The 56,541-nt window shown below is 71.1% G+C and carries 56 protein-coding genes and 3 pseudogenes (1 of these 59 only partly in view); 39 read left to right on the top strand and 20 right to left on the bottom strand.

Annotation, left to right across the window (positions count from 1 at the left end; all coding sequences use genetic code 11):
* On the top strand, window positions 1-529 hold the 3' portion of the coding sequence (locus tag OG413_RS39855; RefSeq protein WP_266814412.1) for a hypothetical protein. The gene continues 53 nt to the left of window position 1, outside the view; only the last 529 of its 582 coding nucleotides appear in the window; its start codon lies beyond the left edge, outside the window; it ends in the stop codon at window positions 527-529.
* A 46-nt stretch (window positions 530-575) separates the two neighbouring features.
* Here the strand turns inward: OG413_RS39855 and OG413_RS39850 are convergent, their stop codons facing one another.
* Both OG413_RS39850 and OG413_RS39845 read right to left on the bottom strand, forming a co-directional pair.
* Entirely contained in the window at window positions 576-965 is a 390-nt protein-coding gene (locus tag OG413_RS39850) for a hypothetical protein (protein WP_266814410.1), read from the bottom strand.
* 41 nt (window positions 966-1,006) lie between these two features.
* Window positions 1,007-1,384 carry a hypothetical protein gene (locus tag OG413_RS39845; RefSeq protein ID WP_266814408.1) on the bottom strand — a complete coding sequence of 126 codons (378 nt, stop codon included), beginning with the start codon at window positions 1,382-1,384 and terminating at the stop codon, window positions 1,007-1,009.
* Window positions 1,385-1,565: 181 nt separating this feature from the next.
* Here OG413_RS39845 and OG413_RS39840 point away from each other — a divergent pair, with 181 nt between their 5' ends.
* The 3 genes and pseudogenes from OG413_RS39840 to OG413_RS39830 form a co-directional block, all read left to right on the top strand.
* Entirely contained in the window at window positions 1,566-3,299 is a 1,734-nt protein-coding gene (locus OG413_RS39840; RefSeq protein WP_266814406.1) for a hypothetical protein, read from the top strand.
* Window positions 3,296-3,637, top strand: coding sequence for a hypothetical protein (locus OG413_RS39835; protein WP_266814404.1), 342 nt, complete (start codon window positions 3,296-3,298; stop codon window positions 3,635-3,637). The genes OG413_RS39840 and OG413_RS39835 overlap by 4 nt, the downstream gene beginning before the upstream one ends.
* A 57-nt stretch (window positions 3,638-3,694) precedes the next feature.
* A pseudogene (locus OG413_RS39830) lies at window positions 3,695-4,008 on the top strand (RNA-guided endonuclease TnpB family protein); the annotation flags it as partial.
* Between the two features lie 1,201 nt (window positions 4,009-5,209).
* On the opposite strand, the gene OG413_RS39825 reads toward OG413_RS39830, so the two are convergent.
* Both OG413_RS39825 and OG413_RS39820 read right to left on the bottom strand, forming a co-directional pair.
* The gene (locus tag OG413_RS39825) at window positions 5,210-5,902 is read right to left on the bottom strand and encodes an NUDIX hydrolase (RefSeq protein WP_266814402.1); all 693 of its coding nucleotides are present in this window, start codon (window positions 5,900-5,902) and stop codon (window positions 5,210-5,212) included.
* Window positions 5,899-7,071, bottom strand: coding sequence for a pyridoxal-dependent decarboxylase (locus OG413_RS39820; RefSeq protein ID WP_266814400.1), 1,173 nt, complete (start codon window positions 7,069-7,071; stop codon window positions 5,899-5,901). The genes OG413_RS39825 and OG413_RS39820 overlap by 4 nt, the downstream gene beginning before the upstream one ends.
* 399 nt (window positions 7,072-7,470) lie before the next feature.
* Here OG413_RS39820 and OG413_RS39815 point away from each other — a divergent pair, with 399 nt between their 5' ends.
* From OG413_RS39815 to OG413_RS39790, 6 genes are all read left to right on the top strand, one after another.
* Window positions 7,471-7,836 carry a hypothetical protein gene (locus tag OG413_RS39815; RefSeq protein WP_266814398.1) on the top strand — a complete coding sequence of 122 codons (366 nt, stop codon included), beginning with the start codon at window positions 7,471-7,473 and terminating at the stop codon, window positions 7,834-7,836.
* A gap of 225 nt (window positions 7,837-8,061) precedes the next feature.
* Window positions 8,062-8,418, top strand: a complete 357-nt coding sequence (locus tag OG413_RS39810; protein WP_266814396.1) for an SH3 domain-containing protein — start codon at window positions 8,062-8,064, stop codon at window positions 8,416-8,418.
* Between the two features lie 348 nt (window positions 8,419-8,766).
* Window positions 8,767-10,044, top strand: coding sequence for an MFS transporter (locus OG413_RS39805; RefSeq protein ID WP_266814394.1), 1,278 nt, complete (start codon window positions 8,767-8,769; stop codon window positions 10,042-10,044).
* Window positions 10,045-10,225: 181 nt separating this feature from the next.
* On the top strand, window positions 10,226-10,768 hold the full coding sequence (locus OG413_RS39800) for a hypothetical protein (RefSeq protein ID WP_266814392.1): 543 nt from the start codon (window positions 10,226-10,228) through the stop codon (window positions 10,766-10,768).
* Between the two features lie 213 nt (window positions 10,769-10,981).
* Entirely contained in the window at window positions 10,982-12,307 is a 1,326-nt protein-coding gene (locus OG413_RS39795) for an MFS transporter (RefSeq protein ID WP_266814391.1), read from the top strand.
* A gap of 25 nt (window positions 12,308-12,332) precedes the next feature.
* Window positions 12,333-13,418 (top strand): GNAT family N-acetyltransferase, encoded by a 1,086-nt coding sequence (locus OG413_RS39790; protein ID WP_266814390.1) that lies wholly within the window; start codon window positions 12,333-12,335, stop codon window positions 13,416-13,418.
* Between the two features lie 89 nt (window positions 13,419-13,507).
* Here OG413_RS39790 and OG413_RS39785 read toward each other — a convergent pair whose 3' ends face one another.
* A complete protein-coding gene (locus OG413_RS39785) occupies window positions 13,508-14,017 on the bottom strand; it encodes a hypothetical protein (RefSeq protein ID WP_266814389.1) in 510 nt (169 codons plus the stop codon).
* 965 nt (window positions 14,018-14,982) lie between these two features.
* Here OG413_RS39785 and OG413_RS39780 point away from each other — a divergent pair.
* A pseudogene (locus OG413_RS39780) lies at window positions 14,983-15,642 on the top strand (prealbumin-like fold domain-containing protein); the annotation flags it as partial.
* Window positions 15,643-15,672: 30 nt separating this feature from the next.
* Entirely contained in the window at window positions 15,673-16,266 is a 594-nt protein-coding gene (locus OG413_RS39775; RefSeq protein ID WP_266814994.1) for a prealbumin-like fold domain-containing protein, read from the top strand.
* A 106-nt stretch (window positions 16,267-16,372) separates the two neighbouring features.
* Here the strand turns inward: OG413_RS39775 and OG413_RS39770 are convergent, their stop codons facing one another.
* Window positions 16,373-16,549 (bottom strand): hypothetical protein, encoded by a 177-nt coding sequence (locus OG413_RS39770; protein ID WP_266814387.1) that lies wholly within the window; start codon window positions 16,547-16,549, stop codon window positions 16,373-16,375.
* A 500-nt stretch (window positions 16,550-17,049) separates the two neighbouring features.
* On the opposite strand from OG413_RS39770, the gene OG413_RS39765 reads away from it, so the two are divergent.
* Window positions 17,050-17,421: a hypothetical protein gene (locus OG413_RS39765; protein WP_266814385.1), complete on the top strand. Its 372-nt coding sequence runs from the start codon at window positions 17,050-17,052 to the stop codon at window positions 17,419-17,421.
* Here the strand turns inward: OG413_RS39765 and OG413_RS39760 are convergent.
* Entirely contained in the window at window positions 17,418-18,260 is an 843-nt protein-coding gene (locus OG413_RS39760; RefSeq protein ID WP_266814384.1) for a hypothetical protein, read from the bottom strand. The genes OG413_RS39765 and OG413_RS39760 overlap by 4 nt on opposite strands.
* Window positions 18,261-19,009: 749 nt before the next feature.
* On the opposite strand from OG413_RS39760, the gene OG413_RS39755 reads away from it, so the two are divergent.
* From OG413_RS39755 to OG413_RS39725, 7 genes are all read left to right on the top strand, one after another.
* Entirely contained in the window at window positions 19,010-20,173 is a 1,164-nt protein-coding gene (locus tag OG413_RS39755; protein WP_266814382.1) for a competence protein CoiA family protein, read from the top strand.
* Between the two features lie 114 nt (window positions 20,174-20,287).
* Complete coding sequence (locus OG413_RS39750; RefSeq protein WP_266814380.1) at window positions 20,288-20,581, top strand: WhiB family transcriptional regulator; 294 nt, start codon at window positions 20,288-20,290, stop codon at window positions 20,579-20,581.
* Between the two features lie 209 nt (window positions 20,582-20,790).
* Window positions 20,791-21,117, top strand: a complete 327-nt coding sequence (locus OG413_RS39745; RefSeq protein WP_266814379.1) for a helix-turn-helix domain-containing protein — start codon at window positions 20,791-20,793, stop codon at window positions 21,115-21,117.
* A gap of 274 nt (window positions 21,118-21,391) precedes the next feature.
* The gene (locus OG413_RS39740) at window positions 21,392-22,180 is read left to right on the top strand and encodes a bifunctional DNA primase/polymerase (protein ID WP_266814377.1); all 789 of its coding nucleotides are present in this window, start codon (window positions 21,392-21,394) and stop codon (window positions 22,178-22,180) included.
* Between the two features lie 146 nt (window positions 22,181-22,326).
* Window positions 22,327-22,473 (top strand): hypothetical protein, encoded by a 147-nt coding sequence (locus OG413_RS39735; protein WP_266814375.1) that lies wholly within the window; start codon window positions 22,327-22,329, stop codon window positions 22,471-22,473.
* A gap of 5 nt (window positions 22,474-22,478) precedes the next feature.
* Entirely contained in the window at window positions 22,479-24,101 is a 1,623-nt protein-coding gene (locus OG413_RS39730) for a hypothetical protein (RefSeq protein WP_266814976.1), read from the top strand.
* A 442-nt stretch (window positions 24,102-24,543) separates the two neighbouring features.
* Window positions 24,544-24,687: a hypothetical protein gene (locus OG413_RS39725; protein ID WP_266814373.1), complete on the top strand. Its 144-nt coding sequence runs from the start codon at window positions 24,544-24,546 to the stop codon at window positions 24,685-24,687.
* Window positions 24,688-25,284: 597 nt separating this feature from the next.
* Here the strand turns inward: OG413_RS39725 and OG413_RS39720 are convergent.
* On the bottom strand, window positions 25,285-26,250 hold the full coding sequence (locus OG413_RS39720) for an ATP-dependent DNA ligase (RefSeq protein ID WP_266814372.1): 966 nt from the start codon (window positions 26,248-26,250) through the stop codon (window positions 25,285-25,287).
* 176 nt (window positions 26,251-26,426) lie between these two features.
* Here OG413_RS39720 and OG413_RS39715 point away from each other — a divergent pair, with 176 nt between their 5' ends.
* Window positions 26,427-26,738, top strand: coding sequence for a hypothetical protein (locus OG413_RS39715; RefSeq protein WP_266814370.1), 312 nt, complete (start codon window positions 26,427-26,429; stop codon window positions 26,736-26,738).
* 28 nt (window positions 26,739-26,766) lie between these two features.
* On the opposite strand, the gene OG413_RS39710 is transcribed toward OG413_RS39715, so the two are convergent.
* The gene (locus OG413_RS39710; RefSeq protein WP_266814368.1) at window positions 26,767-27,003 is read right to left on the bottom strand and encodes a hypothetical protein; all 237 of its coding nucleotides are present in this window, start codon (window positions 27,001-27,003) and stop codon (window positions 26,767-26,769) included.
* Window positions 27,004-27,021: 18 nt separating this feature from the next.
* Entirely contained in the window at window positions 27,022-27,291 is a 270-nt protein-coding gene (locus tag OG413_RS39705; protein WP_266814366.1) for a hypothetical protein, read from the bottom strand.
* Window positions 27,292-27,741: 450 nt separating this feature from the next.
* Between OG413_RS39705 and OG413_RS39700 the strand changes: the two genes are divergently transcribed.
* The 4 genes from OG413_RS39700 (at window position 27,742) to OG413_RS39685 (ending at window position 30,450) form a co-directional block, all read left to right on the top strand.
* Entirely contained in the window at window positions 27,742-28,254 is a 513-nt protein-coding gene (locus tag OG413_RS39700) for a hypothetical protein (protein ID WP_266814364.1), read from the top strand.
* Complete coding sequence (locus OG413_RS39695) at window positions 28,236-28,520, top strand: hypothetical protein (RefSeq protein WP_266814362.1); 285 nt, start codon at window positions 28,236-28,238, stop codon at window positions 28,518-28,520. The genes OG413_RS39700 and OG413_RS39695 overlap by 19 nt, the downstream gene beginning before the upstream one ends.
* Before the next feature lie 119 nt (window positions 28,521-28,639).
* Window positions 28,640-29,791 (top strand): hypothetical protein, encoded by a 1,152-nt coding sequence (locus OG413_RS39690; RefSeq protein WP_266814361.1) that lies wholly within the window; start codon window positions 28,640-28,642, stop codon window positions 29,789-29,791.
* Between the two features lie 116 nt (window positions 29,792-29,907).
* Window positions 29,908-30,450, top strand: a complete 543-nt coding sequence (locus tag OG413_RS39685; protein WP_266814359.1) for a hypothetical protein — start codon at window positions 29,908-29,910, stop codon at window positions 30,448-30,450.
* 33 nt (window positions 30,451-30,483) lie between these two features.
* Here the strand turns inward: OG413_RS39685 and OG413_RS39680 are convergent, their stop codons facing one another.
* Window positions 30,484-32,295 (bottom strand): hypothetical protein, encoded by a 1,812-nt coding sequence (locus tag OG413_RS39680; RefSeq protein ID WP_266814357.1) that lies wholly within the window; start codon window positions 32,293-32,295, stop codon window positions 30,484-30,486.
* Window positions 32,296-32,730: 435 nt separating this feature from the next.
* Window positions 32,731-33,657, bottom strand: a complete 927-nt coding sequence (locus OG413_RS39675; protein WP_266814355.1) for a hypothetical protein — start codon at window positions 33,655-33,657, stop codon at window positions 32,731-32,733.
* A 255-nt stretch (window positions 33,658-33,912) separates the two neighbouring features.
* Between OG413_RS39675 and OG413_RS39670 the strand changes: the two genes are divergently transcribed.
* From OG413_RS39670 to OG413_RS39655, 4 genes are all read left to right on the top strand, one after another.
* On the top strand, window positions 33,913-35,049 hold the full coding sequence (locus OG413_RS39670) for a competence protein CoiA family protein (RefSeq protein ID WP_266814354.1): 1,137 nt from the start codon (window positions 33,913-33,915) through the stop codon (window positions 35,047-35,049).
* 14 nt (window positions 35,050-35,063) lie between these two features.
* Window positions 35,064-35,213, top strand: a complete 150-nt coding sequence (locus OG413_RS39665; protein WP_266814352.1) for a hypothetical protein — start codon at window positions 35,064-35,066, stop codon at window positions 35,211-35,213.
* An 8-nt stretch (window positions 35,214-35,221) separates the two neighbouring features.
* Entirely contained in the window at window positions 35,222-36,127 is a 906-nt protein-coding gene (locus OG413_RS39660) for a M48 family metalloprotease (protein WP_266814350.1), read from the top strand.
* 152 nt (window positions 36,128-36,279) lie between these two features.
* The gene (locus OG413_RS39655) at window positions 36,280-37,068 is read left to right on the top strand and encodes a GltA (protein ID WP_266814348.1); all 789 of its coding nucleotides are present in this window, start codon (window positions 36,280-36,282) and stop codon (window positions 37,066-37,068) included.
* 257 nt (window positions 37,069-37,325) lie between these two features.
* Here OG413_RS39655 and OG413_RS39650 read toward each other — a convergent pair whose 3' ends face one another.
* Window positions 37,326-37,610 carry a hypothetical protein gene (locus OG413_RS39650; RefSeq protein ID WP_266814346.1) on the bottom strand — a complete coding sequence of 95 codons (285 nt, stop codon included), beginning with the start codon at window positions 37,608-37,610 and terminating at the stop codon, window positions 37,326-37,328.
* A 260-nt stretch (window positions 37,611-37,870) separates the two neighbouring features.
* Window positions 37,871-38,407 carry a hypothetical protein gene (locus tag OG413_RS39645; protein ID WP_266814344.1) on the bottom strand — a complete coding sequence of 179 codons (537 nt, stop codon included), beginning with the start codon at window positions 38,405-38,407 and terminating at the stop codon, window positions 37,871-37,873.
* Between the two features lie 234 nt (window positions 38,408-38,641).
* Between OG413_RS39645 and OG413_RS39640 the strand changes: the two genes are divergently transcribed.
* The gene (locus OG413_RS39640) at window positions 38,642-40,675 is read left to right on the top strand and encodes a hypothetical protein (RefSeq protein ID WP_266814342.1); all 2,034 of its coding nucleotides are present in this window, start codon (window positions 38,642-38,644) and stop codon (window positions 40,673-40,675) included.
* Window positions 40,676-40,924: 249 nt separating this feature from the next.
* Here the strand turns inward: OG413_RS39640 and OG413_RS39635 are convergent, their stop codons facing one another.
* Complete coding sequence (locus tag OG413_RS39635) at window positions 40,925-41,401, bottom strand: GntR family transcriptional regulator (protein WP_266814340.1); 477 nt, start codon at window positions 41,399-41,401, stop codon at window positions 40,925-40,927.
* A gap of 1,117 nt (window positions 41,402-42,518) precedes the next feature.
* Between OG413_RS39635 and OG413_RS39630 the strand changes: the two genes are divergently transcribed.
* Complete coding sequence (locus tag OG413_RS39630) at window positions 42,519-43,325, top strand: hypothetical protein (protein ID WP_266814338.1); 807 nt, start codon at window positions 42,519-42,521, stop codon at window positions 43,323-43,325.
* 115 nt (window positions 43,326-43,440) lie between these two features.
* On the opposite strand, the gene OG413_RS39625 is transcribed toward OG413_RS39630, so the two are convergent.
* Window positions 43,441-44,757 (bottom strand): hypothetical protein, encoded by a 1,317-nt coding sequence (locus OG413_RS39625; RefSeq protein WP_266814335.1) that lies wholly within the window; start codon window positions 44,755-44,757, stop codon window positions 43,441-43,443.
* A gap of 185 nt (window positions 44,758-44,942) precedes the next feature.
* Between OG413_RS39625 and OG413_RS39620 the strand changes: the two genes are divergently transcribed.
* The 5 genes from OG413_RS39620 to OG413_RS39600 all read left to right on the top strand — a co-directional run bounded on the left by OG413_RS39620 (window position 44,943) and on the right by OG413_RS39600 (window position 49,222).
* Entirely contained in the window at window positions 44,943-45,290 is a 348-nt protein-coding gene (locus tag OG413_RS39620) for a hypothetical protein (RefSeq protein ID WP_266814334.1), read from the top strand.
* Window positions 45,291-45,583: 293 nt separating this feature from the next.
* Window positions 45,584-46,657, top strand: a complete 1,074-nt coding sequence (locus OG413_RS39615) for an NYN domain-containing protein (RefSeq protein WP_266814333.1) — start codon at window positions 45,584-45,586, stop codon at window positions 46,655-46,657.
* A 165-nt stretch (window positions 46,658-46,822) separates the two neighbouring features.
* Complete coding sequence (locus OG413_RS39610) at window positions 46,823-47,305, top strand: GntR family transcriptional regulator (RefSeq protein WP_266814331.1); 483 nt, start codon at window positions 46,823-46,825, stop codon at window positions 47,303-47,305.
* 257 nt (window positions 47,306-47,562) lie between these two features.
* Window positions 47,563-47,799: a hypothetical protein gene (locus OG413_RS39605; protein WP_266814975.1), complete on the top strand. Its 237-nt coding sequence runs from the start codon at window positions 47,563-47,565 to the stop codon at window positions 47,797-47,799.
* A gap of 1,072 nt (window positions 47,800-48,871) precedes the next feature.
* Window positions 48,872-49,222, top strand: a complete 351-nt coding sequence (locus OG413_RS39600) for a hypothetical protein (protein ID WP_266814329.1) — start codon at window positions 48,872-48,874, stop codon at window positions 49,220-49,222.
* Window positions 49,223-49,227: 5 nt separating this feature from the next.
* Here OG413_RS39600 and OG413_RS39595 read toward each other — a convergent pair whose 3' ends face one another.
* Complete coding sequence (locus OG413_RS39595; protein ID WP_266814328.1) at window positions 49,228-49,620, bottom strand: DUF3307 domain-containing protein; 393 nt, start codon at window positions 49,618-49,620, stop codon at window positions 49,228-49,230.
* Window positions 49,621-50,043: 423 nt separating this feature from the next.
* Here OG413_RS39595 and OG413_RS39585 point away from each other — a divergent pair, with 423 nt between their 5' ends.
* The 3 genes from OG413_RS39585 (at window position 50,044) to OG413_RS39575 (ending at window position 52,042) form a co-directional block, all read left to right on the top strand.
* A complete protein-coding gene (locus tag OG413_RS39585) occupies window positions 50,044-50,343 on the top strand; it encodes a hypothetical protein (RefSeq protein WP_266814326.1) in 300 nt (99 codons plus the stop codon).
* A 144-nt stretch (window positions 50,344-50,487) separates the two neighbouring features.
* On the top strand, window positions 50,488-51,069 hold the full coding sequence (locus tag OG413_RS39580) for a hypothetical protein (protein WP_266814325.1): 582 nt from the start codon (window positions 50,488-50,490) through the stop codon (window positions 51,067-51,069).
* A 223-nt stretch (window positions 51,070-51,292) separates the two neighbouring features.
* Entirely contained in the window at window positions 51,293-52,042 is a 750-nt protein-coding gene (locus OG413_RS39575; RefSeq protein ID WP_266814323.1) for a SpoIIE family protein phosphatase, read from the top strand.
* On the opposite strand, the gene OG413_RS39570 is transcribed toward OG413_RS39575, so the two are convergent.
* The 3 genes and pseudogenes from OG413_RS39570 to OG413_RS39560 all read right to left on the bottom strand — a co-directional run.
* Entirely contained in the window at window positions 52,030-53,502 is a 1,473-nt protein-coding gene (locus OG413_RS39570; RefSeq protein WP_266814321.1) for a hypothetical protein, read from the bottom strand. The two genes, OG413_RS39575 and OG413_RS39570, sit on opposite strands and share 13 nt — an antisense overlap.
* A gap of 71 nt (window positions 53,503-53,573) precedes the next feature.
* Window positions 53,574-55,850 (bottom strand): hypothetical protein, encoded by a 2,277-nt coding sequence (locus OG413_RS39565; RefSeq protein WP_266814319.1) that lies wholly within the window; start codon window positions 55,848-55,850, stop codon window positions 53,574-53,576.
* Between the two features lie 129 nt (window positions 55,851-55,979).
* Window positions 55,980-56,541 (bottom strand): annotated as a pseudogene (locus tag OG413_RS39560) (hypothetical protein); the annotation flags it as partial.

Raw genomic sequence — 56,541 nt, 5'->3', positions numbered from 1 at the left:
CTGGACGGTCCGGATCATCGGCCACAGCGGCCGCGTCGCCTCGGTCACCTGCAGCACCGCAGCGTGCCGGATGCCGCCCCGCTCCGCGGACCTCACCGCACTGCGAAGGTTCGCCGCAGCGCACGCCGCCGCGCATGCGAAGGTCGCCACCGTCAATCCCCACGCCTACTGCCACTGCGGCGCCCAGCGATGCGGCGCCCATCCCGGCGCGAGGACGTCCTGCGCAGGCACGGTGGTGATGATCCTGCGACACGACCCGATCGTGAGCCGGGTGTGGAGCCTCGAAGAGGTCTGCGAGATGTGCGCGCCGCTCATCCCGAACGCCACCGTCCTGGCCCGCGCCGCGCGGCCGAACCACGCAACCAAGCCGCCCACGACACCCAGAACGCCCACCGGACAGGTGCCGTCCCCCGCCCGGCCCAGCATCGCGGGCGGCTTCTCCGCAGCGCCCGCCGAGGGCGCCCCGGCCCCCGTACGGAGCTCCCGTCGCGCACCGCAACGGCCCCGCCGCCGGCGCTCTGGGCAGTGACGCTGACCGCGCTGGAGCCGCTCCCATAAACCAGCTCCCGCCCCGACTACGCGGACACGTCCCTGGGCCTCGTCCACACGTGGATGCGATGTTCCGCACGGTCGGCCGGATCCCTGTCCGGCGCGGCAAGGGCCTGGGCCACCATCTCCCGCTCAGCCCTCCGCCCGGCAACGGGGAGTCCCAGGAGAACACCGGCTGCCTGCTTGATCAGAATTCCGGCATCGTCCAGCAGGGTGTGCGCCCGCCCGTAGTCCCGCAGCTCGATCCTGCCGAAGGCTCCCGTCGCGTCGGGAAGTTCGGTGACCATCTTCAAGACCAGGTCTTCGATAAGCCCGTACGCACGCTCGGGATCTTGCTCGGCGAGCTCCCGCAGGGCCGCGCTCAGCTGCTCGACAGCGGCCGGATCCTGTACGGGGTGGTGCAAAAGGACAGTCACATCTGCGTTCAACGAGCAACAGCCGGGCAGGCAACGGCCGGTCAGTGAGCCGGGGCCGGCAGGTGCTCAGCGGCGGATCGGCACGGCCCGTCCTTCGGGAGCGGCAGGTGGCAGGTGCCCCAGCCGGTCCGCTCCTGGCACAGGCGGAGCTCGGCATCGCCGTGTTCGCGCAGGGCCGTGGCCAGCTTGCTCGCGCTGGCCACGACGGTTTGCCAGGTCGTCTCGCTGCGGGTGCGAGGCCACTGTGCCTGCCGGGCCTGGGCGAATGCCTGCTGTCGGGGGACGAGTTCGGGGTGCCGCATGGCCCAGCGGAGCGTCGCCTGGTCGAGCAGAGAGAGGATGCCGGTGTTCTCGGGCGACCCGTGTCGCACACTGTCCAGGGCGTTGGCCAACTCGGCAGCGGTGCAGTCCTCGAACATGCCATCTCCCCTGGCTGAAGCATCCCGTGCAACTGCAACTACTCAAGCACACCCCGAAACCTCTCTCCTCTCGTGTACCGGACCCGCCTCTCCGGAAACGGCTGTGGCACCTGCACAAGCAACTCCTTCGCCGGATCCCCGCGACACGGCGCCGAGCCGTTCCGCGTCGGCCCCTTTCACCATGCCCGTCCCGTCTCGCGGGACGCTGCTGCTGATGCTTGGCTGCCGCCTCCCGCCTGACGAAACCCTCCAGGCGAGCAGGCCAGCAGGCATCCTCGGTCCGGGCAAGCTGCCGCCAGCCGCCGTCCACGGACTGCGCGGCGCCACCGCCGAGCAGAAGGTCCCCTCGATGAGCGAGCAGCACACTCCCCTCCCCGACGATTTCCGTACCTGGCTGACCGAGCGGGGAGAGGACGCATACGCCCTGGCATGGGTGACCGAGGGGAGCGAGCCGACCGGTTGGACAGAGGCCGAGACACCCCGGGTGGGGGAGACCGGGATCGCCCGCCTGGGTGCCGACCTCACGCGCATCGCGCGGCAGGAGGTCACCCACGGCCGGCAGGAGACACTGCGCCGCTGGCTCCGCCTGGACGACGGAGTACGGCACCTGGCCATCATCACCGCCGATCCCGGCGGCCTGAGCGAGCACACCCCCGGCGAACTGGCCGCCCAGCTGATGCACGACCCGTCCCACGATGAGGCCCGGCTCACCGACCTTCTGGCCAGCTGGTTCTACCGGCGCAACGCCGAAGCGCCGCAGGGTCTCGAACTCGGGTGGATCGCCGCGGCCGCCGCCTGGACCTGTCACATGCGCGCCCTGGCCAGCTATCCTCCGCCCTCCGTACTCGCCCAGGCCCTGGAGCGCGACGGCGAACAGGACCAGGCCACCGCGGACTTGGTGGTCAGTACCGGGCTGAAGATCGTCGACCTCCTCGACCGGCTGGAGCGCGTCTACCGCCCCCGCACCGAGTTGATCGAGGACTGGCGCGTCGTGGAATCCCTGTCCGCCGACGTCCCCGCGCTCGCGGAGATGGCCGACTGGCTGCTCGACCAGATCTCCCTGCGGGATGCGCCCGCCCAGCAATTGCGGGCTGTCCTCGAGCCGGACATCACCGACTACCTGCGCGACCGGCGATCCGACGGCGCCCTGCTGGGTGTCGCCGTCCCCGCCCTCGACGCACCGCGCACCGCGCACCTGGCGCAGGCCCGCGAGACCGTCCGTGCCTACACCGCGGCCGCGCACGCGGGGCGCCTGCAGGAGGCGCGGCAGCTTCAGGACGCCTTTCCGGTCCCGGCCCGCCCCCTGGCCACCAGCGGCCCGGCCGCCGCCTGGCGGCAGAGCTCGGCCACCGCGCAGGACGCCGTCGAGGATCTGAGCGCGCAGCGCGCCGCGACCACGGCCGAGGACAGCACTGACTACTTCGCCGACCCGGAACTGCTGCACGCCGAGACCTCCTACCTGGCCGCACGCGAGGGTCAACTGCACCTCATGCACGACGCGCTCGGCCGCCTGTCCTTCCCCGCCGCGGCCCCTCGCGACCTGCCCGAGGCACTCGTCCCGGTCGCGGCCGCGCAGACCCAGCGCCGCGTCATCGAAGCCTTCGGCACCCTGGAGCGAGCGGCTCAGGTGCTGGAAGGCCAGCTCCACTACCAGCTCCAGCAGCCGGTGCCCGCCCGCCGCCGGGCCACCACCGGTACCGAGACCGACCTGCTGACCCGCACCCGCGACGCACTAGAGCACACCGCGGCCGCCGTTGTTCCCCTCGACGAGGAGCACATCCGCGCCCGCCTGCAGGAGGCCATGGCGCGCCCCGCCTCCCCGGACGCTTCCGACCCGGCAGAGCCCGCCGCCCACGACGAGGCCCACACCCAGGCCCTGGCCGCCAGCTCCACCACCCCTGGAATGAACCGGTGAACTGGGCTCTGAGTACCGTGATCTCCGTGCTGCTGCGCGCGGCCAGACCGCTCACCCGGCGCGGTCTGCCCCACCTCGCCATGGCAGCCATGGCCATGCTCGTGTGCGGCGGCGCCCTCGTTGCCGGGCACGGACTCCTCTACATAGCACTGTGCTCGGCGGCCGGGGGGTGGCCGCTGGCAACTGTTCTGGTCGGGCTGCTGGGAGCCGTGGTCCGTCTGGCCGCGGCCGTAGGCCTGGTGGCGGTGGTCTTGCTTATGCCGCTGGTCATCGCGGCCGACTGCCTGAGCCGGCGACCGGGCGCCGAACGTGACGAGCACTCCACGACGATCCCGTAGAGGCACGGGGGCGGTGGTTGGCCGGATCAGGGCATCAGTGTCCGGTCGCCCAAGCGGTTCGACACCGTGGACTTCCCCAAGGACGGCGACGGTTGCCGCTGGGATGCCACCCGCACGACCCCGTCACCCGTGTCAGCCTCCAGGGCATCGGCCACATCAAGGTCCACCAGCAACGGCCGGTCGTTGGCAAGGTCAAGACGATCTCGGTGAAGCGCGAGGGCCGCCGCTGGTACGTCATCCTCACCGCTGAGTTGGACGCCCCCGCGCCGCTGCCCGCGACCGGCCGCGTGGCCGGCATCGACCTGGGCATAGCCAACTTCCTCGCCGACTCCAGCGGCGACTTCGTGCCCAACCCCCGTCACGGGGCAAAGACGCCGCAATGCTGGATTCATGCATTCATGATGGGAAGGAGTCACGCTCGGGATGTCCGCTCGAGGACGGGACCCGATCGGTCACCACTGCGGCTGCCTGCCCTGGTGCTGTGCATGGTTGAGCAGGTGTTCCGCGTGGGTCTGAGCGGCCGTCGTCCCGTGTGTGCTGTCGGACTCCTGCAGTGTCCGGGTAATGCTTTGCCGGGATTGGGATTCAGCATCGATGCGCTTAGCCAGGGCAAGCAGCCGATCCAGTGGCACCTCAGGCTCCTCCTGATGCGCCTGTACGGCAGGCCGGGGAGGTTCGGTGCGCTGGGTAGATACCGGCGAAGTCGGGGCGGCGATCAAGGCCAGCCGGCGTCCGGGACGCCACACGCGTGTGTGCGGGCGTGGCTCGAGCCGGTGGCTATGGAAGACCCGCGCGATCTGTCGGCCGTCCAGGCCCCGTTCCTCAAGGAGCAGTTCGGCCAAGGCGTGCAGGGCCGCCTGTGCCCGGGGATGCGTCAGAAGCTCGCGGGCATCCCCGAGCGCTTGGGTTCGGTCCACGACGAATCCCTGGTCAGCGAATCCGTCCACGATGGCCTGGTCACCTGAGCCCGACAGCTTCTCCACGCAGCGGCGCAATTCTGGATGGATGTAACCGCGGCTGGTCAACCAGTCGGCCTGCGCGATGGCCGGGCCGAGTTTCTCGACGGTGTAGTACTGGGCATCGGCAGGTCCATCCACCCACGCCCCGCCGCCTTCGAGTTGGGCCCGGTCCTGGGCGAGAGCGAGGTGCTGGACGGACAGGCCGAGCATCCACGCCAATGTCGCGTGCGCGCTTTCGTGAATCGCTGCCGAGTGCCACCACACGTCATCGGGTAAGTAGGCCGTGCACCACACCCCGTCCGTCTCGCCTGAGGACAGAAGGTTGCCGGGATCCGGGTGGCTGGAGAGGAAGTCCGCGTGGACGGCTACGTGGAAGTCGTCGTTGTCGATGGGGGAGGTGTCCAACTGCCCGGCTACACGCTCAGGAGACGCGTTCACCGGTACCGGCAGACGCCGTGCCAGGGGCCACACCGGCTTCCGCCAAAGGCCAACAAATGGTGGGTGGGACTCTCAACGGCGGCACGCGGCAAACCGTCCGCCGACGCCTGGCAGGACTCCGTAAAGAACTCCCAAGACTCGCTGCTTGCCGGAGCAGGTTTGGGCATCGGGCCCCTCATCTGCTCACACCGGCCAGGCGGGCCCGGAACAGCGCGGTGATGGTCACCGCGTCGGTGATCTGACCGGTCAGGGCCATCTGCTCCGCCTCAGCGAAGGCGACGGTGCGCACCCTGCGGATGTCGGGGCCGTGCGCGAGGTCGTCCACCGCGTCAATGCGCGCGGTGTACAGCAGCACTGCCTCGGCCAGGATCGCCGGGTCGAGGTGGACCTGGCCCAGGCCGATCATTTCCGAGGCACTCGTGCCGAGTTGGTCCTTCAGCTGCCCAGCCGCGTTGTCCGCGTCGGCCACGCCCTTGGCTCCTGCGCTCCTGAGGATCTCCCACTGCCAGGTGCGGGCCGCGTGCCGGAACCGGTTGACGAGTACGACGTCGCCGTCGAGTAGCGGGAGCACGGCCACCGGCGGCTCCGGCCGTGCGGTGAGCAGCCGCAGGCGTCGTGCGTGCTGACCGTCGGGCAGGACCACCGGGTCCTCGAGCACCACCCGCTCCTCGTCGCGGTGCAGGACCTGGCCCTCGGTCATCGGCCAGCACCTGATGCCGATCGTGCCGTCGCCGGGCGGGCTGAGGAACCACGTGGGGCGTGTGTCGCGCAGGTGCGCGTACGCGGACTCGGGGGTGTGGTCCATCAGATCACCGACTTCGGCGGGCAGGGTGAGCAGGGAGTGGGACAGCGGCACGGCGGGGGTCATGCGACAGCCCCCAGGCGGGCGGCGGACAGGTCGGTGGCGAGCTCGTCGACGGTGGTGTGCGTCATGGGCCCGGTGGTGCTGATCCGCGCCAGGTCCCCGAAGCACTCAAGGCGCCACTTGTCAGCCACCCAGTTCGGGGGCCGGTCGAAGGTGATGGTCAGGGAGTCGGGGAAACGTTCCGGCGATGCTCCTGCGGCCTCGAACTGCTCGACCGCGTAGGCGGCGGCGTCCTGGCACCGGGCGATCATGGCGGCCACACCGGCCCGTCCCAGGGAACGCAGCCGCGTCCACAGCAGCAGCGCACTCAGCCCGCTGCGGGAGCCGACCACCAGGCGGTCGGGCATTCGGATCCCCAGGGCCCCAGAAGACGGGTCCTGCTCGCGGCGTACCAGTGAGATGCCCGCCGGGGCGGGCAGGCCCAGAAGCCGGTGCCCGGACAGGGTGATGGAGTGCGCCCCATGCGCGAGCGACCACGGCGGCACCTGGTTGCTGTGCGCGGCCATCAGCCCGCCCGCGCTCGCATCGACATGGACACGGACCGGTCCGGACACGGCGGCCGCAGCGCGCAGCTCGGCCACGTTGTCGATGGCACCGCGCAAGGGGGTGCCACAGGTGGCCACCACCAGAGCCCCCGCCCCGCGCCGCATCCGTGTCTGAAGGAGCAGATCGTCGGGATCCATCGTGTCGTCGGGCAGCGCGTTCACGCGCACCGTGTTCATCCCCAGCAGCTCGCAGGCCCGCACGACATCGAAGTGGGCCTGCTCGCTGACGTACACCGACGGCTCCGGCAAACCGCGGCGGGCCATGACCAGACCGTGCAGAAGCGCCTCGCGCGGTGAGGCCGTCACGAAACCGTGGGCTTCCTGGGGTGAGGCTCCGGCGAGCGCGGCGAAGTAGGTGAGCACCGCCTTCTCGTACTCCCCGGTGCCGGTGTCGAACACGGTGGGGGAGTACGGGCCGCGCCTCTGATCGACGAACATGCCCAGCAGCGGGGCGAGTTCTGCCATCACCTGGCCAAGGTGGCCCGGAAAGCTCAGGAACGGCCGCTCGTCACGGTCCAGGGCGCGGTACAGCCGATGCAGCTTGCGGGTGTCGGCCGCGGGCGGAGACGGCTGGAAGCCGATGGCCAGGCCCTCATCGGGCAGGTTCGGGGCGGTGCGGGGGCTCACGTCATCGGCTCCATACGGGTCGCTCAAGCAACAGGTGCCACCCCATCTACGCCCGCCCGCGGCCGCCTCGGGCGCCCCGGCCGCCGGGCACGCCGTGGGGCGGGAGGATGCAGCGAACAACCCGGCTGCGCCTCCCGCCTCACGGACTGGACGGCCCGGGCGCTGCCGCCACGCCGGGCACCGGCGCCTCCCGGCCGATTCCGCCTGCGGGGAGAGCGGGGCAAGTCGCGGAGCCAGCAGGTGGGACCGCGGCCGCCGACAGGCCCCATCATCGCCGCCGGGCCCCAAGGATCGGTGACGTCCGGACACGAGGGTGCGCACCCCTGCCGGGGCCGGGCGGACCCGCTGGCAAGTCCCGGGCCGCCCGGCCCGATTTCCTCCCACATCAAGGAGTCCTGCGTGATAGTTCGCCAGCGCGTCAAACGTGCCGTCGTGGCCGGCACCCTGGGTCTGGCCGTTGCCACGGGAGGCATCGCCACCGCCTCGACGGCGCAGGCCGCCGACACCGGAACCGACACGATCTCCTGCTCGGCCGTCAAGGTGCACGCGTCCTACTCCACGGGCTCGACGACGGTCGGCGTCGCCTACAAGGGCGACAAGATCACCTACAAGCAGTGGGTGTACCAGCGTTCAGCGAAGACGTGGTGGGTGAACGGCACGGTCACCCGTAAGTCGGACCACAAGAAGATCCGCGGATACGTCGTCTACCAGTGCGCGAACCCGTACAACACCTGGCCCGCGCCCACCCCGCCGATCCCTAAGTAGCGCCAAGAGCGCCGTGGTTGTCCCGGCCGGGATACCTCGAAGCGGCCGGCTGCGCCTCCTTGCGCAGCCGGCCGCACGGCTGTTCCCGCCCTGCGGGCCAGCACCTCAGCTCGCCGTCGCAGGCCGCGGGAGCCGGGCGGCCAAGTCGGTCACCGACTGCTCCCGGGCGCGCAGCATCGACCCTGCCACGCCACTTCCGCGCCACGTTCCTCGAAAGGCTCCTCAATGATCCGCCGCATCGCGACCCGCGCCGCCGTTGTCCCCGCCGTCATGGCGGTGGCAGCCGCAGCCGCCCTGACCGTCACCACCGCACCGTCCGCCTACGCCGTCGGCGAGAACAGCCAGTGCACGCACAACTGGTCCAACTTTGGTGCCACCGTGAGCAAGAACGCCTGGAACTACCGCTCCGGTCCCTCCACGGGCTACAAGAGCCTGGGGTACCTGTACCGCGGCGACAAGCTCACCGTGATGTGCAGCAAGGGCAGCTGGGACTATGCCAAGATCACCAGCTCGAAGTCCGGGATCCGCAAGGGCACCCAGGGGTGGGTGCGCAGCGACGGCCTGGTCAACCTGGCCGGCTGATCCGGACACACGCGCCCGTGCACCAAACACAGTTGCGCCGACGGCACCGGTACCTGCCTGCCGGACACCGAAGGAAGATCCTCTACGCAACGGTGGGCGTCGCCTGACGGACCGCCCCGGCCGGTTGCCGCATCACCGGGCGGGAGAAGCCGATACCGGCGCCCGCCAGCGTGGAAGCGCCATTGAGAGCGCCTCCACGGCCTGCTGGGCTACTCGGCGCAGCGGCCGATGCCCCCCCCTTCGCCGCTCGCGCCGCCCGTGGACCGCCGCCTGCCCCCTGGGCCGCGGTGCATGGGCGGCGACCCCTTTCTCTCCCACTCCAACACCCCTTGCAGAGGCAGGCAGGCGATGGCCCAGGCGCAGGTCCGCGACGTCCCCCGCACCACCCCGGCGCCGGGCCCCGCGCCGCAGCCGTCACCTCTGGCCGCGCCGGCCGGCGACCCGGCGCCCCCGCGCACCCCTCCGACCTTCCGCGACGTGCTGCGCCACCGATATTGCAGCCGCCTGCTGGTCTCCTCGGTGACCGGCCGCCTGTCGCTGGGCATGGTGCCCGTGGCCCTGATCCTGGCAGCGCAGGCGGACGGCCACTCCCTGGCGACCGCCAGTCTCCTGGCCGCGCTCTACGGCATCGCCCCGGCCCTGGGACTGCCGCTGCTGGGACGGCTGGCCGACCTGCGAGGCCTGCCCCTGCCCTGCCACACGGGAGCCGCCCTGGTCGCCGCCGCGCTGGGCACCCTTGCCCTGACAGGCACCTCCCACCTGCCGCTCACCGCCATATGCGTCGCCCTGGCCGGAGCCGGATGCCCGCCACTGGAGGGCGGTCTCCGATCGCTGTGGCACGCCGTACTGCCCGATGACGCGCACGTTCGCACCGCCTACACCCTGGACTCCTCCACCCAGCAGATCGTCTACGTCACCGGCCCCGCCCTGTCCATCGCGATAGCCACCTGGCTCTCCCCGGCCGCAGCCCTCGCCCTGGCGGCCGCCGTCACCCTGGCCGGCTCCCTCGCCTTCGCCACAGCCCGCCCCGCCCGCACATGGCGGGCCGCGCCCCGACGCCCCGACCGGCGCGGCGTGCTGCGCCCGCCCGCCATGCGCCCCCTGCTGATCTCCCTGGTCTTCCTCGGCGCCACAATCGGTGCCCTCGACGTCGCCGGGATCGCCGTAGCCGAACGGCAGGACGCCTCCTGGTTCGCGGGCGCGCTGCCCGCGGCGTTCTCCGCGGCGGGGCTGCTCGGCGGTGTCCTGTACGCCCGCTTCCAGCCCGCCACCGCCCCGAGGTCTCGTCATCTGATGCTGCTGGGCGCCGCTTTCACGGCGGGATGGCTCCCCCTGCTCGCCCCGCTCCCGGCCCCCGCGATCCTTGTGCTGGCGATGCTGCCGGGTGCCTTGTTCGTGCCCCTGCTGACCGTGGCCAGCCTGACCCTCACCTCAGTCGCCCCGCCGGGCACATCGACCGAGACGGTCGGCTGGATGTCCAGCGCGATCCGCCTCGGCCTGGCCGGCGGCACCGCCCTGGCCGGCCCCCTCGACGGTCACTTCGCCGTCCCGCTGATGGCCGCCGCCCTGTGCGCGCTCCTGCTCTCGGCTCGCCCGGCGCCCGCCCCGGCAGCTACAGCCGTGTGAGCCGAAGCAGCCCACCGGCGCCCGCTCCCGCCTCCCGGCACGCCGACCACGATCGCCGAGCCAGACCCCGGCACGCCCCGGCTGCACGCGGCGATGAAGTCCCCTCGGGCCTGCAGGCTCCCAGTCACCGGCATGGCCACAAGGGCCCGCCGCGCCTCGTTGACCTGGAGGAAGCATCCGCATGCCCGCGTTCAAGCGCACCGCCCTCACCCTGCTCGCCGCCGTTGCCGTTGCCGGCACCACGCTCGCCACCGCCACCACGGCCTCGGCGGCAACGAGCTACCACTGCAAGACCAGCAGCAGCCCCACGTTCGACGACCCGTCGTACAACGGCCCCGACTCCGACAACTGGTCGTTCGACGTCAAGCTCTGCGCCAAGCGGTCCGGCGGCTACATCTACACCACGGCCACGGTCTACTGGGACGGCCCCTACTCCTCCGGCACGAACAACCACTTCACCTTCAACAAGGCGCGCTTCCACCTCCAGACCAAGAAGAGCACCAGCGGCACCGACCCTGTCGTGAAGTACGCCAACTACACCGGCCTTGAGAACGCGCTCGAAAACAGCAGCGCCACGGGCAACGGCTCGTACAAGACGGGAACGATCAAGACCAAGGCCACCAGCGCCAGCTACCTCGCCGACGGCTACATCCAGCTGGACTGGTCGGGCGACGGCAAGGACTACAAGGCCCCCATTCTCTTCAGCGCCTCCCCGGCCGTGTAGATGCTGCCAAGAGGGCCCAGGGCCGCTGATTTGCGAGATCCCGCGTCCCTCCCGGAGGGCGCGCTCCGGATGCCGTAGCGGCGTCCACCTGGATTTCCGCTCCCTGAATCACGGGCGAGCGCCCGCATCCGCCTCCGGTCGCGGGTCCGGCCCGGGAAGTGCCTCGGGCCGGACAACCGACCCTGACCTGTTGCCGCACACCCCGGAGCCACCGTGACCCACACACCTCTCACCGAGGGCACCCGTCCCGCCGGACAGACACAGGATCCTCGTCACGACGAGCCTCCAGTATCCGAGTCCCTCGCGGCGACGACCGCCCCGCCCGCAGGTGCTGTGAAGCGCTGGCCTATGGAGGTCTGGCTCCTGCTGGGCGGCACGCTCGTCGTACGGGGAGCGGGCTTCGCCTACCCGTTCCTCTCCTACCGCCTGTCCTCGCTCGGTTTCTCGGCCTCGCTCGTCGCGTGGGTGCTGGCCGCTTTCGGGGGCGGCTGGCTCACCGGACAGGTGCTGTTCGGCTGGCTCGCCGACCGGCTCGGGCGCCGCACCACTCTGGTGTGCACCATGCTGGCCGCCGCTGTCATCCTGCCGGTGCTGGGGGAGGTCCGCTCGCCCCTCGCCCTGCTGACCACGTCGTTCCTCGCCGGGGTGGTGTACGACGCCTCCAGGCCGATTGTCTCCGCGCTGATTGCGGACCTCGTCCCCAGCGAGGGGGGCCGCGCAGTTGTCAACGGATGGCGGCACTTTGCTGTCAATGTCGGGGCGGCCCTGACTGGTTCGCTGGGCGGCCTGCTCGCCGGCCAGGCAGGTCTGCCCCTGCTGTTCTGGATCAATGCGGTCGCCTGTGCGGTGTTCGGCATCGCGGCTTGGCGGTTCCTGCGCCCGGGCCATACTCCCGGGACCGTCGAACGCGGCGGCTACCGTCAGGCACTGAAGGACGGACGGCTGTGGCTGGTGTCCCTGGCCAGCTGGTGTGCCCTCACCTGCGCGAGCGGGATGTTCACCGCGCTGCCGATGCTCATGACGGCTCACCACCTGGACGCCACTGCGTACGGCTGGACACAGGCCGCCAACGCGGCCGCAGTTCTCTTCTTGTCGCCGCTGGTGACTCCCTGGCTCGGCCGACGCGCCTCCTCGGGCCGTCCCATGACCGGGGTGGTGGCCGCGAGTTCCCTCTTCCTCGGCGCGGGCATGGGAGCAGCGGGTCTCGCCACCAGCACCCTCGGGTTCAGCCTGTGCGTGGCGGCGGCGGTCCCCGGGGAGATCCTGCTGTTCGTCGGCGCGACCGACATCGTCAACCGCATCGCACCCCCGCACGCGCGGGGCCGTTACGCGGGGCTGTGGGGAACCACCCTGGCCCTGTCGGTCATCACCGCCCCGGTCCTGACCGCCTGGGCCCTCAACACTGGCGGCGACGTCCTCGTCGCGGTGACGACGTTCCTCGCCGGCGCTCTCGGCGCCGCCCTGTGCCTGCCGCTCCACGCCGCACTGCGAAGCCACGCGCCCGACGCGCCCGCCCCTCTGTCGCACCCCGTTTCCTGACCCGCTCGTCCTGGAGATTCCCGTCATGACCACCGCCCCCGCCCGCCCCACCGGGCAGTCCTCCTGGCACTCCACCATCAACACCCTGCCCGGTGAGGAACCGGCCGCCACTCCCTACCACTCCCGTGCCTGGGCGCACGCCTGGCAGAGCATCAGTTCCGAGCCGGTGCTCGCCAGCCGGCACCTCGCTCTGTACGACGGCTCACGCCGCTACCGCCTGTCGTACCAGCTCATCGAATCCAGCCCCATGTGGACGGCGGTGGAGGGCGACGCGGGACTGCCTGAACCGGTCTGGCAGGAGCCCGTGCTGTATGCCCCGAGCATCTACGGCGAGTACGGAGGCCTGCCCGGCGCGTCCCCTCTGGTCCTGGCCGAGGCCGTCGACCGAGGCATGGAACTTGCCCGGGAGTGGGGCGCACCCGCGCTCGTGGTGCCCAACCTGCCGCCTGCAGACCTGGAGCAGTGGACAGCGATACGTCCGCCCGACGCGCAGGTCTGCCTCTACTGGGCACACCGGGCCCCCGTCGCCTCCTCGCTGGAGAAGTTCGTCGCCAACTTCAGCAGCAGCAAGTGCCGTTCGGACTTCCGGCGCCAGCACCGCCGCGGCACGGAGGCAGGCCTGCGACTGCGGATCGCGCCCGGCACGGCCATGCGCGACGCGCTGCCTGATTTCGTCGCCCAGGCCTGTGCCACGTCCCAGCAGCACGGTCCGGCCCTGTACGGCCTCGACATGCTCACCCCGCTCATGCACGCACCCGGAGCGGTCGCGCTGCTGGCCGAGCACGACGACGGCCTGGCCGGCGGACTCCTGTGCTTCCGGCACAACGGCGTGCTGTATCTCTGGGCGGCCGCCATCGACCAAGACCGGAAGGCCGTTCTGCACACCTACGGCTGGCTGATGGCCGAGAGCATCGCGTATGCCGTTGCCACCGGCACCCAGGTCCTCGACGCGGGCCGCGGCAACTACGAATACAAGTCCCGCCTCGGGTTCGGCACGATCCCGCTCACCTCCGCCATCTATCTCACGCAGCCGGACCCCGCCGCCGCCGGCCGACTGCAGGCGATGCACACCGGCCTCCAGGAGCACGCGATGCGGGCCTGGGGCCATTGAAGACTCTGTGCCCCCAGCATCGGTGGCCTGCACTGTGAGGGCAGTCCTTCGGTACGCGTTCGGTCCTGGCGATGGTGCGAGGCGCGCTGTTACACCCCGCGGGCCGTGCTGTCGATCGTCTCGGCAGAGCTGAGCGCCGCCAGTACCTGCTGCTCACCCTCCGCCGCGTCGACCAGCCCGGCGGCGACCGCCTCGGCCAACCATGCTGCGTGGCCGAGCGCGGCCGCCACGGCGTGCCAGATATCGCCTCGCGCTGTCGAGCAGTCGCCGTACGCGTCCTGCAGCCACTGATGGGCGGCCCGCAGCGCGGCAGCGGCATCCCCGCCGTGCCTCTCCAGGTCCTGGGTGGTCAGCGGCCCGATCCACATGTCGACGTGCGACTGCACCACCTGCGTGTAGGCCCGGTGATCGGCCATCGTCCCGCACTGCCCGCCCGGCTCCCGCCTCGTGCGCCGGCCGGGCCAGTGCCCGGCAATCCACCGGTGGCGCTCGCACACCTCCACCCGGTACTCCAGGGCACGTCCCTTCTTCCGGCAGCGCGACTCGACCACGTGCGTGGCGGGCGCGGAGCAAGCGGTGAGCTGGCGCAGTACAGGCATCCGGGTCTTCCCTTCGTTGCTGTGTCGTCAACTGAGCCTGGCCGAAAGGGAGCCTGCTGTCGGCTCCACCGGAGCACACCGGACGTGACAGCCGTCACCCTTCGGCCGCCCGGTAGGCAGTCCGCCGGACGGACCGGGACCACGACGTAGGAGGAGATTCGTCCCGCACTCTCGACCGCCGCATGAACTCGTATCCCACCCAAAGGAATTAGTGGAGTTCATCCCTTTTATCCCTGGCGGTGCCGGGCTGCTCCTGCTGAGATCACCTCTGTCCAACCGACGCTTCACCGCCTTCTCCGAGGAGCTTTCGATGAACCAGCGCCCGCTCAAGTCCCGTCCGCTCGCCGCCTTCCGCCCGCTCGTCTCCGCCCGGCCTGACGAGGACCTCGCCACCCGCCCGCTCGCGGCGCGCCCGTACTAATACGGCGCACTCCCACCCAAGCGCCCGCCCGGGCCTCCTTATCCATTCATCCCGGGCGGGCGCTGCCGTATCCGGGCCCGCCCATCCTGACCAAGGAGACCAACCCCGTCATGCAGGCACCTCTCGTCCGCGCCTCGGCGCGCCTGGCCGCCATCACTATCGCCGCCGCGGCGGCCGGCACCCTCGCCTGGGCACCCGCCCACGCGGCGGCCCCGGGCTCGGCGGACAACCACGACAAATTCGGACCGGGATATGCGATCCCCGACAGCGACGGCCACGCCGCCAGCTCCCACATCGGCGCGTACGGACCACCCGGCATGACGGTGTACGGCAACTACGAGACGTTCTGCGCCGATCCGTCTCGCAAGGGCCCCGACGCGGCGGACGGCTACACCGGCCCGACCACCGTCGAGCACTGGACCTCCTCGGTCACCGGCCGTCCCGTCCCCGACACCCATCTCGCCTACGCCTCCTACGTCGTGGGCAAGTACGGCCAGACCCGCAACGCGCCCCAGGCCGCCGCGGTCGATGCCGCCGTATACGAATGGCTGGCCGGCGGCACCTACGGCATCGACGGCGCCCGCGGCAAGCAGCGCCTGGCCTATCCCGGGGTCTCCCCGTCCGCCCGGACCCTTGCGCTCGGCTACCTGAGCGAGGCGAAGAAGTACGCGGGCCCCTACCGGCTGACCCTCACCCCGAAGGTGACCGAGACACCGGCCGGGAAGAAGGTGACGGTCACCGTCTCGGCTACCGCCCAGCTCTCGGGCGCCAAGGTGCCCGGGGTGAAGATCGCGCTCGCCGAGTCCGGCAAGGAGGGCGAGCGCGGCCAGGTCACCACCGGCCAGGACGGCACCGCCAACTGGGACTTCACCGCCGACACCAAGGGCACCACCACCGTCCACGCCACCGCCGCGGGCCTGCCCGGCACCCAGCTGAAGATCCTCACGCCTCGCGACAGCAAGGCGCAGCGGATGCTGCTGGCCGGGGACACCACCACCGCGAGTGCGGACGCCGCCATCAAGGTCACCGCAGCCCCCGGGGGCGTGACCATCCACAAGAAGGACCCGGGCGGCGACCGTCTGGTCGGCGCCGCCTTCCAGCTCACCGACCCCGACGACGGCCGAGTCGTCGCCGAGGAAAAACCGGCGCCGACGGCACCCTCGCCTTCGACGACCTTGCACCGGGCACCTACCGGCTGCGCGAGACCGACACCGGCAGCCGCCTGCACGAACGCGTGCCGGACCAGAACATCACCATCACCGAAGGCAAGACTGCGGCCGCCAACCCGATCACCATCGTCGACCCGTTCAAGCAGGGCGACCTGCTGCTGAAGAAGACCGACAAGGCCACCGGGAAGCCCCTGCCCGGCGCGGTCATCACGATCAACGCCGACACCCTCGACGCCTCGGGCAAGCACACCAGGGGCAAGGAGCTCGCCCGGCTGACCACCGGCAAGGACGGCACAGCCAAACTCAAGCTCGACGTGACGCTCAAGAACGGCACCTCGTACTGGGCGAGCGAAACCACCGCCCCCGCCGGATACCAGGCCGACGCCGCGCCCCAGCGCTTCACCGCTACCCCGGGTGCCCAGGTCACCATCACCCTCGCCGACTCCAAGACCCCCGCCCCCACCAGCCCGCCCACCACCGCACCGCCCTCACCCGCCACCCACCAGCCGCCCGCGCCCACCGCGCAGCTCGCCCACACCGGCGCGGGCAGCACCACCTGGCTCATCGGCGCGGTCGGCGTCCTGGTAGCGGCCGGAGGCGGCGCGGTCTGGGCCGGATCCCGCCGCCGGCGCCACACGAACACATCTGACAGCCAGTGACCGCCGGGCCGGACGGGCGGGCCCCGCGCACCCCCGTCCGGCCCGGACTGACTCCGCCCGCCTTGCGCAGGGTGAGGCCCGGCCCGGCACGAGACTGCGCTGCCGGTCATCCGCAGTCCGCAGAAGCCGTGAGCTCCTGCCCGGCGTCCAGGGCCAGAGCGCATTCCGCATCCCGGCGCCGCCGCCGGGCCAGAGCGTGCACACCACCGCACACCACCGACACCACCAGGGCGGTACTCATCACAATGGCCGCTGAGGCGGACAGCTTCTGCGCCTGCTCCACGAGCTCCTCGGGACGCGCAGCGGCGGGACCGAGCCGGATCTGCGTTACTCACGCTGCCAGGCCACCGGTCGCCCAGCAGGCACCCGCCCACGACCCAGACGATCCACACGGTGCGCGGGGCCCACATCCGCGACTCCACGGGCAGCCCCCTCGGCCTCCCACCGCTTCGCCCACGGCACGTCCGGCCCCCGCTGCCACACCGCCCAGGCCCGGGTTCCCACCACTGCCATCACCGCGGCACAGACGGCCAGCCACACCAACGCCCCACCCCAGAACCTCCTTGAGCCGCCGCCCGCCGGATGCGGGCTGGGTCTGATCCTTCAACGCCCCACCAGCACGCCGCCAGCGGCGTCCCGCAGGGCGGGCACCGGGGTGCGGGCCAGCCCCCGCCTGGGGTGCACTCGGGAAGGGGCAACGGCCCGCCGGGCGGGCCGGGCATCTCATTGCACTGTCGGGCCGAGGCGTGGTTGGCTCGGTGCCCCGTACTCCCCGGAGAGACCGTGACCCGACCCACCCCCGCAATGCCCCCGTGGACCGCGCTCACCGTCGGTGCGGTGGCCTGCGTACTCGCCGCCGCTCTCCTGGGCGCCCGCGCCGTGCTGAGTGTCCTGGCCGCCGGGCTGAGCCTGGGAGCCGTCGCCGCCTACGGGACGGCCAGAGTGCGGGCCGGTCTGCCGTGCGCGGCCATCGCCTGGCTGGGAGCCGGGGGTGTCGCGGGCATCCTGAGCTGGGGCCTGGGGGAGGACTACCCGTTCGGCTACGCGCTGGCGGCCCTTCAACTCCTCGTCGGCGGCATACTGCTGCCCGGGCACCTGCGGCGCACGGCCCGACGGGCCGCCGCGAGTGCCCGGGCGGGCCGCAGCGGACGCTAGACCTCCGCCGGAACCTTCTCGGCCGCCGCCTCGGGAGCCTGCTCGCCCTCGCCGCCCGCGGTGACGTCCGCATCGGCGTGCGCGATGTACATCGCGTTCCCTTGCTGGCGCGACTTCTCTGCACGGTTCTTCTTGACGAGGCCCTCCAGGTTGTTGCGCACCGTCTGAATGGTCGTTGCCCGCTTGGGGTGTTCCTGCGCGAGCTGATCGGTGACCTCACGGGCCATGCACGGCTGGCCGGGGGTCTTGAGGAGGATGTCCAGAATGAGCTGCCACAGCGGCGGCCCCGACTTCTCCTCGCCCGCTGCCTTATCCGCCGGCGCCTCCGTGGTGGCGGCCTCCGGCGCCGGAGCCTGATCGGCCACCGACTTCTTCGCGGCGGCCTTCTTCGCCGTCGTCGCCTCCTTGGCCGCCACCTTCTTCGCCGGGGTCTTCTTGGCCGCCACCTTCTTCGCCGGGGTCTTCTTGGCTGCCGACTTCTTCGCGGGTTGCTTGGCCACCTTCACCGACTGGTCCTGCCGCGGCTGGGGAACGGTCGTGGGTGCATCGGTGACAGCAGCGGCCGGTGCGGAGATCTCCGGCTGCTCGGCCTTGGCCGCCGGCGGCTCCTCGGCTACCGCAGCGGCGGCCTCGGACTCGTTCAGGGCGGCCGTCCCGGGCAAACTCCCCTGCGCTTGGCCCAACCAGCTTTCCTCCACCTTGAGTTGTTCAAGGCGCTCCTGGAGACCAGTGATCTGCGTGGTGATGTCGCCCTGCTCCTTGCGGTTGGCCGCGAGGTCATTGGCGTATTGCTGGGCGTACTTGTTCTGGATGGGGGTCTTCTCGGGCTCGTCGGCCACGGCAACGCTCCTTGTACCTGGTTGTTGCTGCCGGATGCTACTCACCGAACCGGTCCGATGGTTGCTCTCTCGTTGATCACCACCCTTGCGGGCACCGTGGAGACCGCTCTCGGCGCGGCCTCCACGACCGCCTGTGAGACGGCGGCGGTAGCGTAGAAGGGGGCGACAGCGAAGGCATCCGGTGACCGATCGATGAGATTCCGTAGTGGTGTCGCGCCCCGAAGGGCGCGAAGGAGACGGCGCTCGCCGAGCCGGAGGCGAACTGTGCTGACTCTCGCTTCGCTGCGCTGGGGTTTCTCACGAGACGTCCGTCAGCCGTCTCACCATGTGCCGAGGAAGGGCCGCGTAGAGCCTGTAGCTGGGGACACCGGAGCAAGAACTTCTCGAGCACGGAAGTGCGAGTCAGCACTACCTCGGCGGGCATCCAGGTGGTCGGCTGCCTTGGCAGCCCAGTGAGTGCAGCGCGGCCTCCCACTCCTGGTCCGACAAGGTGCGCGGGACGTGCGCGGAGGCCACCTGGCCGTGCCCTGACGTCGCCGCGTGTCGCGATCCCGGACGTCCCGTGCCGCGCGACCCGGTGAACAGCCGAAGGGCCTTACCGGCCCGCCCTGCGGAACGAAGAATCCACGTCGCAGCACCCACCACCTCGCGGCGGTGACAGTGGTGTTGACGTTCAGCGGATGGCGGAGAGGCATGGCCATGGGCACAGACAGACGGGGCAGTACGCGGCGATGCGGCGAGCGGGCCGTATGAATGCCCAGCCGTCGATCTCGCGCCGGTCGCGGGCCTTCGCTCAGGAAAAGGCCCAGGTCCTGGCGATCGACGGGATGACAGGGCAACTGCGCTACCTGCCGGACAAGCACGGCGATGAGGAGATGGAACCGGGCGTGACCTGGCGAGAACACCTGGCCAAGGGCATGCTGCTGTGCCCGATACCCGGCTGCGGCCGGTTCGGCAAGGTCGTCGCTGGTGGTGACCGGCGCCATCACTTCGCCCACCCCAAGGGGGGAGGCAGCCACGAACACGGAACCGGCCCGGAGACGCTGTGGCACCTGAGCGCGAAGGACGTCCTGTACCGATGGGTCCAATCCCACCCGCACTTCGCGGACTGGACCCTGCACATCGATGACGCCCCCATCACCCTGCCGGACGGCTGGCGGCGCCCCGACGTGTTGGCCGTATCCCCGGACGGCACGGCCAAGGTGGCCTTCGAGGTCCAGTACTCCGAACTCAAGGGCACCGACTGGATGGCCCGCCACTCCTTCTACCGCGAGGCCGGAGTGATCGACATCTGGCTGTTCGCACACCACGGCCCCCACTGGAAACCCGCAAATGCCCGACAGCGCCGGCGCCGGGAACTCGCCTGGAGCGATCCCGGCTGGGTGGCCACCGTCCAGCTCGGCGGGCTGCGCCAGAAGATGCTGCGTGAGGGAGTGGTCCCGCTGTGGCTCGATCCGACTACTCAGACGGTCGGGACCCCGACGGCCCGCTTCCACCCCGCGCCCGCCCGGCCCGGCGAACACCGCCTGGAATCCACCGCCTACGACCTTCCGCCGAACAAGAGCTTCCCGGCCTGCCACATTGCCGCCGATGCGCTGGAACAGTGCCATGTGAACCTGGATACCCGTGAACTGATCACCCCGTCCCGGCTTGTGCATCATGACGAAACTCAGCGGCTACTGGGCGACGAGCAGGCCAGGAAACACGAGGCGGCGGCCCGGGCCGCCGCCGAGCACGCTGAGTTCGAGAAGCGGGAGGAGGCTGCGCGCAAGAAGAACGAGCAGGAACAGGCTGCCGCCGAGGCCCGGCAGAAGATGCCGCTGACTGAGCAGTACCCGTTTCTGTTTGAGCAGTCCAATCCACCGTTGCCCGCCAAGGTGCCGTGGTGGCAGCGCTGGTGGCGCAGGGCATGACCAGGCCACCGCTCACCTCCTGCCGCGACGGGCCGCTGCGTCCCGCGCCGCAGTGGCCGTGACCTGCGCAATAGGCTCGGTGCTGTCGCCGAACCGCGACGGGGGAGGGAAGCCATGATCAGTGCGAGGGCCTACTGGCACGAGGATGCGGCCTGCCGCAGCGCTGACCCGGACGAGCTGTTCGCGGACAGCACCCGGCAGAACCGGGCCAAGGCGGTCTGTACGGGCTGCCCGGTACGGACCGAGTGCCTGGCGGAAGCGCTCGACAACCGCGTCGAGTTCGGCGTGTGGGGCGGCATGACCGAGCGCGAGCGCCGGGCTCTGCTGCGCCGCAGACCCAACGTCGCCTCCTGGCGGCAGGCCCTGGAGAGCGCCCGTCGCGAGCAGGAACAGCCGCGCACGAGCTGACCGGTCGCTCGGCGGCGCAGATGGTCGACCCCTGCGGCTCGCCGGCCGTGTAGAGCGCCGCTCAACCAGGCGGCGGACTGAGCGAATGCCCAGGTCACACGCACAGGGGTGCGATACGTAAAAAGTAGCTTTCCGTGATGTATGGTCAGCCACGCTATACGAGAAGTATAGCGACAGGACGTTTTGAGGCCATCAGCCCGGGAGGGGTCATGCCCGAGGACACGCATCCGGCTAAGGGTGCGCCCCACGAGCCACCCACAGTCGAGGAACTCGAGGACTGGGTCCGCGACAACATCAAGGCAGTTCTTGCAGTGACGGATGAGACCTTCACTGACATCGGCACGGTCCTGGACCTGTCGGTCGCTGTGGTCGGTCGTCGCCAGCGCGGGGTCACCCCATGGTCGGTGGCCGAGCTCGGGCGACTGGCCAGGCACTGGCGCATCGAGGCATCTCTGATGTTCTCCCGGCGGACCGCTGACGTTCTCGCCGCATTGCCCCCAAGCGGATCGTGCAGCTGCGCGCTCCCAAGGGCCTGACCGCGACCACCAGGACCAAGACCCCGGTCGCGGCATGACATGGAAGCGGCCCGGGACCGTAGTCCCGGGCCACCAGAAGGTCTCGCGCTCTCCCTCGCTAAAGGCCGCGCGGGGCCTTCCCGAACTAGCCGTGATGCTGTGCTCCGCCTGCATCACCCCGGCCCAGGTTCCCCCGGGCGCGTCCTCCACTGTACTGGGGAGGCGTCGCCTGCGGAATGTCGGCGTACGGGGCGAGAGGGTGGAGCAGCACGCAACACGGCGGAAAAAGGACACTGTGCTGGCCAGAACCGAATCCCCCCACCCCGGGGGCCCCGGCCGCGCCTCCCCCCGCCACATCGCCCGCTGGTGCGCCGAGCAGGGCTGGTACGTCCACCCGCTCGCCCCGGGCCTGAAGATCCCGCCGGCGAGCTGCCTGTCCTGTCGCGAGACCATCGCCAAGCGACCCAACCCTCGCTACATCCAGCACGAGATCGAGGAGTGCCGGTGCATCGAAGCGGGCCGCCACTGCCACGGTGTGCGGGCCGCCACCACGGACCTGGCCCTGATCGACCAGTGGTGGGGTGAGAACCCTGAGTACGGGATCGGCGTCGCCGCCGGGCCCTCCAACCTGCTGATCCTCGATCTCGACATGCACCAGTCGACGCCGCCGGAGGCGGAGAAGATCTTGCCGGGCCTTTCCCTGCCCGACGACCTCGACCCTGCCACGATCTGCTCCGGGCTCGCCGTACTCGACCTGCTGTGCTCACTGCGCCGGGCTCCGCGGCTGACCGAGTCGCCCGAGACGTTCAGCGTCCGTACCCCCTCCGGCGGCCTCCACTTGTGGTACGCCGTTGAGGACGGCAGCCAGTGGCGCATGGACAGCCGCGGGCATCTGGGCTGGCAGGTCGACATCCGAGCCGACCGCTCCTACGCGGTCGCCCCCGGCACCTGTACCCGCGACGGCCTCTATGTGCCCGAGGGACCCTGCCGCAAGCCTGCGCCGCTGCCGCGCTGGCTCGCCAACGACCTCGCGCGGGCCGGGCTCAAGCACCGTGCCCCCCTGCGCCGGCCGCTCGCCCCCTGAACCTCCCGGACTTCGCGGCCGGACGCGGTTACGTCGCCGCCGCCGTACGAAAGGAACTCGAAGCCGTCGCCGCATGCCGCAGCGGCCGCAACGACCAGCTCAACCAGAGCGCGTTCAGCCTCGGACAACTGGTCGGGGCCGGACTGGTGAACCGCGACGACGTGCACCAGGCCCTCACCGAGGCGGCCCAGGCCGCCGGCGTGGACCCGAGCGAGACCAAAGCCCAGTCCACGATCCGCCGGGCTCTCGAGGCCGGCTCCCGGGTGCCGCGACGGATCGGGGCCCCGACGTGAGCGAGATGACCACCCAGCGCACCGTGCCTGCCCCCAGCCCCGAACGCGAGGGACACCAGCGCTCCGAGCCCGCCGCCTACCCCAGTGCCGCCCAGACCGCGGCCTCGCTGACCGCGCACCTGCCGCAGAGAGAGGAACGCGAATCCGACACCGGCCGCCCCCGGCAGGCCGACATCCTGCGGACGATCGGCGAGACCGGATTCCGCTTCGTCCGCAGCGATCAGACCATCTACGCCGTACAGATCGACGGCGGCCCCATCGCCCGGCCCATCCGCTCCAAGGGCGGGGGCGGAGGCACCGGATCCCTGCGCCAGTGCCTGATCCGCGAGTACGTCCAGAGCACCGGACGCACCCCCGCCCAAGGCAGCATCGCTGACGCGATCGCCGCGCTGGAGGCGATGGCGATGGACAGCGAGACCCAGGACGTACACCTGCGGGTCGCAGCCGACCAGGTCGACCGGTGGACGACCTGGCTCGACCTGGGCCGCAGTGACGGACTCTCGGTGTGCATCGAACGCGGCAGCTGGGCAGTGCTCATTCCCCAGCACGGCGAGGGCCCGCTGTGGCGGCGCAGCCGTCTGGTACACGAGCTGCCCGTACCCGAACGGTCTTCCGCCGGCTGGCAGCACGGAGTCGAACTGCTGCGCCGAATCCTGCCGGTGAGCACTGACTCCTACCCGATGGTCGTCGCCTGGTGCCTGGCAGCGCTGCGCCCGGACATGCCGCGCCCGCTCGCCGGGATCCTGGGCGAGCAGGGCACGGGCAAGAGCACCCTGTGCCGGATGATGGTGCGCCTGGTCGACGGCACCAAGGCCCACTTGCGGTCCGTGCCCAAGAGCGAGGACGACCTCGCGGTGACCACAGCGGCCGGGTGGTGTCTGGCGCTGGACAACCTCTCGGGCATGCCGGGCTGGCTCAGCGACTTCCTCTCGCGCACGGTCACCGGAGACGCCCTGACCAAGCGAGAACTGTACTCCGACGATGACGTGGTGATCCTGATCTACCAGCGTCCGGTGCTGCTGACCAGCATCGAAATCGGCGTCCTGCAGGGCGACTTGGCCGAGCGGATGCTTCCCATCCAGCTCGAACCCATCACCGGGAAGAACCGGCGCACCGAGCGCCGTCTGTGGGAGGCGTACAACGAATCCCACCCCGAGATCCTCGGAGGGCTGCTCGACCTGGCCGCCCTGGTGTGGGCCAAGATCCCGGAGGCTGCCGACAAGCTCGCTGAGCGCCCGCGCATGGCCGACTGGGCCGAGATGCTCTGGGCACTGGACGAGGTCACCGGCTGGCACACCCTGGACACCTACACCGGTGCACAGGAGGACCTCGTCGACGACGTCATCGAAGGCGACCCGGTGGCCACCTCCGTCCTGCGCTGGGCCACCAGCCAGCTCTCGCCCTGGACATGGGAAGGCCAGGCGGCCCAACTCCTCACCGAGCTTAAGGTGCCGCCCAACACCGACAAGGAGAAAGACTGGCCCAGGACCCCGGCCGTCCTGTCCGCCCGCCTGCAACGCGCAGCCCCCGCGCTGCGCCGCCGCGGGGTCGACGTCCGCAAGTTGCCGCGTACCAAGAGCGGCCGTCCCCTGCAGATCTCCACCGGGCCGGGCACGATGAACGGCTGACTCGTGCTGGGGTCCCGCGCCGTGGTGCGCGGGACCCCAGCACGGCCGCGGCCTGTGTCCTGCGCCGCGGCGCCGCGGCCAGGCAGGGTGAGGCATGCCGCCAGGTATGTCCTGCTGCGAGTGGGCATGCTGCCGACGTGACGAAGCGACAGCAGCCTGACCGCGTGTGTGTGCTGCCCGGTGAAACCGCATCTTCGAGGTAGCCGACTACCTCGAAGATGCGGTCGGCCTGCTCTGCCGAGCCGCCGAGGTTGCCGAGAGGTGAGGCGGATCGGTACGTCCTGCCCCACCTCACCTACCGCATCACGGAGCGCGCACTCGGCCGTATCAAGCACGAGACGCCGAGGAGGGCACCGCCGAGGTCGTAGAGCTGGTCGAAGGGTTCGGCCAGTGCTTCTCGCCTTCCCGCACCGTCACGGTCTTCGCCACCGACTTCGAGCGCGTGCTGACGGTCCTCACCCTCGACATCCCGGCCGGACGGGACATCGCCACGGCCTTCGCCCTGGAGCACATGCCGGGCTTCGACTTCGACGCCTCCTACAAGCAGCTGCTCGCGGTATGGCAGGCCGCCGGCGTCATGCCCTGAGGGCACGCAGGGAAGGCCGGGCCCGGGGCGTGAACCCTCCTCTCCCGGTCATTCGCACCGGCGCCGGGGGCGGTCGGTGGTGACGCACTCCGGGTGCGGTGACGCACCGGGTGACGCACTCGGTGACGCACTTACGCCGCCTCGAATCTCCTCTGACCTGTGCTTTCCTCCACCCATCCGCGAGTGGTGACGTGGGTGACGCACTTTTCACCTATCTCTCTGTGGGAGAAAAAAGAGACGAAAGGGGTGTAGAGAGATACCGGGAAAGTGCGTCACCCGCGTCACCGATCCTCGCTGCGGCAACAAAACGGCAGCTCAGGTGGGGTGCGGTGGGATCAGGGTGCGTCACCGAGTGCGTCACCTGCTCGTCACCCCGGCCACCGAGTGCGTCACCACCCCGGCGCAGCGGTGGAAGGGCCGTCGGCCGAGCCCGCCTCGACCCCGGCCAGCAAACGCCGGAGCGGTCTGGCCCCGGCCCTCCGCGAACTCCACACCTCAACTCCCCCTCTCCTGATGCCTTTTCTACCCCAGCTCGCCGAGCTGAAAGCGTGTGTGCCACGGCTCGGCGCTCCCTGAGATCGCGCCCGCACCCGCCGCTCACCTGCGGATGTCCTGGGCGGTCATGTCATCGCGCAGGCGAAGGTAGCGGACCGGATGGCGGTAGCGGCCTGCGTCCACGGCGGTGTCGGCAACGATCTCGGCAACGAACTCGGGCACGACGGGCTGGAAGACCAGCGGGTCGGAGGTGTGCCATCCGGCGGAGAACCGCCTGCCGTGCCAGGGATGATTCCGCCCGGCAGGACGCAGGACGCCGCCCAGCTCGGAGGAGGCGGCACGGTGCAGCGGTGAGGTGCGGCCGATCATGCGCAGACGGCCCCCGGCGTCGAACCGGCCCAGCAACAGGCTCGTGGGGAAGCGGAGGGTACCGGTCACGGCGCCGATGACCGCCTCGGTCGTTGTGCGGGCCCGCAGCTTGTCCCAGCCGCGCACGCCAGGCCGGTACCGGGACGCCGGATCCTTGATCATGATCCCTTCGACCCCGACCGCCCCCCAGGCCGAATCCAGCCAGGTACGGGCGACCTCGGCGTCGGTGGTCTGCGGGCACAACGTCCACGGTGCAGACAGTCTGTGGATGGCGAACAGCTCCTCCAGCGCCGCCCGGCGCCGGTGCAAGGGCTCCTGAAGCAAAACGGCCCCCTCGATCTCCAGGAGATCGAACACCACCAGATGTGCCGGCTGCTGCGCGGCCGCCCGCTCCGCCGAGGCTCCCCGGCGGCGGGAGCGCTGCTGAAGCGCCGCGAAGTCCAGCCGCCCGTCACCGCTCACGACGAGCTCGGCGTCCAGGACCGCTTCGACACCGAGCCCCGCCGCTGCCCGGGCCAGCTCCGGGAACGCCCCCGCCAAGGCGGCGCCCCGCCTGGACTGCAGGAACGGCATCGGCCGGGCGAAGACGACGACCCGGAATCCGTCGGTCTTCTGCTCGAACACGGCCTGGCGCCCGCCCGTGGGCAGCGCGCTCACGGATCGGGCCAGCATCGGCTCCAGAGGAGGGGACAAGCGCACCCCTCCACCCCTACGCCATCAGGGCCCGGGCCGCCTGGCGGGACGCCCGGCCGGAAATCGCAACGCTGCCTCCCGCCGGGCGGAACGGCCCGCACCAGCTGCCCCCCGGCCCCTCCGCCGTGCCGACACTGACTGCGACCAGGTCCGCCACGCGGATCGAGGAGAGGGGGAGCGCCGTGGAGGATATCGAGGCCGAGGACATCGCGGCCATGCGTGAGGAGGGCGACCTGCCGGCCTTCATGCGCCTACGGATCCGCCCGGCCCGCACTCCCGTCCAGGTCGTGGCGCTGTGGCAACGCTTCCCCGCGCCCGCCGGTCACATGATCGGCGCCTGGCCCTCCGCCACACCGCTGGACGGTGCACGTCGGCGGGCCCGGGGCGAAGCGGCTCTCTGCGACTGCCCCCGCTGCCGGGCACTCGGAGCCCCCTGCGAGGCCGACCCCTGCCGCTGCCCGCTGTGCGGCGCTCCCCGAGGAGCGGCCGCGTAGCGAGGCGAAAAGGCGGCCCGCGCCGGGCCTACTCCAGCCCGGCGTACGCGATGCTCAAGATCGTGATCGTCCGGGTCTGGTCGCCGATCAGCAGCACCACGGCGAGGTCGCCCGCGGCCCACAACCGCATCACACCGTCATCGACATCCCCGTACGGGAATGTGGCCGCCCGGGGGTCGCTGACCGAGTCGAGAAGGAACTGCGCGACCTTCGCCCGCGCCTTGTCCGGAAGATCCCGGTACACCCCGTGAAGGGTGGAGTCCATGTAGAGCCGGTACATGAATCAGGCGGCCTGGCTCTCCGTGATCAGACCGGTGACGTCGCTGTACTCGGGGGGCAGATCCCCGCCGTGCTCGTGCTGGTAGAGGTGCAGCTCAAGGCCGCGCTCGACACCAGCCTCAAGGCTCTCGATGACCTTGACCCATCGCTCGCCAAGCTCCGGGAGCTCACCGATCGGGGTCAGGTTGAACTGCTTCCAGAACTCCTGGCGCATGTCCGCTACGGGCAGGGCATGGGCGATGGAGTCCGGGGTCCACCCGTCGCTACCCAACATCACAACCGCCTCTACGTCGTCTCCTCCCCTCAGGGTAGCGGTCCGCCGCCGTCGGGCGGGAGACAACCGGCATGACGCCCCGGATCCACGCAGGCAGCACCGCTCGCTGCCTGCGCGCCCTGTGCCGGGACCCGGGCCCGAAAGCAAATCCCGCCAGGCGGGAGCGCCGGGCAGGACACCGACGCACGTGACGGGACAGGCCCCGTCCGCGCTGCCATCCATGCCGGCGCACCTGCTTGGCTCGCACAAGACCACGCCGGCGGCCCGAGCCCCGGGCGGTCCCGCCGCCAAGGAGGACTGGATGAACCGCCCGCGCCCCGGCCCCCGGACAACGTCCGACACCAGCTGGACAGCGCCAGTCCCGGGGAACAGCGGCGGTCTGCACGGCCGCCGCGGTTTCCACCACGACCACTGATCACGCGAAGGGGAGGGGCACACATGGAGCCCAGCGTGCTGAATCACCCGCGGATCGCGGAGATCGTCGACACCCTCGTCTCCGCCGGGGGAGGGCGCGTCACCTACGACACCGGCGGCGGCGGACGGGAAATGCTTATCGCCGCCGGGGCTCAGCTGGCGGCCGAGACCCGCGCCCCGCTGACGATTGTGGAGGCCCGGGTCCTGCACTCCGAAACCCGGGCCTTCGTGCGCGAGCTGCAGCCCGACATCCGCTGCGCGGTCATCTCCGCTGCCGAGGCGGCCCTCCAGCCGGCCGGCAGCATCAACGGCGTCCTGGCCGTACACGCCGACGTCCTGCGCGACGTGGACGTCCGCCAGCCGCTGCTCGCGATGGCGCACAGCGCCGACAACCTCATCGTGGCGCGCCACGACTACAGCGACACCACGCTCGATGCCCTCGCCACTCCCGGGCTCGTTGTCAGGCTTCGCGACCTGACGCCTCCCGCTCACCGCCCGGACCCGGTCGCGGTGCGCTGGGCGCCCCCGACATGGAGGAGCGAAAGCTGAATTTCGAGCTCATCGCGCTGTCCGAGCACGACGTGGCGAGCTTCGAGGGGTGGACGTGGACTGAGGCGATGCAGAACGTGGACCCTGACGAGGTCAGGAGCCGCCTCGCGCAGATGCGGGAGAAGCACGTGGGGCTTAGAGAGCTGATGCGCCAGCAGCCCCCGGACTCCTGCCCCGCCCCCCGCCTCCGGGATGCCCGCGAGCACGGGCCGGAGCAGTCCGCCGCACACCAACAGCAGGACACGCAGCGCCCGGGCCTCACCTGACAACTCCAGTAGGGGACCGTTTCCCGCGGTGGCCGCGCCCTCTGGACCCTCGTACGGCGACGGACACGGCACGGATTCACCGTCCGCCACTCCCGATGACAACGCGGAAAGGTGCCCACATGAACGAGGCCTTCAACGCTGAGGCCGCACAGCTCGTCGACTCGCTGGTGGCCTCCGGCGGGGGCCTCGTCTCCTACGAACTCGGAGCCCCTGGCCGGGAGATCGCCCTCGCGGCAGGTGTGCAACTGGCATCAGAGAGCGGCAGATCGCTGACGGTGGTCGACTTCCGCCACATGCTTCCCCAGATCCGCGTCACCGTCGCCGAGCTGGCCCCGGACCTGCCCTGCACCCTCCTTCCGCTCGGAGAGGCGATCGAACACCCGGAGCGTTTCACCGGCGGCATCCTGGTCCTCCACAGCGGCCTCCTGAACGACGCCGACACCCGCAAGGCCCTCCTCGCACTGGCCGGGACAGCCGACAGCGTTATCGTGGCCGCCCTCGCCGACGTCGACCAATCCGTGCTCAACTCTCTTCCCGGCCCCCGCTTCGTGGCGAGCGCCCCCGAGCTGATGCAGCGGCCTGGCCGCGTCGATCGCACGCCGGGCATCGACCTGCACTTCGAGGCTGTTGCGAACGTGGATCCGCTCGCCGGGCTGAAGGAGCGCAAGGAGCGATTGATCAGGCAGATCAGGCAGGGAGCACCGGGCGGGAGGGGCCAGTACCTGGAGGAGGTCCCCGAGACGGTCAGCTTCGAGGAGTTCGAGGAGCTCGCCGAGGCGATGCAGAACGCGGTCCTCGGCCAACACAGGCAGAACACCGGGGGGGCCGAGGAACAGCAGCGGCAACGGGCCGCAGAGCGGGCAAGCGCCGCCCTGCCTTCCAGCCTCCAGGAGCAGGACGGGGCCGTGCCCAGGCATGACGCCCTTGACGCCGGTCTGCCCGAACCAGGCTTCATGGGCCGCGGGGACGAGCACCGAATCGACGCCGGGGCCTGGGAAGGCGACATCGCCGCCTCCAAGGAGCGGTTCGTCGACCAGCTCAGCCAGGGACCGCAGGGCGACGGGTCCGAACTCGCAGAACTGCTGAGCAACGTGGACCCCGATGAACTGCAAGAGCGGATCGCGCAGTTGGCCCAGCAGCAGAGGCAGCGCGCTGAGGATCACCCTGCCCCCGGCTTCCCGCAGGAGACCACCCGCCAGCACACCCAGGAGCAGTCCGCCGCACACCACCACCACCACCAGCAGCAGCGCCAGAGCCCCGGTCTCACATAGAAGCCCGGCCGTCCCCCACCGCGGCTGGGCCGCCGCCCGCGCGCGGGCCATAGAGTGCAGCCCAGATGCGGTGCACGGCGAACAAGCGGTGCACGGCGAACAAAGGGGGGGGCAGGGTGGATACGGCCCGGTGGATGCCGTGGCGGCGCCCCCTCACGACGGCTGCCCGCACGATCGCCTCCTGGGACCCGGCCGTCCGCCTGCAGTCTCGCGCGCACCTGCTGTGGCTCGCCCAGCAGCTCACCGAAGCCCGCACCACAGCCCACAGCGCCCGGGGCCGCCCGCACTCGCTGCTGGCTGTTCTCGACCTCACCCTTGCGCCCCAGCTGTACGCCGACCACATGCCTGCCGGTGCACAGCAGCTCACCGACGCCCTGCGCGCCGCCCGCCGCACCGCCGGGCACCTGGCCGCCGCAACGCCCCGCGCTGCCCGGCGCACGCTCACCCACCTGACCGACGACCTCATACAGGCAGAGGTACTCCTCGAGCACGCCTGCAACGACGTGCGGGGCGCCGACCTGAGAACAGCGGACCTCACATACCTCTACCTCGGCGGACTGCGCTGGAATTCCGCCACCCAGTGGCCCGCACCGTGGCGCGACCAGATCCGTGCCGACTCCGATCCCGTGGACGGCGGCCACCAGGTCCGGGACGGCTGAACCACCCCGCACAGCGTCAGGCGCGGCCCTCGACTACTCCGTCCCGGCACCGGGCAGGACGCGGATATGGCGCTGCGGTACGGCAACGGCCGCCGTGCCGCCAGCGGAAGCCGGCTCGTACGGCGTCCACAACGGAGCATCCCGGTAGGGGTGGTTCTGGTCCCAGCGGGGCGCACCGGCCAGCGCTACCACCCGGCTCAGCGGAATCCGGACCGCGTGGTGCTCTCCGCCTGGCTTGAGCGCCAGCATCCCGTCACCGACCTCGTCGAGACTGCCGTACAGGCTCGCCCACACCCCGTCACCGTCCGTGGGCCCGCACCACATGTCCAGGCGCAGAACCTGCCAGCGCAGCCAGCGCCGAAGTTCCTTGAGGAACGCGGTCTGCTCGCTCCCGCCCGGGATCCAGCAGCCGTGGCCGTCGGCGAGGGAGGACGCGATCCGCGAGGCCCGCTCGCCGTCGTCGCCGGGCTCATGCCGGTAGCTCGACGCGGCGCGGGCGCGGCGCTGCTCCTCGACCGGCTCCGGCACGGCGTCCGGGGCGCTGTCGGCGTCCGTGGGCAGCACGGGGAAGGCGGTGCGCAGCAGCGTGAGAGCTGCCGCCGTATCGGTTCGGCGGCGGCCGGTGACGGGCCCGGCGGCCACGAACCGGGGCGGGTTGTGCCGGTCCTGGACTGCGGCCTGCTCCCTCTCCAGCTTGGCGACGATGTGCCCGGGCGCGGCGATGACCGCTGAGTAGGACGGCCCGGCGGCATCCCCGGCCCCGCTGAAGTAGCCGGTGCGCCGGTAGCCGAAGGGCACCAGCGGGCCGATCACCGGGGAGGCGGCGAGATAGGCGACGGGCGTGTCCCGGGTGTTGGTGAGCGGCCAGTCGTGGACGAGTAGCAGCCGCGGCCCTGTGTGGGCCGAGTCGGCCTCGAACTCCGTCTCCATCCGCGCACACGCCTCGGCGACCGCGCGCGGCCACCACACCGCCAGCTCGGCATCCGCCCAGGCCGAGGGGCTGTCGTACCCGCCGCCCTCGGTCTGCGGCGCCGGGAGACGGGCCACGTCCACGACGCGCGCCCCGGCCAGCTCCCGGGACACAGTGTCCTGCACCAGCTCGGCGGTCCGGGCGGCGTCCAGGCCGCGCGAACGGGCCGCCAGCCACACCCCGCTCACCAGCTGCCACACCTCGACCTCCGGCTCCAACTCGTACTGCCGTGCGCGCCGGGCGGACTTCCCCGCGACCGCGGCCGTCACCTCGTCCAGCACCCGCCGCTCCTGGCTGCCGGCCGTGCGGCGCACCGCATCGCGGGCGCCGTTGTAGGCGTCCACCTCCGGGCAGTCGGCCGCGTACCCGGTCAGGAACTCGGCGAACCCGGCGGCCAGTTCCTTGCGGGCCGCGGCCAGCGTCCGGGCGTCCTTGGCGAGCTTGCGGTCGGTACGCGCCTGCTTGAGCCAGGCCTCGAACTGCTCCTCGTCACGGGGCTGTTGCTGGGCGGTGTAGCGGGCGTAGCCGAGCCAGGTGCGCGCCGCCCGGTCCCCGCAGGCGCGCTGCAGGGCCGCCGCCTTCTCGGCGGTGAACGCGGCGGCCCGCCACAGGGCATCCGGCGCGCCGGGCAGGGTGACGGAGCACTTCTTGCAGATCTCGCCGAAGACCTCGAACAAGGGATAGGTGGCCGCGTCTGCCGCGGGCCGGGCGTAGCGGCAGCCGTCGTAGGAGTAGCGGCGCAGATCGGAGTGGGGGACGTGGTACTTCCCGCTGCCTCCGCCGGTCAAGGCGATGCGGATCGCGGCGAGCGCGGGCAGCTGAATGCCCAGAGCAGAGAAGCCCTGGGCGGAGATCGCCGAAAGGGACCGGGTCATGGATCAGCCCTCGTGTCCGGCAGCAGAGGCGAAAGGGCGCAGCCGCAGGAGCGACATACGCCGCCACGACGATACAGGGCAGCAATCGCACCGCGTGACGCGATCGCCGGCACCCAGGGGGTCTGGGGGAGAAGACGGGCGAACCCGGGTACTGGCTGCGTCGGCAACGCAGGCGCAGCCGGCCCGGGCCAGTCGGGCGCGCGCGAACTGGACGGTACGGACGCGGCGCAGCCCGGCCTACAGCCCCTACCGGCGAAGGCTGCCGCTACGGCAAAGCCGTCCCAGCGGTACGGGGGCATCCACTGGGACGGCTTCCTCCAGCGTACGCACCGATGCCCGCCGCGCGGCCGAATATGGAGAACGTGTCCGGATGCGGGTGCCCCGTTTTCTTCGCCGCTCGTGAACTTGCAGGTCCTGCCGGTGAGGCTGAGCCGGTCACACCGGGCCCATCTCCAACGGCTCGATGGCCATCGCCCGGTTGGCGCGCACCAGAGCGTCCAGGCCACCTGCCTTCAAGGCGGGGCGGACCAAGCACTCGACGGCCACCTTGGCGAGCTGCGGCACGCGTACCGAGGTGCCGACCAGCTGGCGGACCCGCTGGTAGGCCAGGGCCCTCTCGTGCTCGGTGTCGCCCCCGCGCACGACAGCCATCAGGTCCGCGGCCTTCGCCAGACGGCGGGAAACCTCGGGCTCGAGATACGACGTGCCCAGGCGCCGCGCGTGAGCGCGGGCGATACGCCAGGACACCTCCAGCTCGGCCACCGCCGCGTGGTACGCAGCAGCCAGATCCTCGCCCGCGCCGTGGCGCACGGCGATGCGGGCATCGTCGGTGTCGATCCTCGCCCGGTCGAACCGCTCGGTCTCACTGATGGACGGATCGTTCAGCGCGGGACACTCCAGCGCCGACAGGAAGTCCACGAGATGCTCACCGAACTCCTCAAGCACCGCATCGTGCCGTGCCACAACGGACTCGATGCGCTCCTGCACCGCTCTCTCAGCCTGCTGAGCCTTCCTGTGGCGGGCCTGCCGGCGGCGCCACGCACGGACACTCACCGCGAGGACGACCCCGACCACCACGGCGGCGGCGAGTCCGCCGACCACGAGCCCGATGGCCCGCCATGGTATGGACACCGACGACTGCCGGTCCGCACCACCGTCCGCGTCGGGCAGCCGCGCCTGGACGACCACGGTGACCACGGTCACGAGGACCGCGCCCACCCAGTGGGCCACGGCACGCTGCCAGGCCTCGCGCCCCTCATACGTTGAGGACGACCGCGCGCACGCTCTCAGCGTGCTCAGCGCGGCGACCAGCAGCGTCATCGTCGCCAAGAGCGAGAGAAGAACGGGGATCGTACGGCTCACCGGGGCTGACCTCCTACGGGCACCTGGCCCTACGGCCTGGACGACGAGGGCGGCCCCTCGCCCCCGCAGCCTGTGGCACATCCCGCCCCACCTGTCCCCGATGGCGCTCCGCATCCCGCCCGGCGGAACGCGACAGAAGGTGCTCCGCGTACGCGGTCCGCCGGGCGGGACGCCGGGTCCTCACGGCGTTCACCAGTACCCGGGTGCCGAAAACTGCCAGCACCGAGCGGGCTTGAGGACAACCGGGGGCAGCGCATGGCAGCGGACGATCTGCTGGTGGTCGGGCTCGACCTGGACACCGGGCGGGAAGTCCACATCGAGGACCGCCCGATGGACCAGTGGCGCACGCTGGGCTACCGCCACCGAGAGAGCCTGGTGTGCGCGGCGTGCTTCCACGGCCTGGACGGGACGGTGCCCGGCACACACGTTCCGCTGATTCCGAAAGGGAAGATCGGCGGTGCCCGGCGCCACCACTTCGCACATCCGCCGCACATGGCCCCGCCCGGCGGCCACCGCCCCGAGACCCTCTGGCACCTGGAGGCCAAGGCCCAGCTCGAACGGTGGGCGCGCTCACTGCCGGGCGTCGTCCAGGTCCGTCAGGAACAGTGGACCCCTGGCCGCGAGCGCCGCGCCGACGTCGATGTCCAGCTCGCCGACAAAAACCGGATCGCTCTGGAGGCCCAGAGCGGCCTGATCACCGACCAGTTGTGGCAGCACCGCCATCGGGACTACGCCGAAGCCGGCATCCGCGACCTCTGGTTCATGCGCCCGGGCACGGCACTGCCCCACGTCCTGCTCGCCGAGCAGACCCCGGTGTGCTTCCTCGACCTGTCCGACCGCGCGGTCCGCGTCGTGTGGGGCCGGCCCCACACACGCTCCGGCCGCTGGTGGGAGAGCGAGGACCCGGCCGTCTACGCCCTGCACCACCCGCCGTGCCCAGGAGATGATCTCCACGAGGAGACCGTCGACTTGGCCGAACTCGGCCTGAGTGCCGCGGGGTTGATTCTGCCGGAGAGCCTCATGCGCCGCCTTGCCGACGAACGCCGCAGGGCGCGTCGCGAGGCCGACGACCGCAGGAGTGCCGAAGAGCAGCAGCGCCGCCGTCTGGCCGCGCAGGCGGCCAGCAGCCCGGACACCGCCCCGCTCTCGTCCATCGGACCGGCCCCCCGGCCACGCCCCGCCGTCGCGCCGCGCACCGTCCGGCCGCGCTGCGCGGTGTGCGGCGGTCGCCTCGCCGACGTCCTGGCCTCCTACGGCGCGCATGTCTCGATCCGCACCGGCGACGGCTGGATGGACTGCCTCGACCGGCCGTGCACCCCCCAACGTCCGCAGCCGATCCCCGACACGCCCGCACACGACGCCCCCGCCGCGTCCTGGCCGCACGCCGCCTGAACCTGGGAGTTTCCATGCACACCACACTGATCCGGCTCAGTGCGCCCGCCGCGCCCGTTCCGCACGCCCCCGCGCCGCGGGGGCCCGGCGAACTGCGCGCCGCCCGCCGCGGGCACCGGCCCTTCACGCAGCGCAGGGCGCTGCCCGACCGCGCAGAGCGGTGATGCAGACGATGAGCTGGATACGGGACCGGTTCTGGAGCCACTTCGTCGTCTGCTGGGTGCTGACGACCGCCGTCCTCACGCGGTGGGGAAGCGGGCCGGATCTAGGTCTCCACGCCATCCCCCTGGCCGTGATCGCAAGCTGGGCCTGGACACTGCACTGCGTTCGTGACCGCCGCGTCCAGGTGGCCGACGGCTTCCGGGCCCAGCACCACACCTGGAACAGCCTCCTGCGCTCCCACCCCCCACACGATCCCAGCCCCCTCTACCGCGAGTTCGTACAGCGGATGAGCCATGCCGAGCAGCACCTGCGCGCCGTGGCCCGCCAATACCGCCTGCAGCGCCTGAGTATCGCGTTCACCGACGGCTGGCACCCCGACGGCGATGGAAACGACGCCGCCTCCATCAGCGACGGGCGCCGGAGTCACTTGTGGCTGGGCAGCAACTGGTTCGGGCCCGAGGAGACCGTCCACCTGCCAGTCGTCCTTGAGCACGAACTCGGCCACATCCTGCGCCGTGACAACCAGCGCGCGACCGTACTCCAGGCCGTCGGGGTGCTCCTGGTGGTCATGGCGACCGCGTGGCTTCCCCTGCCCGTCGCCGTCCTGACCGCAGCAGCACTCCGGCTGCTGTACATCGGGTGGTCGTGGCGCAGCGAGCTCGCCTGCGACGCACGCGCGGCACGTGCCTGCGGCCGCGACTCCGTGATCCTCCTGTGGAGGCGCAACACCGAGCTGCTGCGCACTCTCCCGCGGCCCACGCGCCTGTGGCACAGCCTACGTTCGGCCTCCACCCATCCCCCGGTCCGGCTGCGCATCTGGTGGGCCCAGCACCTCAGCGCACCCGCCGCCCCTAAGCCCCACCCCCTCGCCGCGCTGCCCGATACCCACGACAGGATCCGGCCCCTCGCCGCCTGAGCGTGACGCCCGGCCGATCCCGTGCGACGGCCCAGGAACACAAGGCGTCGGCCCACCCTTCCCGGACGGCGGGAGCTGCGCAGTACGCGCCGTCCACGGCCGAGGAAGGCTGCGCACACTGCCCGGCACGATCGACACAGAAGGGCCCGCTCATGCCGGTGATCAGCGTCATCACGCCCGTCCATCCCGCCGCCGCTGGATTCGTCGACGAGACCTACCACTGCCTCGCCGGTCAAAGGCTGCCTGCCGGCTGGTCCTTGCAGTGGCTGGTGCAGGCCGATGGCCCCGTCGACCTGAAACACCTGCCGGACGAGCCGTGGATCTCCACCGGCACCGGACGCCCCGGCGGTGCCGCACGGGCACGGACTCTCGCCCTGGCCCGGGCCAGGGGAGTGCTGCTGCGTCAGCTCGACGCCGACGACCTGCTTCCCGACCCGCTCACCCTGGCACGCGACATCCACACCCTGATCGACAATCCGACCATCGCCTGGGTCGTCTCACCCTGCTTGGATCTCCGCGCGGACGGCTCCACCGCCCTGGGCCCCTACGACCCCGCTCCCGGTCTCCTTCCGCCGCGCACACTGCTCGACGGGCTGCTCGCCGAGCGACTTCCGGTCATGGGGACCACGATCACCCTTTACACCGAACTGGCCCGCGCACTGGGCGCCTGGCCCGCCCTGCCCTATGGCCAGGACGTCGCCCTCAGCCTCAACGCGGAAGCGGTGTCCGCCGGCTGGATGCAGGAGCAGCCGGGCGAGCTCTACCGCCAGCACCCCGGCCAGGCGACCCTGTTCCGCCCGGCCGGGGAACGCCGGATCGCCCGCAAGGTGCTGGCGGACCAGGCACAAGCCCTGCACCGAACCGACTGGGCCTACCGCCCCCCGGCCGAGGTCCTCCGCGAAGGTCCGGGCCACCCGAAGGCCCCACCGCTCGCCAGTTGACCACCGAACCAGCGGGGCCACCCAGGTAGGCCCGGACCTGCCCGTCGGTAAGCAACGCGCGGACTAAGAGCGCGTCTTCGGAAGTGACCGGTCGCCGGTCGGCACGCAGCTCGGCGGGCCAGACGCTGTCCAGGGCGACGTCGACGGAGTCCATGGGGCTCAGCGTGGCAGCCGGCCGGCCCACGGGCACCCGATTCGGCCCCGGCCCTGATCGACTCGCACCGGGCGTCGGAGCATGGCCGGCGCCCGGTCGTGAGTCAGTGCTTCGGCTGTGGGTCGATGTAGTCGAATCCCTGGGACGCTCCGATGCGCATGACCAGGGACCTTGCGGCGGCCTGGGGGTGCTGGGCGATCCACGCGCACACTGAGGGCGGCAGGTCAGCGGTGTTCTCCGGGTTGTCGGGCAGCGTCGAGTGGCAGACGGTCCACCCCTCGTCGTACGACCCGTCCGGCCGCAGCCCGAGAAGTTCACGGCGCCGCTCATCGCTGAGCCCGGCAGGGTTGCTGCGGCGCCCGATGCACGTAGTGCACTTGCCGCTCATGACGCGTGTCTTCCCGGTCTCCGGGTCGAAGACGGACGGGGCCGCAGTATCCGAGGGGCCAGCTTGTACCGGCCGGGCAGGAGGCGCTGGTCGCGGCGCGTGGTTGGCCGGATCCTGACAGAAGTTGCGCATGCTGATCAGATCGTTCCCAGGGGTGGCCATCGCCTTCTCCTCATCCGTACACGTCGGCCCGGATTCTGTCAGATCGCCGGGAGAGCGGACCGCTCAACGGCCTGACCCGCACGCCGCGTGGGGCCCTGTCAGGCCAGGGTGTCGTGCCAGCGGCGGGAACCGTCGGCCAGGTCGTCCAGAGCGGCGCGCAGCTCGGTGGGCAGCGGCTCGGTGCTGTCAACGGCACGGCGCAGCGCCGCGATGAGCTCGGCGGCCGCAGAGCGCGGGTAGAGGTCGATCACGGCGAACATGCGGACGTGCAGAGCACGATCGAGCTCGGCCACATCCTGCTCTTCCCCGACGCGCGCCGCCTCCAGCTCTTCGGGGTAGGCGCCGTGCCGCAGCAGCCCGGGCAACGGACGGCCGACAGCGGTGCACGCGCGTCGGACGAGGCGATGCCCACGCACCACGACGGCAACGGCCACCAGACCGGCCCACGGGCTGAACAGCCACCCCCGGAAAGCGGCGCTCCCGCTCAACGCCCAGTCGGCAGCTACCACCACCGCCACGAGTACACCCGCGGCGAGGACGGGCACCGCCGCAACCCGCCGGATCCTGCGACGCCACGGCTGCGCGGCCGGCGCGCTGCCGACGACGGCCACGGGCGCGTGTGCCGTGTGATCCATGCTTGCTCGCCCCTCCCTTGTGGTTCGTCGATGGTAGGCCAGCCGCACCGTGGGTGTCGGCCGTGAACAGCGGCGTTGGCTCTCCGCAGGGCAGCTGCGACCGCAGACGGCAGGGCCGGCTCCGCGCTCGGAGCGAACCCCAGGCGGCCGATGTCAACTCCGCGCACTTGATGGCCCTCTGCGGGTACGTCAGATTCGGCCCGGGGCGGTCATCGCGTCGGGCAGGATGGCGTTATGTCCCTGAAGACCAGTCCTGCACGATGTCTGCGCTGCGGAGATCCCCACACCGAAGGCGACGGCGGATGGAACGCCGACTGGCGCCAGGGCCGGGGCCACGGGCTGGTGTGCCCCACCTGCCAGACGCCCGAGGAAGCCGCCGAGGCGTCGGTGAAGACCGCCTACCTCGACTACGACAACGCGGCCGTCGGCAGCGACGGAGCAGCGCGCGTGGCCCCCTTCGGCGGATGGCACAGCGTCCAGGCTGCCCACCACCCCGTGGTCGACAACCCCGCTATCCATCTCGCGGTGACGGCGGAGAAGAGCCGCCTGCTCATCGCGGTCGCCGCCCACAGCGACGCCGCACTGCAGAGAGTCTTCGCCGACGGACCGTGCAGCACCGTGGCCCGCGAGGCACTCGACAAGGCCGGAGCCGTTCCGCGCGACCGGCGGATTGCGGTCCGGCCGCTCGACGGCTGGCCCCACGACAGCGTGATGGTCGCGGAAGACCATGCACTGGCCGCGGACGGCGAGGACCGCGGCGAGCTGGTCCTGGGCTTTGCCCGCGAGATGAATCCTCACCTTCTGGACGCGTTCGCGCCCTGGGCCGCCGACGCCATGCGCCGGCACATGAACACGGTCCCGGAGCGGGGGCCCGCCGCCCTGGAGAGCATCACCGCCTCGGCGCTGCCCGCTCCCCGCCTCGGGCGCCCCCCGGCGGCACCCGACGAGGGCTTGGTCGTCGGCGGACCCGCCTGGCAGCGCTTCTGGTTCGGACCCGCCAGCCAGGGCACCGCGCCCGCCACGGACTTCGACTTCACCACCGCGCTGAAGCAGTTCCGCTCCCGGGTGATGAACGACAGCGGCGCCGCGCAAGTCCTCGCCCAGGAGCATGGCCTGCACTGGGAAGATCTCCCGGCCGACCAGCAAGAGCCGATGCACATCCCCGGCCGGGCATCGGCAGATCCCGGTCTGGACGTGGCAGCCCTGATGCTGCGCACCCGCACCGAGGACTGGACCTGGGACGGCGCCTACGCCCGCGTCACACCCCACCGGCTCACTGAGGACCTGACCGACCTTCACTCGACGGACGTCAGCGCCCTGCGCTGGGGCCTGGTCGCCCCCAGGGCGTTCACTCCCGACCGCCGGATCAGCCCGCAGAGCAGGTCCACGCACGCGCTGGCCGCCGTGACGACCACCGCGGCCTACCTGGCCGTGGATCACACCCACTTCATCCCCGAATACCTCGCCCTGGACGTAGCCACCACTGCTGCCCTCAGCGCGAACAACCGGGCCGCCCTGCGGCTGCCCGGACCCTGGACGATGGTCCTGCACGAGCCGGTGCCACTGGCCGCCGTCCATGCCGACGACGAGGGACTCGATGCGCTGCTCGGCGGGGACCAGATCCCGCAATCCAGCCACGCCGTCCTGGGCGGCGTCCTGGCCGCGCACCCGGACCACACGATCGACACCACCCTCGGCCTCATCCTGATGACGGCCGTCCACGCCCAGCGCGGCCGCCAGTGGTATCTGCAGCCCGCCGCATACGGGGCCCACGGCGCAGGCCGCCTGCTGTACTCCTACGCCGCCCAACTCGCCTTCGCCAAGTGGCGCAAACCACCGGCACCACCTGCTCAGGAGCGCGGAAAGCCCGGCTCGACGAAGGCCCTCAAGCGCCTGGCCAAGCACCCGGACGCCCGCGCCGGAGCACTGCACCGCATGAACATCCTCGACTACACCCCGCCCCCCGCCGAACCCCGCCCCGAAGCCGACACGGCGAGCGCCCCCGGGACGGGCCTGGAATACGGCACCTGGCGACGAGCCAAATGGACAGAAAGAACACGCATCGGCATCCGGGACGAGAACGACAGACTCGTCGGCCCGGTCTACAAGGACGGCGCCATCGAGGGCGAGACCTACACCCGCGGCTCCGTCTTCCGCCCCCGCACCCGCGTACGCCCCGACCTCCCGCTACGCCCCGACACCCGCACCGTCTACCGGCTGCGCGACACACCCCCAGCAGAAGGTCCCACCGGGAGCGCAACCTCCTGAGGGCCTGTGCTCCCCAGGCGCCGTGCCGGTCACCCGGGCCTCCGCCCCTGCTGCAACAGGGCGATCAGCACGGAGTTGGGACAGCCAGCGTTCTGGTGGAGCGACCACGCCTCGTCCCAGAGGAACACCAGAGGCCTGGCATGAGGGCCCCGCGCGGCCCGGAATCGCTCGATCGGCGCCGGCGCCGGCGCCTCGCCGACCATGTCCGCGCCAGGGAGCGCCTGCGCCGCGACCGGAACCTCCCGTCGGCTATGCGGCACGGCTGCCGTGCACCCGGCCGCCGCGAAAACCCAGCCGCGCGAGCACACCACCCGTCCCGCGCAGCACGGCCACGCCGCGCGACACGGAACGCTCCAGCCACGCCCCAACACCGACACCCTGCCCTTGAACCGTGGGAGCGGCCGGAGAAGAGCCGTTGAGGAGCTGCGCGAGCTGCACCTCGACGACCTCCAGCCGCCGAAAGGCCTGCGCAAGCTCGGACTGCGCGACATCCGGCCCTTCCTCGGACACATACAGAGCCGCGCTGTACGCGTCGGGCCGCACCCGCCCCTCCTGCGTCAGGACGTCCATCGCGGAGCGCACGACCGTGTCGGATACGCGGTACTGCCGGGCGAAGCTCTTCTGGGTCGGCAGCTTCGATCCCACCTCGAACTCGCCCAGGCTGATCCTGTGCCGTATCGCCGCGGCGACCTTCAGATACGCCGAAATCCGGATGTCCGTGACCACGTGAACCCTCCTGTCGATCGCGCGGTCGCAACGCGCCCGCCCGGAATGCCCCTCCACCCAGGTGCGAGCGGGAGGGGCTGGCTCACTGTGTACCGCGCCCCGCCGCCGTTATCCGTCCGCCCGGGGTAGGCGTGCCGCGCTGGTGGACGCCGAGTTCGGTCTGCGTCCCTCCACGCGGGACCGGTCGGCGCCGATCGTGCTCGGCTTCCTCAGGAGAACCTGACCTATCCCAGGAACGAGCGTGAACAGCCAGCCGGAGCAAGAACGCTGGAGCTGCCGGTCCGTCCTGCGCAACCGGAAGTACACCGCTCGCACCGCTTCTCCCGCCAAGCGGGACAGAACTCCTCATCGCCGCAAACGAGCTGCTGAGGCCGCCCACACTTCCGGTGACGGACAGGACCACGTTGCCCGACGGCTCCCCGCCGGGCCCGAGCGGAAAGCCTCCCTTGATCCACCACACCCCGGAAGCTGTCCAAGCGGAGATACAGGAGCGTCTGCGCAAGGCCGAGAACCAGCGCCTAGTCAGAGCTGCGTCCGCAGAGCACCGCCGTCGGCGCCGCGCCGCGCGCGCGGTACGCCCCAGCCGCCTGCGCCGCGCAGTCAGGACCCTGCGGCGGGCGGCCGCCGGGAGCCTTCGCGTCCGGGACAGCAAGCAGGCCTGACCCCGGCGACGGCGTACGACGCGCGCCCGGTGCCCGCCGCCGAGCCCAACACCCCCCACTGCCGGGGCCTCTACCCGCCGCCCTCTGTTCCGGCCTCGCACCACGGGAGGGGCCACCAGAACGCAGCCCGCAGAGCGGGACAGCACCCGCGGCCCCAGCCAGCCGGCCGTCCCAGCCGTGCAGGGTGACAAGGACCGCATCACCAGCGGCGTACTGCCGCGCCCGACCCTTCGGAGACAGCCATTTCCGCCACACGCAAGACCCTCGCCGTCGCTGCCGCCGTCCTGGCGGGCGCCGTCGCCTGCGGCACAGCAGAGAATCTCACCGCCGCGCAGAAGCTCGACAAGGCCGTCGACAAGCTGGGCCAGCAGACCTCCCTCTCGTTCGAGCTCGGGCTGAACACCGACGCCGCCACCCTGAAGACGCTGGATTCCGAGGCCGCGCCGGGCGAAGAGATGCCCGAGCAGGTCGCCGAGCTCCTCGCCGGCGCCCGCATAGCCGTTTCCGTGCAGTCGAAGAAGCCGCTCCAGGACTCCTCCGAGACCGACATCACCGGCATGGCGATGAAGGTCTCCGGCCCGGACGGTGACCTGCTGGAGTACCGACAGGTCGGCGACTGGGCCTACCTGCGAGCCGGTGTGAAGTCGCTGGAGAAGGCATCCGGCAGCCAGCTCCCCTCCGCCGCGGACCTGCCCCCCGCCGCGACCGACCTCAAGCAGGTCTTGGGCGGCGGCTGGGTCAAGATGCCGGCCGACAGCCTCACCAAGAACCCCTCCGGCAAGGAGACTTCCTCTGCGGACCCCGGTGACCGCGCCCGGCAGAAGGTGGTCATCAAGGGGCTGCAGCAGCTGGTTGGCCGCGAGGTCCAGCTCAAGGACACCGGAACCAAGGACGGCGCCGACCACATCACCGCCACGGCCCCCTTCCGGACTCTGCTCACCGGACTCGTCGACGAACTCCGCCCGCTGGCCGCAGACCTCCCCCAGGGCGCCAGGCTGCCGACCGGAAAGGACCTCAAGGACGCCCCGAACAAGAAGATCACCGCCGACTTCGCCATCAGGAACGGCGCCCTCAACGAGATGTCGGTGAACCTCGCCCCGCTGGCGGACACCAAGGACGACAAGTTCGCCCTCGTGCTGCGCCTCGGCAAGGGCGACCAGGCCGCTGCTCCCGGTCAGGCCACCCAGATCGACCCGGACGCCCTGGCCCAGCAGCTCTTCGGCGGTCCCGCGATCCCGGGCCAGAAGGAGCCGGCCCTCTGACCGGCAGTGCCTCTCAGCGCAACAGGCGGACCAACGTGCCGAGACCGGCCGACGGCAGGACTCGCCCGGTGATGGTGGCGGCCGTGAGCACCACGCCCGCGGTGGCCACCGCCGGTCATCGAGCCGACTTGTGGCAGCGTCGGTAGTACGTGCACTGCTCAGGCGTGAGCCGGCGGACCGCGAACCCGCCGCACGAGGCACACCAGCGCTCGCCGGAGCGGTCCTTGAACAGGATCTGCTCCCAGAGCTCGGCCACGGTGTCGAATCCCGGCCCGAACTGCGGCTCAGCCACGGGCAGCAGGGGCAGGAACTCGGCGAGCGTGAGGATCTCGTGCTGGGCGTCCACTTCCGGCGCCCAGGAACAGCCGACGCCATGGGACATGCCTTTGTAGTAGCCGTGCGGGTTGCTCGCGTAAACCTGGACATCGCCGAGCGGGCCCAGCGCCGCCCCGTCCTGGAAGGGCGACAGGTCAACACGGTCATCAGACCCAGGGTGCGAACGGCTCCCGGCGAGGAGCGCCCCGGGATCACGTGAGCGGAGCTCGGCCGGCAGCGTACGGAGGTCGGTGGCGGGGGTGAGCGACAGCCAGTCCACGACCGGCCACTCCTCCCCGGCGGCCGCGTCCAGTCCGGCGCTGAGGCAGGGCCCGCGACGGCAGACACATCCGGTGCCTGCCTCGGCATCGCGGGCGGGAGCGAATGCGGGCCACCGGGGGTCTGCTTGAGGTTCGGGGCGGGGGCGGAAGGGGGCGCCCAGGTTGCCGATCACCACCAACTGCTCCGGGGAGCGGTCATCGGAGTCTGTGGCGAAGGTGTGGACCCTGATACCGAGTTGCCGTGCTGCGGCCCGTGCTGCGGAGCGGACCTTCTCGGCTCCGCCGAACTCGTTCACCTCGGGCTGGCCGACGGTCACCGACCAGGGGGCGTCCTGGGGCATGCCCCGTGCGGCGGCGTGCTCCTTGGCTTGGTGCATACGGGTGTTGAGAACCGACACCACGTCCCGCCGGGCCCGGGCGGGGGAACGCGCAGACAGGCGGGCGGCCTCCGCCTGTCCTGTAGTGATCAGTCCCGCCGCCCGGGCGATGCAGATCTGTGCCTCGGGCCGCGAGCCGAACGTGCCCCGCAGGTGTGCGCCCCCAGGCAGTTCCACGGTGAACCCTTCTCCGGTCTGCCGCACCGTGTACGTGCCCGCCGTCGTCTCAGCCGTCCACTGACCGGCTCTCGTCCTCACCAGCGGCACCGCGGCCAGCGCCGCCTCCAGCGGAGTCGGCGCACCGTGCTCCTCGTCGCAGTGCTCTTCGAACGTGCGGCGGGCAAGGGGCTCGAAGCGGTGGGCGCCGTCCAGCTCGCCGCACAGGGGGCACCGCACCGTGAGGCCGTCCTGCGTCGGGCGGAGCGTCGGCTTCAGGTCCCGTGGGGCGATCCGGTTCACGGACCGATGCTAGGTGTTCTCCGCCGGCCCTGTTGCCGGGGCACTCCTCGGTCATGCCGTGCCCGGGCCGGACTTTCATAGTTGTGACGCACATCACTGGGCTGCTGCCAAGATTTATTGTCGGAACTGTCCTCTGCCGGGCCTGGAGAGTAAGAGGTTCACTCAATTTGGTGCTGGAGGACTTGATGATCCCGTCAAAGACGCTTCTTCCGACGATCACTCCGCCGGGGAGGTACGGGCAGCTCGTGGAACTGATCACGGCTGCGGCTGAACTCGGTGAGGCGGAAGCGGAACGGCTCGCCGACGACCTGCTGGCCGGGCTGGGCCTGTACGGACCCACCCCTGAACTGGTTGACGAACTGTGCTCGGCGATGTTCTTCGACGCTGATCCGGACAGCGGCGGATGGGTCCAGTGCGGCGAATCACCGGGGCATGTCCTGCGCGGCGAGGTGCTGCACCGGGGCTTGTGGGGCGAGGGCCGCTGGAGCGACGACCACCGACAGGCCGTACCTGCCGAGGACAACGAGGCCTGACGCTGCCGCGCCCCCGAGCAGGCGGGCCGATGGCGGGGGCGAAACACCGTAACGCCGGGGGTGGGGTCGAGCGGACGGGCATCGGCGGCGAGGAGCTGCTCGGTGTCCGACCACAGGGCCATGGCCGCGTCAGCGCGGCCCGGGAAGCTAGGCACCCCGGGCCGCGCGCGGGGGAGAGAAGGGCGGCAGGCCAACGCCCCGCCCCACGGTGTCAAGCGGTGCCGCAAAACCGGAGGGCGCCCTACGGCGGTTGTGATGGACTGGCGGTCGAATGAGGCCGAGGGGGAAGTTTCGTGGACCGCTGCATCGTCCTGGTGGACGCCGGATACCTTCTGGGCGCGGCGGCGACGCTGCTCAGGGGCGACGCCGCGCGCTCGCGTCTGTCCGTCGACCACGCAGGGCTGATCCAGCAGATCCGCGAACGCGCGCAGACCGAGACCGAGCAGCCGCTGCTGCGGATCTACTGGTTCGACGGGGCACCGGACCGGGTACCCCAGCCCGAGCACCGGCGCCTGCGGGTGATGCCCCGGGTCACGGTGCGCCTGGGAATGCTCACCCGCGTCGGCGGTCGCGTCCAGCAGAAGGGTGTCGACGCCGCCATACACGCGCAGCTCACCGAGCTCGCGCGGCTCAAGGCGGCAAGCGACATCGTGCTGATCACGGGCGACGGTGACCTCCTGCCCGGAGTGATGAAGGCCAAGGAACACGGTGTGGCCATGCACCTGTGGGCCGTGCAGGCCGCCGACGGGGCCTACAACCAGTCCGAGGACCTAGTCGCCGAAGCGGACGAGCGGCAGCTGCTGGACCGCGCCTGGCTCACCCAGGCCATCACCGCCACCGAGCCGACTCCGCCGGAAGTTCCCGTGCAGGCCGCCCCCGACCCGTCCGCGCCCAGCGCCGCACCCCAGGCCCCCCTCCTGGCACCCGTCCGTGCCCCCACTCCGGGAGACCTGGCACGATCCGCGCCCGCTGTGGCCCTGCGCTGGTCCTCGGATTCCGGTTGGGTCGACCCCGACGACGGAATCCCGCTCCTGGAAAGCCTCACCACCTCCCGGCAGGTATGGGTGGACCGTGAGCAGGACCTCTCAGTGGGCGGCGAGCCCCATGAGGTGGGGAAGATTTTCGCCGCTCGCTGGGTAGAACGGCTCCCGCACGATCAGGCCGCCGACCTCCTGGACAGGCTGGACCAGGCGCATCCTCGGATCCCACGCTCCCTCGACAGCGAACTCCTGCGCTACGCAGCGCGGTTCGGCACCATCGCCAATGACGCACTGGACATCAGCGACGGCCACCGGGTGCAACTGCGCACGGGGTTCTGGAGCGGCATCGAGCAGTCGACCGAAGCACTGTCCACGCCGACGCCCTGAAAGACGGCCTGCCGCAGCAGTTCCGGCGATCATCCCTGATGTCACTCCGCGTCCGGATACAGCCGATCTCACGTGCGGGTACATCGAGAAGAACGACGAGTTCAGCATCAGGGGCAACGAATGGGCCCCCAGCTTTAGTTGACGTATCTCACGAAGGAGCCAGTGATGCCACGCCGCCGCTACCTCGTCGAAGGCGAGCGCATTGTCAAAGAGCTCTACAGGGCGATTCGCCAAGAGGAGTTCCCTCCTGGCACACCGCTGCCGCGCATTGAGGAACTCCGAGCTCGGCACGGGACGGATGAGTCGTCTGCCCGCGCCGCCGTGGAGTGCCTGTTCCAGCAGGGAGTTTTGGCCTTTCCGCTGGAAGGGGACGGATACTACTTCGTCAGGTTCGTGCCCACCCGCCCGTCTCGCTTCCGCCGGCGGGCCCGGCCGGTGCGTGGCTTCCGCCCACTCGTGCACCTGCACCGCCCGGCCTACCAAGAGTGGAACGTCGAGCGGCCTGCCGAAGCCAATTCGCTGTGCGGGATGAGCACCGATTCCGCGGATGGTTCCGGCCGCACCACGGACCCGGCGACAACTACCTGCCCGGCATGCCGGAAGGTGTACGCCGAGGGAGGCAACCTCCTCGGACCACACCGTCTTTGACCAGTTCGGCGCCCTGCGCTCGCTGCACCAGCACTGGCCGGATGTCAAAGGGTCGTACCTGCGCTGCTACAAGCAGGTACCCTCCTGCTGCTCCAAGCAACGAGGCCCCACCAGCCAGACACAGCACCCCGTAGACGGGCCCGGACGTGCCGCTTGTGTTGCAACGACGGGCTCCCACCGGGGTAAAGCATTCTGTCCGGCTCCGCGCGCTGTCGTTGCTGCGCCGTAGGGTGCCCAGCATGAAGGCCGAATCCGCCGTGTTTCCGGAAACCCCGATCTACAGTCGCCTCATTGCCGAACGCGGCGACATACCCGCCCTGGCCCGCGATGAAGCCGACCGCATGGACCGCTTGCAGGAGCAGATCTTCTCCCGTTCGAGCATTCCCGGCCGTCTGCAGGATGCCGGACAGCAGGGCTCCATTTTCGGCACCGCGCCGGCTCCTTCGAGGACCCCGCCGTTCAGCCGACTGGGTAACCGCCCGGCGGCGGACTGAGGTGCCCGGCACGGTGGTGATTCCCCGCCGCTCTGCGCGCTCGCCGTCGTTCCCTGCCCGGATTCGCACGAACGGCCGCACCGCCCGGATCGACGAGATCGGCGCTCGCGGATCTTGAGCTGGTGATGAGCCCGGCCACGATGCGCGGTGCGTGCTCAGGCGAGCCTCGGACGGTGAGCTGATCGGCCAGGCTCATCGTCGCGGCTGCGCCCCGGGGCTTACGTTGTCGCGTCCCGCTGCGCCCTCTTGTCCCTGAGCCACTTGCGCAGGCTGACCCCCGCCGGACGCTCGCTCTCCCACCGGACCTCGTCTGCGGCCTGCTCCGCCTGGGCCACCGCGCGCGGTGGCCCAGGCGGGCGTACACGAGGGCATGGCCACGGTCGAGAGGATGGCGGCGGCGAACCGCGGATCGTGCTGGTCTGCGACCGCCACGGCGAACGCGGCAGGGAACACCATCTCCGCCCGGGAGTTGATCATCTCCCACTCGACGTGCCCGATCCCGTCCACCGCGACCTTCCGGGGGACGAGAAGGGGCGCGTGGGCGCGGACCTCCCGGTACAGGACGGGGCTGTCCGGGGAGGTCCGGTCGAGGTGGTCCTCATGGCCGGTATGCCCCGGCGAGCGCGGCCAGGGTCTGGTCGAGGAAACTGGGCGAGCTGGGCGGGGCGGTCTCTTCGGGCACGGGGCGGCCTTCCTGGGCTGCGAGGGGACGGGGTATGCGTCCAGGCCCGCACGGTGGGCGGTGCGGTTCACCCTGGTGACGCCACCCCCGCGCACGCGGGGCAGAAGGCCGGAACTGCCCGGCTGCCACCAGGATGACAGATGCGCTCCGCGCAGGACGGCCCCACGTCCTGTCCGTCGAGCAAAGATCGGTGTGCACCGATCCGACCCCGCCGGACAGCGGCGGGTCCACCCCGCCGCCGTCCAGCCCGCCCGGCGCCAACGGCGGCGGAACGAGCGGCGGCATGCTCGGCGGAACCGGCTGACCCGACCGACACTCCGGCACCCCGGACGGCCCACTCGCCGCCCGGGGTGCCGCACGTTGTCAGTGCCGGGTGCGACCGTGAACGGCATGACCGCCACCGTCGAGACCGGACCGGACAGCCTGATCACCGCGCTGCGCCTGCCCGTGTGGAACGCGCTCGCCGACCGGGCTGACGCGCTGCGCCGCACCCTGCCCGCCCGGCCGGACGACGCCTTGGAACGGTGGGAGTGGTGGCACGGCATGACCAGCGAGCAGCAGCGCCGCGCGGCCCTCCTGGAGCACCTGGAAGCCCTGTGCGGGCACATCGCCGGGCGGCCTGCCCTCGGGTACGCCCCGGATGACCCGCTGCCGCTCGCCGCGCTGGAGGAGGCGGACGGCTTCACCAACGGCCACGTCGCCGACCTGATGACCACCTACCGGGCCGCGCGTATCGGCTGACCGAATCACGCGGCGGCCACCAGAGCGGCGAGCAGCAGCGCCGTGACGTGCGCCGTCTGATCCACGAGCGGCGCCCCGCCCTTCTGGAAGAAGTCCGTGCTGCCCGTGTGCTCCATCCACCACTGAACCGGCCAACGCCGGTCCACGAATCCGTGTGACAGGCCCACCCAGGCGAGCACGCCACCTGCGACGGGCAGCGTCAGCGGCAGGTCGAGCAGGACCGCCCCGGCGCCGAGCGCGACCGCCGACGCGACGACGTGCGTCCCGGCGTGGGACAGCAGGGCCCGCCAGCCGGCCGCGCTCCGCAGCGCCTTGTGCTCAGCTTGCGTGTCCGTTTGAAGTGCGTAGTCGGATACCAAATGTGCTGCGTACAACAGGATGAACAGGGTTGCGAACATGACGAGTTGACCTCCTGGTCGGGTGGAGACAGGCGAAGGGCCCGTGCGCCGGGCTTCTCGGCCCTGGGCGCGCGGGCCCGTGGTTGTTCGCGGTGGATCACGAAGAGCGCGTTCGACAGAGCTACTTCGCGTTTCCGGGACAGGAGTGACGGATGGGGTGGAAAACGGGGGAAAGCGGTGCGGGAGGGCGTCGTAGTCGCTACGGTGCAGCCCGAACGACACCCGGAGGAGAGCGCTTGAAGGGCGACAGGCACCCCAAGTCGGACATCGAGGCGGCGTTAAGGAAGGCCGAGGCCGCTGGTCTGAAGGTGAAGCGAGACCAAAATGGCCACAGGTGGGGTTACGTCATCTGCTGTCCGTGCAATGACGATTTGAAAGTCTGGTGTACTCCCAAGAACACCGGCACAGAAGCGAGGAAGGTCAATGAGTTCACCCGCCGACACAACAGTTGCAAGTGACCCCGAGTGGACGTTCGTGCTCTTCCCCGAGGAGCAGCCGACTGAGGAGCAGTCCGACGCGTTCGACCGCTGCGACGATCTCGCCAGTGGCGAGATCGGGTGGGAGACCAGAGGCGGCAGGGAGAACGTGATCTTCCCCTGCACGGTGGAGGCGCCGCACCTGGAGGACGCCGTGGCGTGGGCCGCTGACCGTCTGAAGAAGGTCGGCATCAGCGTCACGCAGGCTCACATGCAGATCCCGCTCATCGGCGGCGAGTCCGAGTAGGCCTCCGGTTGGCCGGGCCGCTGCCGTCCAGCCAACCCAGACCCTCGTGCACCTCACCCTACGACGAACGCCTCGCCCCTACAGCAGAGGCGAGTTCTTCCTGATCCTCCTGTGGCGCGCCTTGGCCGCGGACACAATGACGGCATGGACCTCATCGCCAAGGTGGCCTGCCGCCGGTGCCCCACGACCACCGAGCTCACCGTCCGCTCGGCCGAGCAAGCCGAACAGCGGCTGGAGACGGCCGGCTGGACCGAGGGCTCAGACGACGACGGCCATCTGTGCCCGGCCTGCTCGAAGCCGCCCGCCCGACGCCCCGGTCCGTACGTGCCGGACCCGTCGAGCCACGGGTGGAGCGCATGGAAGATCATGCCGGTGCTGCGGGCCGGCGGGTTCGCCCACGAACCCGGCGGCACCATCTGGCGATCGGGCCCCGACTTCTGCTGGGAGGAGTCGGTGTGGCGGGATGACGACGAGTGGGTCGACGGCGCCGAGTTGTGCGTCCGCGTCCACTACGCGGTGGGCCAGGCGAAGAGGGAAGGCAGCGCCGGGACGTACACGGCCGCGGACCGTGCGCACCACCGTGCGGGCCTGGACCGTCTCACCCGCTACCTCGCCGACCAGAGGTACAGCGTCATCGAGGACGCGCGCGGCGGCGAGACGACGCATCTGATCGTCTACCGGCTGGCCGGAGGCGAGAGCGACATGGGCGCAGCGACCCATGTCTGAGGGCGACTTCCCCCGCCCGTTGTGATCTCTGCCGCTGCGGGGAGGACATGCGGGTCAGTCGAACTCCATACTCCGGCGCCGTCCCCTTCCGCCGCGTCCTGTCGCCACTCCTGCCCCAGCAGCCTCAAATTCGCATTCTTGTGGACTCTTTGGCGCAGTTCTTCTTCTGCCCGGTATAGGGCGGGCCGGTCAGGCCCGGTCGACTGACACGAAGGAGAAGGCGATGGCCGAGACGAGTACGGACTGCGCGATGGACGCGGAGACGATCATGGTGGGGGTGGCGCGGCGGCCGGGCACCGAGCCGCCGTGCGCCGATGGGTACGACGTGCAGCGGCGCGGGCGCCGGGTGTGCGCGGCCGTCGTCGACGGCGCGGGCCACGACGAAGCGGTCGTCCGCTACGCCCAGGTGACGCCGCCGGTGATCACCCACATCGGCATGGTCATGGGCGGGCTGGCCGCGCTGACCACCGCCGGGCAGATGGCCCACGCCTACGACGTCCCGCCGCATGCCTCCGCTGTCTATGCCCGCATGGAGCCGGGCCAGCCCACCGCGATCCACTGGATCGGTGACTGCCGCGCCTACGGCTGGGACGGCAACGTGCTCACCCAGTGGAGCACCGACCAGACCATGGGCGAGTACCTGCGCCGCAACGGTGCGGCCGTGGAGCTCGCGGAGCACCACGACAACTGGTCGCGGACCGGTCTCGCTCAGGCGGGAGCGGCCATGTGCCGCGAGGCGCAGATTCCGGAACACGTCCGCCTGGTCCTGATCGTGACCGACGGTGTCTCGGACCAGGTGGGCCATGCACGGATGGAGGCGCTGTGCCGCACGCACGCGGCGGATCCACAGGCCCTGGCCGACGCCCTGGCCGCCGCCACGGAAACCGACGAAGAGGGCTACCGCGACGATGCCACGGTCATCGCCATGGCGGCCGCGCCGGTCTCGCCCGGCCCGGGCAGTCACGGGGTCTGATCGGGCTCCGTGGCAACGAGGAAGTCCTCCAGCGCCGCGACGTCCAGCAGGTCGATCCAGGCCATGTGGTCGGGCAGGGGACCCGTGTCGGCGGCCAGCAGGTCGGCCGTCTCACCGCTGACGGCGAACACCGCGCGTATCGCTGCCTCGTGGCGTCGGCGTAGCGGGAGTTCGCCGGGCCCGGCCTGAGAGAGCCCGGCCAGATAGGCGCGGGCAGGCGGGGTGAGGATCACGGCGTGGGAGCGCAGGAAGTCCTCGAACGCGCCGTCGGCCGGGTCGGCGGTGTTGGCCGGGTCGCCGAGCTCGGGGCAGGGCAGGGAGCAGTCGTCGAGGAGGATCGCGACCAGGCCGTGTTCCTTGTTCTCGTCCTGGTGCGGCACCACCCGCCACCCGGTCGCGGACCTCAGGTGGTTCGCCTCGGTGCGGTACTCGGCGCAGACCGCCTCCAGCAGCGACCGCAGTCCCAGCACCAGGGCGGCGGGGTCGCTCATGGCCAGCGTGTCGGGCTGCCGGGGCACCAGCAGGCGGTAGCGCAGTAGTTGGCGCACGGTTTGTGCCTTCGCGGCGTAGGCGGCGAGGGTCTGCTCCGCGCCGAACCGCGCCGCGGCCGGACTCACCTCGGTACTTCGAACGTCGGTGTGGAATGCGCCATTGGCAGAACGCCAGCCCACGCTCCACCGCCAGCACTCGCGGGAGGCGGCTCTCTCGGTGGAGCCCCAGACCGGATCGTCCCACGAGGTGAAGGGGTGTGGGTCGACGGGTTCAGCGGCCACCCGGGCCTCCAGGGGATGGGGTGCGCCGGGCACCGGCATCCGTGCGGTGAGCCGGCCGCCGCCTGCCTGCCAGTCCAGGGGGGCGGGCGGAAGCGCGGAGACGCGCAGCAGAGCGTCGCCGAGTCCGGCGAGACGGACCAGGAGGGCCTTGCGGACTGCGCCGGTCTGCTCGGGGTCCCAGTCGTGCGGGGCCACGTGGTCGAACATCCGGAGCAGTTCGGCTTCCCGGGCGCGACGGCTTCGTGGCGGGGTCGCGGCATCGGGCAGTGGATCATCGTCGTCCGCCCAGCCCCGGGCGAGGACGGGTTCCTGGTAGGCCAGGCAGACTTCGCCGCGGGTGAGGGCCATCCCTTCGGCGGCATCGTGCAGTTCGGCCGCCGACAGGCCGGTGACCAGCGCGGCCAGGTCATCGACGAGGGTGGCGGCCTGCCACGGTGTCGGCGGCAGCGTGATCGGCAGGGCCGGCCACTTCTCGGCCGTGTCCTGGAGGTCATGGACGTAGAAACGGACATCGAGCGGCACCTGGTCCAGCGCGGTGAACGTCCGGTCCACCAGCTGCGCCGCGAGGCCGGGGCCAGGCACCGGGCGGCTGCGGAACGCGCACACCGCGGTCACCAGCTCCGTGGGGGGAACCCCGAACGCGGTGGCGGCCAGCCCGGTCCGGGACATGGGTACGTGCTGGGTCATCGCCGAAAGACTCCTATCGGTCAAGGGGGCAGCACGGTTGCCACGCCGCGGCGGCCCGGGGCGTGTCGTCGTCAGGGCTGTTCTGCGGGCGGCTCGGGAGCGGGGTGTCCGAGCCGGTCGGGTGCGGGTTCGGGCAGGGGCCAGTGGCGGCGGTCCCGCTTGCCTTCGACCGTGTCGAGGAGGGTGTCCTCGGACATCTGCAGAGCGGGGGCGCAGCGGATGAGCTGGGACGGGGAGGCGGGGGCCCCGGCGAGCCAAGCGGCGATCATGGGTTCGGGCAGGATCGCCGCCTGGGCGAGCCGGAGCGAGCCCAGGCCCAGGTGCGTCATGCGATGGTGCAGGGTTCCGGCGGTCGTCATGTCGCGGGAGAGGATCGTGAGCCGTTCCTCGAGCGTGCCGGCCAGGCCGGGGTCGAGCGGTGCGGGAGGCGTGGTGCCGCGCAGATACGCGCCGGGCTGGCGGTGGTAGTTGGCCAGGGCGTAGTTGGCGCAGTCCAGAAGTAGCTCGCAGGCCCAGCCGCGGGCCTGGCGGTCATTGCGGTCGGCACCCAGTCGCCAGGTGCTGTTCAGCCCGCGCAGGCAGAAGTCGCGATCGACCAGCAGCAGGCCGGCGTGGACGGCGCTGGCGCGGGGGTTGAGCGGCCAGATGCCACGCGGCGCGAGGGAGGGTGTGGAGAAGAACAGGGTGAGCAGACGTTCCAGGGTGACGCCCATATGGATTGCGGTCGGCTCGTCGAAGAACCGACGCTGGGCCAGGCCGACGAAGGTCTCGAACTCCTCACGCAGTCCGCCGGGAAGCTCGGTCGCCGGGACCTTGCCTGCCGCTGTTTCCTGATCGCCGACCAGTGCCGGGGTGCTCGCGAAGAACGCGGCCGGATCGGCGCCGGCCAGCCGGTCGAGCAACCAGGGCTCCAACGCGCGCGGTCGGCGAGGCCGAGTGTTGCCGAACGGGGCGAACCAGGCACGGGGCCGCAGGTCCCCGATGCCGAGCTGCAGGTTCGCGGGATGCTCCGGATCGGTCACGACCTCGCTCAGATCGCTGTCGTAGTGCATCAGCACGTCGAAGTCCTGGAGGTAGTACTCCAGCACCAGATCGAAGGCGCGGTGCCTGGCGCTGATCCGGTCCCCGGCGGGCAGGCCCAACTCCTCTGCGTAGTCCTCGTCATCGAGGAGATCCACGAGCTCCTTCGCCTGCCCGACGATCAGATGCAGCGCGAGCTCCTCGGCGGTGCAGCTGGCGTTCGGGGCCCGCCCTGCCCGCAGGTCGTCCGCCAGGTTCTCCACCGCCCCGACCATCGCGAGCCGCCACGCCGCGCCCTGGCCGTCGCACAGCGGCGGCAGACTCCCCAGAAAGGAGTCGTCGCCGAGCCACAGCTCCTCGTCCTCATCCTCGGGGCGCTCGAAGACCCGGTCGCCGTAGTGGAACAGGTCGTGCCAGCCTGCATCGGCCACCTGGTCGGCGGCGGCGGCCAGCAGCCGGGCCGCCAGCGGAGTGAGCACCCCATCCCTGTCGTCACCGAAATACCCCCGCCCGTCCTCAGCCGCGTCCTGCTCGTCCTCGTCCAGCGCCCCGCTGCCCGAACGGTGGACGCTGTCCAGGTGCAGCAGCACGGCGGCCCGCTCACCCGTCAGCGGATCCGGGGCAACCAGTGCCCCGCCGTCCAGGTGCCGCTGCGCCCAGTCGGGGTGGCCGCGCTCAACGTCGCGGGGCCGGATGAAGCTGTAGGGGGAGAACCAGTAGCGAGGGGCGTCCCAGCCTTCTGCCGGCTCCTCAGGAACATCGCCGTCGTCCGCGTCCTCCTGGGGGCCGACGGCGGGTTGCGCCTCGGGGATGCTGTACTTCGCTCCTTCAACGATCAGCTGCCACGCCTCCTCCCAGTACGGTGGCTGGTAGCCGGACTCGTCGGGATGGTCAGGGACGGCGACGCCCAGCGCGTGCAGTTCCTCGTCGGTGGCGGCGAACATCGCGGGCGCGGCCTCCAGCATGCGACCGAGCGCCCACTCCTCCGCCGCGCATCGCGGCAGCGGCGCGAGGCCAGCGGTGAGATCGTCGGTCAGATCCCACAGCGCCCGCGCCACCGCGGCCCGGAATTCGCGGTCCATCCGGTCGCACGCCTCCGGCAGCAGCGTCAGCACGGTACCCGCCGCGGCAGGGGCATTGCGGGTGAACGGCTCGTCACCGAATTCGGCCGTATCGCGGTAGGCCAGGACCGCCAGCGCACGCCCGGCGGCCATCACGAGGCCCGCCTCGAACGGCGGCAGGATCTCCTCCATGCCACCGCCCGGCACATCGAACAGCTCGGCCTCCTCGGTGAGCTGGCCGAACGGGTCGTCGGAGGCGGACGTCATCAGGTCACTCTCGATCCGGGTCTTCACCGGCGCTGCGTCAAAGTCGTGCTGCGGCCCGTGCTGCGGACACGCCGACCGTGCCCACCGGGCATCGAGCATAGGGCCGCCGCAGCGCAGCGCCTGACCACGTCACTTGCCACCGCAAGCACCATGGTGGATGCCGACCGCTACCCCCGACGACTGCGAAGAGCCGGGGCTCTGGTAGGCCGAGAGCCTGGCTGCGTCCTGTTCGGGCGTCAGCCGCCTGACGGGGTCGACGAGCGGGTTCCGGCGGCGCCGCAATGCCTGGCTCAGCAGGTCGGCCGCGCGGTCGGCGGCAGCGCGGGCCAGGAGCTGGTGGGCGGGATCGCCGAGTTCGGTCCGCGGCTCGGCCGCCGCCGGCTCGGTCGGCGGTGTGGGCAGGGGCGGTAGGGGAGGGGCGGTGTGCCACTGCCGCCGGTAGTAGAGGTTCCGGGCGTCGATGGTGGGCGCCGAGAGCCTCTCGGGCCGGTAGTAGGGCTGTGTGCTGGGATGTTCGGGATCGTCCACGAGGGCGAAGAACACGGTGGGGGCGCACCCGCCCAACAGGAGCAGGGTCAGGGGCTCGTGTTCCAGGCTCCGGGCGTAGCACTCGATGAGGGCGGCGATGTGTTCGCAGACGCTCTTGCGGCTACGGCAGGGGCAGTCGGAGTTGCTGATTTCGTTCAGCGTG

The organism is Streptomyces sp. NBC_01433, assembly GCF_026340105.1.
Taxonomy (GTDB): Bacteria; Actinomycetota; Actinomycetes; order Streptomycetales; family Streptomycetaceae; genus Streptomyces.
Note: the sequence above shows the minus strand (reverse complement) of the source record. Positions and strands in the feature narration are given on the sequence as shown.

Coding starts and splice junctions, on each gene's coding strand:
- OG413_RS39755 (WP_266814382.1), top strand. CDS start 19,010: ATGAATGCCCAGCCGTCGATCTCGCGCCGGTCGCGGGCCTTCGCTCAG.
- OG413_RS39620 (WP_266814334.1), top strand. CDS start 44,943: ATGATCCCGTCAAAGACGCTTCTTCCGACGATCACTCCGCCGGGGAGG.
- OG413_RS39585 (WP_266814326.1), top strand. CDS start 50,044: ATGAGTTCACCCGCCGACACAACAGTTGCAAGTGACCCCGAGTGGACG.
- OG413_RS39600 (WP_266814329.1), top strand. CDS start 48,872: ATGACCGCCACCGTCGAGACCGGACCGGACAGCCTGATCACCGCGCTG.
- OG413_RS39845 (WP_266814408.1), bottom strand. CDS start 1,384: ATGTTCGAGGACTGCACCGCTGCCGAGTTGGCCAACGCCCTGGACAGT.
- OG413_RS39785 (WP_266814389.1), bottom strand. CDS start 14,017: ATGCCTGTACTGCGCCAGCTCACCGCTTGCTCCGCGCCCGCCACGCAC.
- OG413_RS39610 (WP_266814331.1), top strand. CDS start 46,823: ATGCCACGCCGCCGCTACCTCGTCGAAGGCGAGCGCATTGTCAAAGAG.
- OG413_RS39670 (WP_266814354.1), top strand. CDS start 33,913: ATGGCAGCGGACGATCTGCTGGTGGTCGGGCTCGACCTGGACACCGGG.
- OG413_RS39640 (WP_266814342.1), top strand. CDS start 38,642: ATGTCCCTGAAGACCAGTCCTGCACGATGTCTGCGCTGCGGAGATCCC.
- OG413_RS39690 (WP_266814361.1), top strand. CDS start 28,640: ATGAACGAGGCCTTCAACGCTGAGGCCGCACAGCTCGTCGACTCGCTG.
- OG413_RS39680 (WP_266814357.1), bottom strand. CDS start 32,295: ATGACCCGGTCCCTTTCGGCGATCTCCGCCCAGGGCTTCTCTGCTCTG.
- OG413_RS39805 (WP_266814394.1), top strand. CDS start 8,767: ATGGCCCAGGCGCAGGTCCGCGACGTCCCCCGCACCACCCCGGCGCCG.
- OG413_RS39595 (WP_266814328.1), bottom strand. CDS start 49,620: ATGTTCGCAACCCTGTTCATCCTGTTGTACGCAGCACATTTGGTATCC.
- OG413_RS39745 (WP_266814379.1), top strand. CDS start 20,791: ATGCCCGAGGACACGCATCCGGCTAAGGGTGCGCCCCACGAGCCACCC.
- OG413_RS39630 (WP_266814338.1), top strand. CDS start 42,519: ATGCCCGAGCAGGTCGCCGAGCTCCTCGCCGGCGCCCGCATAGCCGTT.
- OG413_RS39665 (WP_266814352.1), top strand. CDS start 35,064: ATGCACACCACACTGATCCGGCTCAGTGCGCCCGCCGCGCCCGTTCCG.
- OG413_RS39565 (WP_266814319.1), bottom strand. CDS start 55,850: ATGACGTCCGCCTCCGACGACCCGTTCGGCCAGCTCACCGAGGAGGCC.
- OG413_RS39730 (WP_266814976.1), top strand. CDS start 22,479: ATGACCACCCAGCGCACCGTGCCTGCCCCCAGCCCCGAACGCGAGGGA.
- OG413_RS39580 (WP_266814325.1), top strand. CDS start 50,488: ATGGACCTCATCGCCAAGGTGGCCTGCCGCCGGTGCCCCACGACCACC.
- OG413_RS39570 (WP_266814321.1), bottom strand. CDS start 53,502: ATGACCCAGCACGTACCCATGTCCCGGACCGGGCTGGCCGCCACCGCG.
- OG413_RS39790 (WP_266814390.1), top strand. CDS start 12,333: ATGACCACCGCCCCCGCCCGCCCCACCGGGCAGTCCTCCTGGCACTCC.
- OG413_RS39800 (WP_266814392.1), top strand. CDS start 10,226: ATGCCCGCGTTCAAGCGCACCGCCCTCACCCTGCTCGCCGCCGTTGCC.
- OG413_RS39840 (WP_266814406.1), top strand. CDS start 1,566: ATGCCCGTCCCGTCTCGCGGGACGCTGCTGCTGATGCTTGGCTGCCGC.
- OG413_RS39810 (WP_266814396.1), top strand. CDS start 8,062: ATGATCCGCCGCATCGCGACCCGCGCCGCCGTTGTCCCCGCCGTCATG.
- OG413_RS39650 (WP_266814346.1), bottom strand. CDS start 37,610: ATGAGCGGCAAGTGCACTACGTGCATCGGGCGCCGCAGCAACCCTGCC.
- OG413_RS39645 (WP_266814344.1), bottom strand. CDS start 38,407: ATGGATCACACGGCACACGCGCCCGTGGCCGTCGTCGGCAGCGCGCCG.
- OG413_RS39750 (WP_266814380.1), top strand. CDS start 20,288: ATGATCAGTGCGAGGGCCTACTGGCACGAGGATGCGGCCTGCCGCAGC.
- OG413_RS39655 (WP_266814348.1), top strand. CDS start 36,280: ATGCCGGTGATCAGCGTCATCACGCCCGTCCATCCCGCCGCCGCTGGA.
- OG413_RS39660 (WP_266814350.1), top strand. CDS start 35,222: ATGAGCTGGATACGGGACCGGTTCTGGAGCCACTTCGTCGTCTGCTGG.
- OG413_RS39705 (WP_266814366.1), bottom strand. CDS start 27,291: ATGTTGGGTAGCGACGGGTGGACCCCGGACTCCATCGCCCATGCCCTG.
- OG413_RS39575 (WP_266814323.1), top strand. CDS start 51,293: ATGGCCGAGACGAGTACGGACTGCGCGATGGACGCGGAGACGATCATG.
- OG413_RS39825 (WP_266814402.1), bottom strand. CDS start 5,902: ATGACCCCCGCCGTGCCGCTGTCCCACTCCCTGCTCACCCTGCCCGCC.
- OG413_RS39695 (WP_266814362.1), top strand. CDS start 28,236: ATGGAGGAGCGAAAGCTGAATTTCGAGCTCATCGCGCTGTCCGAGCAC.
- OG413_RS39710 (WP_266814368.1), bottom strand. CDS start 27,003: ATGGACTCCACCCTTCACGGGGTGTACCGGGATCTTCCGGACAAGGCG.